Origin of the sequence: Priestia sp. TGN 0903 (assembly GCF_050846855.1) — a bacterium.
Classification (GTDB): Bacteria; Bacillota; Bacilli; order Bacillales; family Bacillaceae_H; genus Priestia; species Priestia zanthoxyli.
On record NZ_JBOZGL010000002.1, the window covers coordinates 230,687 to 288,357 of the forward strand.

A 57,671-nucleotide genomic window follows, 5' to 3' on the forward strand; every position below is an offset into this window, starting at 1 on the left:
CATAAGCAAGAAGAAAAAGTTGTGGCAGAAACAGCAAAGCCAGAATTAACGGACGATGAGTTGCGAAAAATGCTTCGTGCAGAACTTATGCAAGCAGGCCGTTTTAATCGAGCAACTTTAAATCAAGGAGATATGTCCAGGTTCTTTCATTAATAAAGTTATCAATATTTATGCCGTTCGTATATGAGGGGTATAGATTATAAATATTATATAGAGATTTAGGGGAGGATCACACGATGGCAAAGTACACAAAAGAAGATATTTTCCGCAAAGTTCAAGAAGAGAATGTAAAGTATATTCGTCTTCAGTTCACTGACATTTTAGGAACAATTAAAAACGTTGAAATTCCAGTAAGTCAATTAGAAAAAGCGTTAGACAACAAAATGATGTTTGACGGTTCTTCTATTGAAGGGTTTGTACGTATTGAAGAATCAGATATGTACCTATTCCCGGATATTGATACATTTGTTATTTTCCCTTGGACATCTGAAAAAGGTAAAGTAGCACGTTTTATTTGTGACATCTACAATGCAGATAGAACTCCGTTTGATGGCGATCCACGTAATAACTTAAAACGTGTGTTAAAAGAGATGGAAGAGTTAGGATTTACTGATTTTAACCTTGGACCTGAGCCAGAGTTCTTCTTATTCAAATTAGACGAAAAAGGTGAACCTACATTAGAATTAAATGATAAAGGTGGCTACTTCGACTTAGCGCCAACTGACCTTGGTGAAAACTGCCGTCGTGACATCGTATTAGAGCTTGAAGAAATGGGCTTTGAAATTGAAGCATCTCACCATGAGGTAGCTCCTGGACAACACGAGATCGACTTCAAATATGCTGCTGCATTAAAAGCTTGTGATGATATCCAAACGTTCAAACTTGTTGTAAAAACAATTGCACGTAAACATGGCTTACATGCTACATTTATGCCAAAACCATTATTTGGTGTGAACGGTTCAGGTATGCACTGTAACGTTTCGTTATTCAAAGATGGCCAAAACGCATTTTATGATGAGAACGGTAATCTAGAGCTAAGTGATACTGCTCGTCAATTTATCGCAGGTATCATCAAGCACGCACACAGCTTTACAGCAGTAACAAATCCTACTGTAAACTCTTATAAGCGTCTAGTACCTGGATATGAGGCTCCTTGTTATGTTGCATGGTCTGCTCGCAACCGTAGCCCATTAATCCGTATCCCAGCTTCTCGCGGCGTAGGAACTCGTGTTGAGGTACGTAGCGTAGACCCAGCTGCTAACCCATATTTAGCAATGGCTGTTCTATTAAAAGCTGGTTTAGATGGAATCAAGAACAATCTTGAAGCTCCAAAACCTATTGATCGTAATATCTATGTAATGACAAAAGAAGAGCGTGTTGAAGAAGGTATCGTAGATTTACCTGCAACATTAGCTCAAGCTTTAGATAGCTTCCAATCAAATGAAGTTATGGTTTCTGCATTAGGTGAACACTTAGCAGAGCACTTCGTTGAAGCGAAAGAAATCGAGTGGGATATGTTCCGTACACAAGTTCATCCTTGGGAACGTGACCAATACATGAGCCAATATTAATTTTTAAAAGTCGGAGAGATCGTTTGTACGTTCTCTCCGACTTTTTTGTTTTTCACAATGAATAAATAACATTCTACATACGTAAATTGAATAATATAGCTTGTTTATAAAAAAGCTGCCTGTCGTATAATTTACAGGGAGCTTTTTTATTGTTTTGTTACATACAAGAAAGAATTTGTTTACATGAATCAAAAAGGATGAGCTTTTTGTCTCATTGAATCTATAAGTAAAAGTAGTGTATAACAGATAGTGAGATTGTTTATGTGTTCACTCTGCACTGTATTTCAGTATAACTTCAGAGAGTTTTCAGCCAATCATAGTATCGTTAGAAAATACTGTTGGAGAGGAATGTAATAAAAATGAAAGAAGGAAATTTCTTTAAAGGTTTAGTGATAGGGATATTGATAAGCATTCCAATTTGGATTATTCTCATTGTTGTAGGCGTTCTGCTTTTTAAATAGGTCCTAACGTTATAAATAATAGACCCTCCTGATCTATTTAATCAACCAGAATAGAATTTGGACCAAAAGTATGTTAGGGGGAGGGAACCGCACGATGAATTGTGCGGATTTTTTTATTGGTAGGATGAACGTAGATTTCATCTATTTAGTTGCTTCTAGCAGTTGATTGGAGGGACTCCTGCGAGAAAAGTGGAATAGGTGAGACTCCGCAGTAGCGCACGCGACGAGGAGGCTCACCACCCCCCCGCGGAAAGCGAAGCCTCGCACGGAATTCAACAGCGATGTAACAAGCCATCCATACTAGCGCATTTATCCCATTTGTTCGTTTTTAGGTTGAAGTGATTTCGTTATGTCTCAATCTCCTTTTTTAGTAATTTTTCACTAAGTAGGCTAGTATACGTAGCACTTTTTTCCCTCATGCATATGTTAACAATAAGGAGGGACAAGTAATATGAAAAAAATTTATCTTGATGCAGGACATGGTGGGGCAGATGCAGGAGCAGTTGGAGCGAATGGACTGTATGAAAAAAACTTAGTGTTAAAAATTCAACAATATTTAATAAGCTATTTAAATAGCACTTACAGTGACTTTACGATTAAAACCACCCGTACCACAGATACTTTTTTATCGTTATCTCAGCGCGCTTCTCAAGCTAATTCGTGGGGGGCAGATGCATTTATGTCTATTCACGTAAATGCCGGTGGAGGAACAGGATACGAAGATTATGTTTATAGAAGCGCTAGCAATGCTAGTAAAACGTTTCAATCGATTGTGCACGGGCAAGTACAGCCAACGCTGCTGTCGTATAATCATCCGAATCGTGGACGAAAATCGGCCAATTATGCGGTGCTTCGCTTAACAAATATGCCTGCAGTACTAACTGAAATAGCTTTTATTGATAGGAGCGCCGATGCAGCACTTCTTCAAAATGAAGCTTTTTTAAAAAGCATGGGTGAATCGTATGCAAAAGGAATTGCCGTATATTTAAATTTACCTCGTCGTGCAGTTCCAAATCCATCGCCATCTCCAACACCGACACCAAATCCATCACCTTCTGAACCAGGTGAAAAAACGTATACAATTAAGCAAGGAGATACGCTGTACAGTATTGCACAGAAGTACGGCATAACAGTACAGGAGCTTCAAGAAGCGAATACAGGGCTTTCTGATCCTTTAACACTACAGGTTGGAAAAACAATTGTTATTCCTTCAGGAACTTCACCAACACCTACTCCAACACCACCTTCTGAACAATATCCACTTCCCAATGGAATTTTAAAACAAGGCGATTCTGGAGAAGCAGTGAAACAGCTTCAAAGAGCATTAAACGCGGTTAGTTTTAAAGTAGGGTCAGTAGACGGAATATATGGAGTACAAACGAAAGATGCAGTCAGACGTTTTCAGCTTGTGTATCTTCCTTATGATGTAGATGGCATTTATGGTCCTCAAACGAAAAACAAGCTAGCAGCCGTTTTAAAAGCAAAAAGTTAAAGAAAGCAGGTCTTCTGTAAGCAGGCAGAAGGCCTTTTGTTTTCCCCTTAAAAGCGCCTTAAGTACTATTTTATCGTTTACGTAAAATAATGCTTTACAAACCATTTGTACGGGAGTATATTATCTAAGAACAAAGGATAGTTATGAAAGAAACATGTTATCGATCATACTCTTTAACCGAAAATTATATTGACCTGTTATCGCTTAATTCGTCAGAAGTGGGGGACCCAAATTTGTGCATTGTCACTTGGGGTGAATCCTTTTTTTTAAAAGGTAGGGCTACTCTCATAGCCCGAATCCGACAGCTAACCCCATAAGCGTTTTGGAGAGGAGGTTTAAGCTGTGTAAAAACGCTGAGAACCCTTAGTGTTTTTTTTGTGCGCTTTTTTAACATAAAAAGGTATTTTTTAGGGATAATATCACTTATTCATGAACTTGTAACGGAGCTTAGCAACGAACAGTGAATAGTAGCTAAGCAATCATCGGAGGGAAATTACGTGAACTATTCAGTTCTCAAGAGATTATTGATTGGAAAGCCGCTCAAAACAAAAGAGTTAGGCGATCAAAAGCTTAGTAAGCTTAAAGCGCTGGCTATTTTATCATCAGATGCCTTATCTTCAGTGGCTTATGGAACAGAACAGATTTTGATTGTCCTTGCAACAGTGGGCGTGCTTGCCTATTGGTATTCGATTCCAATTGCGATTGGGGTATTGGTGCTGCTGACGGCTTTAATTCTTTCATATCGTCAAATTATTTATGCGTATCCGCAAGGCGGAGGAGCTTATATTGTTTCGAAAACCAATTTAGGAGAAAATCCTGGACTTATCGCTGGGGGATCACTGTTAGTAGATTATATTTTAACAGTTGCCGTGAGTGTTTCAGCAGGAACCGATGCTTTAACTTCGGCTTTTCCAACGCTGCATCACTATAACGTAGTAATTGCGTGTTTGCTGGTGATTTTTATTACGGTTTTAAATTTACGAGGTGTAACAGAATCCGCTTCTGTCTTAGCTTATCCGGTTTATTTATTTGTTATTGCTCTTATTTTGTTAATAGCGGTGGGCTTCTTCAAAATAGTGACAGGTCAAGTTTCACCTGAGCTTCATACATCTCTCGGTACCGTGGTGCCAGGTATTAGTTTGTTTTTATTATTAAAAGCTTTTTCATCAGGCTGTTCGGCATTGACTGGTGTAGAAGCTATTTCAAATGCAGTGCCTAACTTTAAAGATCCAGGTGCAAAAAATGCTGTTCATACATTAATGCTGATGGGCGGTATTTTAGCCGTTTTATTTTCTGGCATCACGTTTTTAGCTTATTGGCTTGGCATTTCTCCAAAAGCAGATGAAACGGTTGTATCACAAATTGCATCGAGTGTATTTGGACGAAATGGATTTTATTATTTTATTCAAGGTACCACAGCTCTGATTTTAGTGCTAGCGGCGAATACAGGTTTTTCAGCTTTCCCTTTGCTTGCCGTAAACTTATCGTCTGATAAATACATGCCAAGAATGTTTCAAATTCGCGGCGATCGACTAGGCTATTCAAATGGAATTGTGACCCTTGGAATTGCTTCTATTGTCTTACTTGTCGCCTTTAAAGGAGCGACGGAACAATTAATTCCTCTTTATGCAGTTGGAGTGTTCATTCCATTTACGCTTTCTCAAACAGGCATGATTGTCAAATGGCTTAGAGAAAAGCCGGCCGGCTGGCAAGGAAAGCTAACCATTAACTTAATTGGTGCCCTCATTACCTTAACGGTGCTAATCATTTTGTTTACAACGAAGTTTTCACAAGTATGGTCCGTGCTCGTTTTCTTACCGGTTATCGTTTATATTTTTCATCGCATTCATACGCATTATGAAGCGGTAGGAGAGCAGCTTCGTATTAAGCAAGGAGAAAAGATTGGAAAGCTTGAAGGAAGTGTGGTCATTGTTCCTGTAGCAGGAATGACAAAGGTAGTGGAAAATTCATTGAACTATGCAAGAACGATTGGTGATACCGTTATTGCGGTGCACGTTGCTTTTGACCGAGAAAGCGAAAAGAGAATGGAAGAGAAGTGGGAAAAGTGGCAGCCTGATATTCGTATTGTTACGTTTCATTCTCAATACCGCAGTCTTGTGCGTCCGCTGTTTCGATTCATCGATATGGCTGAAGAAAAAGCCCGTGAAAATAATATGGCTATTACGGTTGTTATTCCGCAGTTCATCACGAAAAAAAGCTGGCAAAACATCCTTCATAATCAGTCCAGTCTGCTGTTAAAAGCACATTTGCTTTACCGTAAAAACGTAATCGTTACAACGGTACCTTATCGTTTTAAAAAATAATGAAACATGACTAAAAACCTCCAACTTATATGTTGGAGGTTTTTAATTTTTAAATTCACATACACTAACCATAATTGAATCTCATCAAAGGCACAAACGGAGGGATTGCATGAGTGAATTAATTAAGTTATTGCGAAAAGGAAATAAATCGGCCATGATGGCCGCTATAGTTAATACCATTATATCCATTATTAAAGGGATTGCTTTTGCTTTAACGGGAAATGTAGCGATGTTTGCTGAAACGATGCACAGCTTAGGGGACGCAGCAAATCAGTTCTTTGTTTTTATAGGTTCAGCATTAAGCAAAAAAGCTCCGACCAAACGATTTCCAAACGGATTTGGACGATTGGTTAATCTCGTTTTATTAGGGGCGGTTCTTGTAGTAGGAATTATGGCATTTGAAACGATTAAAGAAGGGTATCATCATATTCTTCATCCGACGAAGTCTTCAGGCTTTATTTTAAATATTGCAGTACTTGGCATCTCGGTATTACTTGAGATGTTTGTCCTCTTTAAGGCAATGAAAGAAATTTTGCACGATGTCGGAATGAATACTGCAGAGGTCAATGTTTTTACGCAAAGCTTTGTTCATCTAAAGAAAGCAAAGCCAGCAACTAAGCTTGTTTTTATGGAAGATCTGGTAGCTACTGGAGGAGGCGTATTGGCTTTAATCGCCGTTTTTATTTCGCGGTTTACGCCTTTTCATCAAGCTGAAGGAATTGCTTCTATGCTAATTGGTCTTATGATGTTTTTTGTAGTAGGACGAGTATTTTTAGATAACGCTGCCGGAGCGCTTGGTGAAGCAGATAAAGAAATGGAAATGAAAATTGGCGCCATTGTTATGCAAGATGTACAAGTGCGTGATATTCAAACGTTAATGGTGATGAAAGAAGGAGAAGAGCTTCACGTTGAATTAAAAGTAGAAATTGATCCTTCTTTAACAGTAGCAGAAGCGGATGATATTAAAGATCGTCTCGAAAATCGTATTTTACAGGAAAAAGGAATAACGGATGTCATTATTGAATTTGATGAAGATGATGGAATTCCTGACTGGGTGACAAGCGATTTACAGCTTCAAAAAGAATAAAAAACAAGGAAGAAAACAGTTGTTTTCTTCCTTGTTTTTTTAGCTATATACTTTTTCACGCACGTTTTGAGAATCTGTTGAAGCCGCAGAAAAGTTAATAGTTTCACGTACAACGTAAATAGGTCTATTTTTACTTTCATCGTAAATTCTTGCGATGTATTGTCCCACTAGACCTAAACCAAGTAGCTGAATACCGCTAAAGAAAGTGATAGCTACCATAATCGAAGTCCAGCCAGGCTGAATATTTTCACCTATCAGCCAAACAACAATCGAATAACTTAAAACGAGAAGTGATACAAAAACTGATAACAAGCCAATAACCATTACTAAACGTAAAGGTTTCGTTGAAAACCCAATAATTCCATCTGAAGCAAACTTGATCATCTTTTTTAAAGGATATTTTGTTTCACCAGCAAAACGCTCATCGCGCTCATATTCTACATATGTTTGCCTGAAGCCGACCCAAGACATCATTCCTCTTACGAAACGATTGCGTTCAGTCATTTTTTTGAATACGTCCGCAACTTTTCGGTCGATAATACGAAAATCTCCCGTGTCTTTTGGGATTTCAATATCGGACATATAATTTAAAAAGCGATAAAAATACTTAGCCGTTGTCAATTTAAAAAAGGTCTCTCCGCTTCGCTTCTTGCGCTTTGCGTATACAATTTCATAGCCTTGCTGCCATTTAGCAATTAATTCAGGAATCATTTCAGGCGGATCCTGTAAGTCAGCATCAATAATTACGATAGCATCACCTTGAGCATAGTCAATACCTGCTGTGACGGCAGTTTGGTGCCCGAAATTACGGGCAAAATCAATAATTTTTACGTTAGAATCCATAGCTGCTACGTCCTTTAAGATTTCAATTGTTCGGTCTGTACTGCCGTCATTGACGAAAATGAATTCATAGTTAATGTGATTTTCATGCATGACGGAAAGCAAGCGATTATAGCATTCATTAGCTACTTCTTCTTCAAAATACATAGGTACCACGATTGAAATTAGTTCTTTCATGCTTTACCTCCTATCGAGTGATTGTTTGTGTGCTTAAACGTCCATATTTTATTAAGAAAAAAATTAAAAAACATTCCTATACAAGTAGACAACAGTTGTCCAATTATCGGATTAGCAGGTGTATAGTGTACAAGAAGGAATAAGCAAGATGTATTAATTGCTAAAGTAATAAGGTTTACGATGAAAAATTGAGCTAACATCCATTTATGTACAGTTGCTTGAAACACCCACGATTTGTTCCAATAGTAGCTGTTTATGACGCCAATGAAATAGGATAGTACGTTAGCCAATATATAATTCATATCAAAATGAATCAGTGCTAAGTAACTGATAATAGTGAGCAGGGTATTCATTATACCTACAAATCCGAATTTCAGGAATTTTATCACGGTTGCATAATCCCTTCCATTTAATTTATCTCTTCACATTTTGCCTGGGTCTTATTTTTAGTAAACCGTACTAGTAAATAAGATAGAATCACTGAAATACCAAACCCTTCGAGCAGCATAAAGCTTGGGAAAATAAAGAATCGATAGCGAGTTTGAATTTCAATAAGCAAGTGAATAAGAACGTATCCTATGATTAGTAATAAAAACAGTGTATACGGATATTTATCCTGCTTCTTCAGGAATAAACATATAAGTCCAATAATGGAAAGAATAGTAGTTGAAACGTAAATGATTCTTTCATAACTTTGAGCAGCACTAATTAATTTCTCTTTATTAAAAGGTACATCTTCTTGAGGAGTTAATGAAATACTCCAAAATGTAGATGCATCCGTTCCTCCCCACATATTCAGGAATTTAATGTGAAAGAGATCTAAAAGTTGCTCTTTATCTGCTACTCGCTCTTTAATTACTTCTTTTTCTGCTTCAGCTCGTTTTTCTCCAATTGGCATACCCATAAAACGACTAGCATCCTCTGAAGAATAAGAACCGCTTGTTTCATAATTAAAGCCAATAACGAATTTCCATAAAGGATCTCTGTTACTTAAAGGATATTTAGAAATACCGCTCGCTACAAAAGAGTAGTTGATCAGCGCATTTGCAATAAAAAAAGTAGCCAGTACGCCTACGAGGTTTTTTCCTATTTTCTTTCGACGAGTTTTTAACTCAGCAGCATCCTTCGCTTTAATGTAAGGTTGAAGAATTTGCAAGATGAAATAAATGAAAACAGCAACGATAATAATGGGTCCCAGAGGGCGCATTAAATTTCCTAACGACAATAGAAGACCAATATAAAGCCAGCTAAACTTGTTATGAGCAAATCTTTTTATAATAAGGTAAAAAGCTGCATAAAATAAAAAAGTAGCTAAATGCTGATTGGTTAACACTGAGCTGTAGAGAATGTTCGGAATGTAGAACGCATATAGGAAAGCTGCCATTCTCCCAGCAAGTTCGTTAAATACTTTAGCGCCAATTAGATAAATAAAAATAACGGTTCCAGTAGAATAAAAAATATTTAACAATTTTAATGTAAAAATGCTATCTCCAAAACAGCGAATAACAATAGATTCATAGAATGAAAAGCCTAGCTGATATACCCATGTAGTGAAATAAACGCTTTGGTTAAATTCATAATTTCCTTTTGCGATATTACGTGCGGCATCTAACATGACAAGAAAGTCAGATTTTACAGGTGTTTGAACAGAAAGCATCCATGCTAATCGAACACCTAAGGTCAAAACAATCAGTGAAATAAAAAAAACAGTTTTGTTCATGTATCTACTTGCAATAGCTATTAGAAAAATGACAAGGAAAGTGATACATATTCCTTCAATAATAAATGAATTACTTAAAGCCAAGCCTTTTAAGTCCAATGAATTTGTCATCGCACTATAACTGCCCCATAGAGACCATGTAAGAATCATGACACATAAAAGAATCAGGCTTTTGGATAAAAATGAGTTAAGCATATTACCTCCTGCAAATTATTTCAAAGATAAGGTACAAAATTCCTACCCTATGATACCATATTTTATTATTTTGTATATATTTTTCTTATAGAGTATAATGTTAGATTGTTCTGAAATTACAACAGCGGCACAACGTGTAATAAAAGGTTCAGTGGAGTAGGCAGTGATTTAGTAATAGATAAAAGAGGTTGGGAAAAAAGGATTTTAGTCGAAGCGAAAAACGAACCATTAATCATCATGTTTGATTAGTGGTTCGTTTTTTATGGTGCACGTAGGTTTCATTTGTTTAGTTCTTTCCAGCAGTTGATTGGAGGGCAAGACGAAGACTCCTGCGGGAAAAGCGGAAGGGGTGAGACCCCGCAGGAGCGCAAGCGACGAGGAGGCTCACCGGCCGCCCGCGGAAAGCGAAGTCTTGCACGGAAATCAACTGCGATGTCACAAGCAATCCCTGCTAGCTTATTTATTTCATTTGTTTCCCTTTAGACTTGCTTGGTTTAGTTATGTCTCAATCTCTTCTTTTTTATAATGTATTTTCTGATGCGAACAGCTTTTATGTTTTAAATCGATCTTTTAATAAATTCCATAGGGAACTCACTCCGAGACTAATGCTGATCAGAATTCCTGATAAAGCTACTATTAAAGCGATATATTCAAAGATAGAAAACTGCTTCATACTATCCCAATTGATGTTTCCCTTTAGCTTGCTAATAACTAAATTCATTCCGTAAATACCGGAAAGAACGGTATAAATCGTTAAAATTAATAATAAGTAATTGTGACGCTTGGCCGCGATTTTCTCTTGATTTTGATACAAAGTACCAAGGGTTTCTTTGACTTCTTGATAAAGAGAATTGATGTGGAAGATTTTTTTAAAGAGCTCAGAAAACTCTTGACCTTCCGTGCGAGAGCTAATTTCTAAAAATAAATATTTACCTGAAAATACAGTAATAGAGCGAATTAGTCGCTCGATGCCCTCTGAATTTTTATGAAACGTGAGCTGAGAATACTCATAGGATAGTTTTAGCAACACGATTTTATAGAAAAAATGCAAAAATAAATTATAGTAATGTTGGCCAAATAGATGATTCATCAAAAGCTGATCCGTTTTAGAGTCTGTCGATTTAGAAATACACGAAAACACATGGTCTGTTATAACGTAATAGGTTTCAGGAGCCCATCTGGAATACACGTGTTTGGTATTATACGTTTTAATATACTCATGGTTGTGTGCAGAGATAAACGGTTTCCCGTCAGGCGTATAGCTATTTAGCTGCCCAGTACGAAATAAAGTTGTGGAGTTAATCTCTTGCTCTTGATTTACCGTTACATAACTTAATACAAACATCCGTTCATCGATAAAATAAGGAAGACTCCCGACGTGCTGTTCACGCGTCGCTTCTTTTTTGATGTGTTCGTTCAAAAATGGCGCGAGCTGTGAAAAAATATAATCCTGTACTTTGCTATAGCGATGATGTTCATAGGTAATGGTGGATCCATGCTCTTCAGCAAGCTTCGGTTCTAATACACGAAAATGATTCATGAATTCTAAAATGTCATCATAGGTGTAATGATTATGACTCATCTCAGTGCGAATGGTCATGACGCCAATTTCAAAAGGACATAAAAAAACATCCACAGACAGCACGTTGCTAGACACGGTGGTGGAGGAAGTTTGTAGCGTAACGGTATGGTCTATTTTTTTTGAAAATCGAAGCAAGCCTTCTTTTTCGCACGAATCAGGAAATAGAATACATTCAATGTAAGGAAGAAAATATTGATCCAAGCTATCATGAGATACGTAATACTGTTCTCCGTAGTATTCTTTTTCTACATGTTTGTTTTGAATGGAAAAAAACTCAAACATATTTGCTTCTAGTGCATGAACAAGCTGCTCTTTATTTTTTCGATCAAAGGAAAAAGGAAAAAGAAACATGTTCATTGCTTTGGTAGGCATAATAGTTTGAAATGGTTCTGTTTTCCTTGGTGTATTGGTCATAAACTACATCCTTCTTATAGTCGGTTGTATTTTTTTTGAGAGTCGAAAAAATGCAGACAGAAAGTAAAAGGTAAAACAGGCTTTATAAAAACCGCTCTACCTGCCTGTAATGATTCGACGTATCATTTATAATATGCCAATTTTTTTAGAAAACAAACGTAAAAAACCAACTAACATCATGATTAGTTGGTTTTACATACAGTGTGTGATTAGTGAATCGTGCGATATACACCAGTGACTTTTCCTAAAATCGTTACGTGGCGAAGAATAATAGGCGCCATCGTTGAATTTTCAGGCTGTAAACGAACGAAATTTTCTTCTTTAAAGAAACGTTTTACCGTTGCTTCGTTGTCCTCGGTCATAGCGACCACAATATCTCCGTTATTAGCAGTTTGCTGCTGACGTACGATTACCATATCGCCATCTAGAATACCTGCTTCAATCATACTTTCTCCCATAATTTCAAGCATAAATACATGATCATCTGGAGAAACGAATTTATCTGGAAGAGGGAAATATTCTTCCACATTTTCAACGGCTGTTATAGGAAGACCCGCTGTTACTTTACCGATAACAGGAACATTAATGACATTGCTTTTAGGGATGTTTACTTCGTCTAGTTGAAGAACTTCGATTGCTCTTGGTTTTGTTGGATCTCTGCGAATTAACCCTTTACTTTCTAAACGAGCTAAATGCCCGTGTACAGTGGAGCTAGAGGCTAATCCCACCGCTTCCCCAATCTCACGAACAGAAGGCGGATAACCTTTTAATTTTACTTCGTGCTTAATAAAATCTAGTATGTCTTGTTGACGTTTTGATAGCTTCATATTTTTCACCTCGATTTTAGCTATTCTTTAGGTGAATTATACCACGTGATGTGTCAATATACAAACATAAGTTCGAAGAATTCCATTGACAGAAACAAATGTTCTCAATAAAATAAGAACATATATTCTGATAGGGGGATCATAATATGCACCAATTCTTACATTCTATGAAACATTACGCTATTTTTTTTGCAGTTATCGCTGCACTTACATATGTATTGACGCTGGTTTTAGGAGCGGATAAAGTAGATTTAGACAAATATTCAACGGTTACTATTACAAAAGGAGATACGCTTTGGGACTTGTCCAACAAGTATCATAATCACCATCATTTGACCACCAATGAATTTGTCAAATGGGTTGAAGACGTCAATGATCTAAACTCAGACACTGCCCAGTCTTTATCTCCTGGAGATAAATTATATATTCCTGTTTTAAAAAAAGAGTTACATAATCAAGTGGCAATTGAACAGTAGTGTGTAACGGCCGTTCCTGAATATTGTTAGAAGCCGAAAAGGTCGTGATAAAAGTGGACGCCATTATTTATTGCCGTGTAAGTACGGATAAAAAAACCCAAGAAACATCTTTACAGCGCCAGCAAGAAGAATTAAAAAAGCTTGCTGATCTTCACCATCTAAACGTAAAAAAAGTCGTAATGGAAAAAGCAAGCGGATATGACGTAGACAGAGAGGGTATATTGGATGTTCTTCATACAATGAAAGAAGAAAAAATATCTGTGCTGCTCATTCAAGACGAAACGCGATTAGGCAGAGGAAATGCCCGAATTGCGCTTCTTCATGCTTTTCATAAAGAAAATGCTACGATCTATACGATTAGTCATCAAGGTCAGCTTCAGCTTTCAGAATCTGATTCGATGGTGTTAGATATTATTAGCTTAGTGGAAGAGCATCAGCGGAAATTACATAACGCTAAAATTAAAAGAGGAATGAAAAGAGCCGTAGAAAACGGTTATCGTCCGCAGCAAAATTTAAAAAATCAAGGAGTTAACTCAGGAAGAGAAAAAAAAGAAGCGCCGATTGAAGAAATTGTCCGCCTTCGTCATAACGGCTTAACCTTTGCTGAAATTTCAGTTACGCTAAAAGGTTTTGGTTATAATATTTCAAAAGCAACGGTACATCGTCGCTATCAAGAGTATCAAGAGAGTGCTCAATCTCTTGATAAAACGAAAGAGATTTAGTAAGATGACTACATGTTGCCGGAACGGTTCGGTAATTTTAATTATTGATTATAAGGAGATAGGTTTTATATGCTATCAAAAGATAAACTTGCTCGTATTAATGCTCTTTCAAAAAAGGCAAAGGCTGAAGGTCTGACAGAATCTGAAGCGAAAGAACAGCAAGAGCTACGTCAGGAATATTTAAAAGTTTTCCGACAATCTATGACAAACCACCTTCATACGATTAAAGTTGTGGACGAGGAAGGTAAAGATGTTACGCCTAAGAAGTTAAAAGAGAGCAAAAAGAAGCGTCTTCACTAAGACGTTCTAGTAAAACTAGAGGGAGAGTTCCCTCTAGTTTTTTGTATATTTTTAATAAGGCACACAAAAACTGTAAAAGTGGAAATTTTTTTGGTTCAAGTATTGTACAAATAAGCAAATCATTAGTATGATAACATATGTACATAGTTTTGAAAGGAATGAAGAGTATGACACAACGTATTGAAGATCTTTCGATTGCAACAATTCGTACTTTATCAATCGATGCGATTGAGAAAGCAAATTCAGGTCACCCAGGTATGCCAATGGGAGCTGCTCCAATGGCATATACATTGTGGACAAAATTTATGAACATCAATCCAAAGAATCCAAACTGGTTCAACCGTGACCGCTTTGTATTATCAGCAGGACACGGATCGGCACTATTATACAGCTTGCTTCATTTAGCTGGATATGACTTATCAATTGAAGACCTTAAAAACTTCCGTCAATGGGGAAGCAAAACACCAGGTCATCCAGAGTTCGGTCATACAGCAGGTGTTGATGCAACAACTGGTCCACTAGGACAAGGTATTGCAATGGCTGTTGGTAAAGCAATGGCAGAACGTCATTTAGCTGAAACATACAACAAAGAAGGTTTAGAAATTGTAGACCACTTTACGTATGGTATTTGTGGTGACGGAGACTTAATGGAAGGTGTATCTGCTGAAGCAGCTTCATTAGCGGCACACTTAAAATTAGGACGCTTAGTTGTTTTATACGATTCAAATGATATTTCTTTAGACGGAGATTTAGATCGCTCGTTCTCTGAGAACGTAGAAGATCGTTTCAAGGCTTACGGATGGCAAGTAATTCGCGTTGAAGACGGCAATGACTTGACAGCGATTGCAAACGCAATTGAAGAAGCAAAAGGCGATTTAACACGCCCAACGCTAATTGAAGTAAAAACAACAATCGGATTTGGTTCTCCAAACCACGCGGGTACTTCTGGCGTGCACGGTTCTCCATTAGGTTCCGATGAAACAAAATTAACAAAAGAAGCTTATGCATGGACATTTGAAGAAGATTTCTATGTGCCAGAAGAAGTGTATGCTCACTTCAAAGCTACAATTGCTGAAGATGGCCAAAAGAAAGAAAACGAATGGAACGATGTATTTGCACAGTATAAAGAAAAATATCCTGAACTAGGTCGTCAATTTGAACTAGCAGTAGAAGGAAAGTTACCGGAAGGCTGGGAAGAAACGCTTCCAGCATACGAAACGGGTTCAAGCTTAGCTAGCCGTGCTTCTTCTGGAGAAGTATTAAACGCAGTAGCACAAGCTGTACCTCAATTCTTCGGCGGTTCAGCTGACTTAGCTGGGTCAAATAAAACAATGATTAAAGGTTCAGAAGACTTCACTGCAGCTGATTACAGCGGACGTAATATTTGGTTCGGTGTACGTGAATTTGCAATGGGAGCTGCATTAAACGGTATGGCTCTACACGGCGGTGTAAAAGTATTCGGAGGAACATTCTTTGTATTCTCTGATTATCTTCGCCCAGCAATTCGCTTAGCAGCTTTAATGAAGCTTCCTGTAACATATGTATTCACACATGACAGTATCGCAGTTGGAGAAGACGGCCCAACACATGAGCCAATTGAACAATTGCCATCACTTCGTGCAATGCCAGGTCTTTCAGTGGTTCGTCCTGCAGATGCAAATGAAACAGCTGCTGCATGGCGCTTAGCATTAGAATCAACTGACCGCCCAACGGCGCTTGTATTGACTCGTCAAAACTTGCCAACGCTTGAAGGTACAAAAGAAAATGCATACGAAGGCGTGTCTAAAGGCGCGTACGTTGTATCTAAAGCTGGTAAAGACCAAGCGGATGCATTAATACTTGCAACAGGCTCTGAAGTAAGCCTAGCAGTAGAAGCACAAAAAGCATTAGCTGCAGAAGGCATTGATGTATCTGTAGTAAGTATGCCTGCATGGGATCGTTTCGAAGAGCAATCTGCTGAGTACAAAGAAAGTGTTATCCCTAAATCAGTGAAAAAACGTTTAGGTATTGAAATGGCTTCTACACTTGGCTGGGAACGCTATGTTGGAGACGAGGGACAAGTTCTTGGTATTAATCACTTCGGTGCATCTGCTCCTGGTGAAACAATCATGAAAGAATTTGGTTTTACAGTTGAAAATGTAGTAGCAAAAGTGAAAAGCTTGCTTAATGCATAATTCTTTTTCACAAGAAAGAGCAGACTCCTATGGTCTGCTCTTTTTTTCGACAAAAAAACAAAGAAATTTTTTCATCGATAGACAAGCATTGCGTACACCATTCGGTATAATGGTACAAAAAAGAACGAGCCGAAAGGGAGGATGAATCGTGAGAACGTATGAAGTATATTTAATGGAGGAAGAAGTTGCATCATCCTATTTTCGAAGAGAAAAGCTCATTTATCAGCTGCTGATTGAATATAAAATGAAACGTCACTTGCAGGAAACGCATTTACAAAAACAAGTTCATTACATTACTCGCCAACTGCCCAATTCATTTATTCAACGAGAATTACTTCAGGCGTTTTCTCATTATCCTCATTTTTTTACTCATCAAGAGACGTTTGTGCTGGAATATCCTCATAAAAAAAGTCGAGCATCTATAAAATTAACGAATCGCTGTATAACAATTGAAGGAGATGGCAATGTTGATGCTGAGACAGCTTTTTTTGAAGTATTACGCAAGCTAGATCCTTGTTTTTTAGCAGTGAATTATGGAACGGATGAATACGGCTGGCTGAGGCCTGTGAAAACAAGAAAATTTGTGTAATTATTTAAGGAAATTGGAACGGAAATATTGTATAATAGCGTATGGTCTAGTACACTGTAAGTTAGACAACATGAAGGAGGAAGTAATACCATGGGAATGTATATTCTAGTTGGTGTTCTAGCATTAATTGTTGGGATAGCGCTAGGATTTTTCATTGCTCGTAAGTATATGATGAGCTATCTGAAGAAAAATCCACCAATTAATGAACAAATGTTAAAAATGATGATGATGCAAATGGGCATGAAACCATCGCAGAAAAAAATTAACCAAATGATGAAAGCAATGAACGGCCAAATTAAATAATGGTTAATTGGACAGACACTCTCTATTCAGAAGGGTGTCTTTTGTTTTATGATAGAGATAAGAAAATGGTTGTGGGGCTAGGGGGATACGATGAAAATTTTTCGAGAGTTATGGTGGTTTTTCAAACAGGAAAAAAAGTCTTACATAACGGGGATAGCGCTGCTCATTATTGTGGCAGCATTAGAACTTCTCCCGCCTAAAATTATTGGTTTAACGGTAGATGGCATTAAAGAAGGGACGCTGAATGGAAAGCGCTTAATGCAGATGGTTGGCATTTTGCTAGGAGCTGCTGTTGTGGCCTATTTCACAAGATACATATGGCGTATTATGATATTTGGTTCATCTGTTAAACTAGCCAAGCAGCTGAGAAATACCCTCTACACTCATTTTACCAGGATGAATCAGGCCTTTTATCAGCGGCGGCGAATTGGGGATATGATGGCCCATGCAACGAATGATATTCAAGCTATTCAACAAACTGCAGGTTCGGGCGTTTTGACGCTCGTGGATTCCATTGTCACAGGAGGGCTTGTTCTATGCACAATGGCCCTAACAATCAGCTGGAAATTAACGCTTATTTGCCTTATTCCTATGCCGCTTATGGCCGTTTTAACAAGTTACTATGGTACATTGCTTCATGCGCGGTTTCATCACGCACAAGCAGCATTTTCTACTTTAAATGATAAGGTTCAAGAAAGCATTAGCGGAATTAAAGTCATTAAGACGTTTGGGGAAGAAGCAGCTGATGTCGAAGAATTTCGTATGAAGTCTGCAGATGTTGTTCAAAAGAACATGAAGGTAGCACGAGTAGATGCATTGTTTGATCCGACCATTTCGATTATTGTAGCACTTTCTTTTTTACTTGCTCTTATTTTTGGCAGCAAGATGGTGATTAGTGAAGAGTTAACACTGGGACAGCTTGTTACCTTTACAACTTATTTGGGCCTTCTTATTTGGCCGATGCTCGCGTTTGGCTGGCTATTTAACATTGTGGAACGAGGAAGAGCATCATATGACAGGGTATTTTCTTTATTAAAAGAAGAAAATTCGATTGAAGAAGCAGCGCATCCTAGTGTTGAACTGCCAACAGGAAATATTGAAGCTGTTATTCATAGGTTTTCGTATGGTAAAGAAGACGAATACACGTTAAACGAAATTTACTTTACACTTTCTCGCGGTCAAACGTTAGGGATTGTCGGAAAGACGGGTGCTGGGAAAACCACGCTTTTAAAGCTGTTGCTTCGTGAATTTGATGTAAGCGACGGAGCTGTTTTATGGGGAGGAAAAGACATTAAAGATTATGCTTTTGATTCACTGTACAAAAGCATTGGATATGTTCCTCAAGATCACTTTTTGTTTTCAACAACAGTCGCTGCTAATATCGCGTTCGGAAAAGAAGACGCAAGCAATCAAGAAATTCAAGAAGCGGCTAAAGTTGCAAATGTACATAAAGACATCCTCGATTTTACAGATGGCTATCAAACAATAGTAGGTGAAAAAGGCGTTTCGTTATCTGGTGGACAAAAACAGCGTATCTCGATTGCAAGAGCTCTTCTATTAGATCCTGAGCTTTTAATTTTAGATGACTCGCTATCAGCGGTAGATGGAAAAACGGAAGCGGGTATTTTACAAGCGTTGAGGCAAAAACGTCAAAATCGAACAACGATTATTACAGCGCATCGGCTGAGCTCGGTTACTCATGCAGACCTGATTCTTGTCCTTGATAAAGGGAAAATTATTCAGCGAGGAACTCATGAGGAACTGCTTAGCGTGAGCGGCTGGTATCAGGATATGTACGATAGACAGCAGCTTGAACGTGCGGTAGAAGAAGGAGAGACGAAAAATGAAAATTGAGCATTCTTCGGTACATAAACGTCTGTTTCACTATACAATTCCGCATAAAAAATCATTTTTTTTAGCGTTCACTCTATTATTAATTGCTACGGCTGCTGATTTATTAGGGCCCATTTTGATTAAAATTTTCATTGACGATTATTTAACTCCTAAGTATTTGCCTCTTCAGCCTCTGGTGTGGCTTGCAAGCAGTTATTTGCTTTTACAGCTTTTAAAAATTGTCGTTCAATACTTTCAGCTTCTGCAGTTTCAGAATATTGCGCTTCAAATTATTCAGCAGATTCGAATTGACGTTTTTTCTCATGTTCATCGTCTGGCGCTTCGCTTTTTTGACAACACGCCAACGGGAAGCCTTGTTTCTCGAATTACAAATGACACGGAAGCTATGAAAGAAATGTTTGTAGAAGTCATCGCGGTTTTTATTCAAAATGGGGTATTTTTGATTGGTATTTTTATAGCGATGTTTATGCTAGATGTGAAGCTGGCTTTTTACTGTTTAGTTCTTCTCCCGTTTATTTGGAGACTTATGAAGCTTTATCAGCATTACAGCGCTATTTACTACGGACAGCTCCGAGAAAAGCTAAGTCAGTTAAATGCCAAGCTTCATGAGTCTTTGCAAGGCATGTCCATTATTCAATTATTTCGTCAAGAAAAGCGGCTTCGCTCGGAATTTGAAGAAATTAATGATGAGCACTACAAAGCGGGCATGCGCAATATTAAGTTAGATGGTTTGCTACTGAGGCCTGCTGTCGAAATTCTTTATATTTTAGCCGTTATTCTTGTGCTCAGTTATTTTGGCATTTCCGTAGCTGACAGTCCTGTTAAAATTGGTGTTCTTTACGCGTTTATCAACTATTTGGATCGTTTTTTTGAGCCCGTTAATGAAATGATGCAGCGTCTTTCTATGTATCAGCAAGCGATGGTATCAGCCTCCCGGGTATTTGATTTGATGGATGAGGAAGAAAAAAATCCAGTGATGACAGGAGAACAAAAGCAGGGGGTACAAAAAGGAACGGTAGAATTCAAAAACGTCACGTTTTCCTATGACGGTGTTCGAGATGTGCTTTCTGATATATCATTTACGGTAAACGAAGGAGAAACAGTGGCTTTAGTAGGCCATACTGGAAGCGGGAAAAGCTCCATCATTAATTTATTAATGCGTTTTTATGAGCAGCAAAAAGGAGACATTTTGATCGATAATAAACCACTGTCGTCCTTTTCAAATAAACAGCTTCGAGATCAGGTAGGGCTGGTGCTGCAAGATGCCTTTTTATTTGCCGATACCGTAAAGCGAAATATTACGCTGCATGAAGACCATTTTTCTGATGAGCAAGTAAAAGCAGCGGCGAAATTTGTGCAAGCTCACGCATTTATCGAAGCTCTTCCTAATAAGTATAATGAAGTGCTAGTGGAAAGAGGTTCAACTTTATCAAGCGGTCAGCGTCAGCTCTTAGCATTTGCAAGAACGGTGATTCGAAACCCTAAAATCCTTATTCTTGATGAAGCAACAGCCCATATCGATACAGAAACGGAAGAAGCGATTCAAGAAGTGTTAAGAGATATGGGAAAAGGCCGCACAACGATTGCGATTGCCCATCGTTTATCAACTATTCAACACGCCGATTGTATTTTAGTATTGCATAAAGGGAAAATCGTCGAAAAAGGAACGCATGCTGAACTGCTAGATAAAGGCGGTTTGTACTATAATATGTATCAGCTTCAGCACAGTGAAAAAGAGGAAAATTTCAATAAAGAAACAGGAGTAAAAGAGATTTATAAAGAATTGATAGAGTGAAGGTGAAAAAAAGAAACAACCTTCATGAAGAGGTTGTTTCTGTTGTTTGAGCAGGGAATTCATTGTAAACGTTTAATAAATGATCTAATTCTTGACTATGTTTAATAGCAGGTGGAGAGTTTAATCCACTTACTCGGACTATGCGGATGAGTTCTTCTCGTTTCTTTTCAATCGCTAATAGAATATCTTTTTTGGCCAATGCTATGTATCCCTTCTAACAAGTCGTTTACCTAATTATACAAGATAATGGTACTATTTGAAAGAAGTGAGATAAGACAATTTGGTTACAAAATGGTAACGAAAAAGAACAAAAAGAACAAAAAAGGGAAGTGGGAAATGTGGGAGATTTAAATTTATTTTTGGCATTTGGCGCAGGCTTTTTATCGTTTATTTCACCCTGCTGTTTGCCTTTGTATCCAGCTTTTTTATCGTACATAACGGGAGTATCAGTCAGCGAGCTAAAGGAAGGCGCTAGGTCACATCAGCGCAAAGCTTTTATTCACACAGCTTTTTTTCTGCTGGGATTTTCTGTTATCTTTATTATGATTGGTTTTGCGACATCCTTTATTGGTCAGTGGTTTTTTAACTATAAGGATTTAATTCGGCAGATTGGCGCTATTCTTATTATTTTCTTTGGTCTAGTTGTACTAGGGATTTTTAAGCCTCGAATTCTTATGCAGGAACATAAAGTTCAATTCGCCAATAAGCCGGCTGGACTCTTAGGTTCTTCTTTTATTGGTATGGCTTTTGCTGCCGGCTGGACTCCTTGCACGGGACCTATTTTAGTATCGGTTATGGCGCTTGCAGCGACAAACCCAGGATCCGGTCTTTTGTACATGATAACGTATTCACTTGGGTTTTCTATTCCGTTCTTTATCATGACATTCTTTATTGGAAAAATGAATTGGTTAAAAAAACATATGAATTCCATGATGAAAGTTGGCGGATACGCAATGATTGGCATGGGGTTTATTTTATATTTTGACTGGATGACAAAAATTATTATTTATACAACGAGCGTATTTGGAGGGTTTACGGGCTTTTAAAAAGGGAAAATGATACAAAAAAGAATCTGGAAGTTGGCAGGTTCTTTTTTGTTTTTTAAAGACCAAACGTTCATTTTAGCTCTTAGGAAATAAGCAAGAATATGACTCGAAAAAATATATAGAAAAATTTATTTTTACTATATCTTCTATAAATACGGAGTGATACAATGAAATCGTCATATTTTTAATTGTTAAAAAGAGGTGTATAAATTGAAAGATATTTTGTTAATCTTGCTTTTGCAACTGATCTATGTACCGATCTTGACGCTGCGCACAATTTTTTTAGTCAAAGGTATGAGTATGTATGCCTCAGTTTTTGGATTTGTTGAAGCGTTAATTTATGTATTTGGCTTATCCCTAGTATTTTCAGGAGATCAAAGCACGCTTGCTATGGTTGTATACGCAGTTGGATTTGGAGTGGGAATTATACTTGGAAGTTATATCGAATCTAGGCTTGCTATCGGATATACAACATTCTTAGTTAACCTTATGACCAAAAATGAAGAGTTAATTAACCGCCTTCGACAGGAAGGTTTTGGTGTTACTGTGTACCAAGGTGAAGGAAGAGACAGTGCACGCTATAGATTAGACATTTTAACAAAAAGAAGTAGAGAAGAAGAGCTATTAGCATTCATTGAAGAATATGAGCCTCGTGCTTTCATTATTTCATACGAGCCTCGTAAATTTAAAGGCGGGTTCTTACTAAAAGCAATGAAAAAGCAAAAACAAAAGCAAAAAGCAAAAGCAGATATTACCTCTACTAAATAAAAACAGAAGAGATCCTCTTCTGTTTTTTTGTTGCACTTTTACTTCTGATGTTTTTTGGATTATAATATAAGTACACACTAAACTATAGTAAAGGAAGGATTTCATTGGTTATTGCTTCAACACTTGTCGCAATTTTTATGGCTTCTTTCATATTAGTTGTTCGAATGAAAGCTGCTGATAAACCAACGAATGCAAAAAAAATTATACTTCCGCCTTTTTTTATGAGTACGGGAGCGTTAATGTTTATCTTTCCAATGTTTCGAGTAACGGGTGCAGAACTGCTTGAGGCGTTAATAGCAGGCATGATTTTCTCAATCCTGTTAATTAAAACGTCTAAATTTGAAATTCGTGACGATCATATTTACTTGAAGCGTTCAAAAGCTTTTGCATTCATTATTATTGGTTTGCTTATTATTCGAATTGCAATGAAAATATATTTAAGTTCTTCAATTGATGTTGGCCAGCTTGGCGGTATGTTCTGGATTTTAGCATTTGGTATGATTGTACCTTGGCGCATTGCGATGTACACATCGTACAAAAAGCTCGAACGAAAGCTGCACAATGATCGGCTTGGAAATACAACGATATTAAATTAAAAAAGGTGGCTACGCAGCCACCTTTTTTGATTTAAAATAAATGCTGATAGGGGACGGCATCTATTTTTTGCTTTTTTAATGTTTTTAATAAAAATTTATGATCACGTTTAGGCGTAGCTAAGATGTATCCACGTACGATTAAGTCTTCTGTTATAGAGGCGGCTTGTTCCTCAAGTGCGAGTTCCCCAATTTTCCCTGCAATTTTTTGTTTGGCCACATCGCGAAATAGTTCAGGTACTGGTTCAACAAGAACGTTTAATAGCTGCTTTTGATCCGCTGACCAAAGGTGAATGGTTTTGGAAAGATAGTGATCTTGCCAATCAAGTTCAGACATGCCGTCTTCTTTTGGTAAGCGCTTTAAAAATTTTCTGAACATAAAAAATCCGCCGATAGCAAACATGCTCATTAAAAAGACAACCCAAAATAAAATAACCCATAAAAACCAGCCCTCTAGCATATTTTTCACTCCTTTATAAAGAGATTAATCATAACATTACTATATTTATACATTTATTATAAAAGCCTTGTTCCTTTTATGGCAATATAAAATTCCTGCACTTTATGTGAAAAGAGAGTCATTTTTGACTTGTTGATAAGTTTATATTGACTTATCGATAAGTGAATTATCGTTAGAATTATCTAAAAATGCTTATTTTTCAGCCTTTTAAAAGTTGGCACGTTTTTTGCATATAAACTAATTGAAGAATTATTTAATATGAGAGGAAGATAAAAAATGAGTCAAACTTTTAGCAAAGTAGCAACAAATTTACCGGGAGAAAATGCAAAGCAATTATTAGATAGAAGACACCGTGCCATTCCGAAAGGTGTAAGTTATGGCATTCCGACATTTGCTGATACGGCTGAAGGGGCGATCGTTAAAGATGTCGATGGCAATACGTTTATTGATTTCGTAGGGGCAATTGGCACAATCAATGTAGGTCATAGTCATCCAAAAGTGAAAGAAGCGCTTCACAAGCAAGTAGACCGTTTTATTCACACAGGATTTAATGTCATGATGTATGAGTCATATGTAGAGCTTGCAGAAAGACTAGCAGCAATTGCTCCTGGTGAATTTGACAAGAAAGTATTACTTTTAAATAGCGGAGCAGAAGCTGTAGAAAATGCAGTGAAAATTGCTCGTAAATATACAAAGCGTCAAGGAATTATTTCATTTAACCGCGGTTTCCATGGCCGTACATTAATGACAATGACAATGACAAGTAAAGTAAAGCCATATAAATATGAATTTGGACCGTTTGCTCCTGAAGTATACAAAGCTCCATATCCTTATGAGTATCGCCGCCCACAAGGATTATCAGTTGAAGCATACGAAGAGTTTATGATCACTGAATTCAAAAACTTCTTAAATACAGAAGTAGCACCAGAAACGATTGCAGCTGTTGTAATGGAGCCAATTCAAGGCGAAGGTGGTTTCATTGTTCCAGGTAAACGTTTTGTGCAAGAAGTGTATCAATTATGTAAAGAGCACGGAATTTTATTTGTATCAGATGAAATTCAAGCTGGTTTTGCACGTACGGGCCGCTACTTCGGTATTGAACACTTTGACGTTGCACCAGATTTAATTACAGTATCTAAATCACTAGGAGCTGGTGTACCGATTAGTGGTGTCATCGGCCGCGCTGAAATCATGGATGAATCTAATCCTGGTGAGCTTGGCGGAACGTACTGCGGAAGCCCTCTTGGATGTGAAGCGGCTTTAGCTGTACTTGATATCATTGAAGAAGAAAAGCTAAATGAACGCGGTGAGTACCTTGGAAAAGTGGTAACATCACGATTTGAAAAATTAGCAGAAAAATATGACTGTATCGGTGATATCCGCGGATTAGGAGCTATGTCTGCTATCGAGCTTGTGAAAGACCGCGAAACAAAAGAAGCGGATAAAGAGCTTACACAGCGCATCGTAAAAGAAGCAAACAAACGTGGATTATTACTGCTTAGCGCGGGAGTATTCGGAAACGTTCTTCGTATCTTAATGCCGATTGTTATTACAGATGAGCAGCTAGAAGAAGGCTTAGCTATTTTTGAAGCAGCACTAGAAGCAAGCGTGCAGCAAACGGTTGAAGTATAAGAGAAATTGAGGCATGAGTGAAGAGAGAACTCTTCACTCATTCTTCATGAATCACAAAGAATGGATATGTTTGGACACTCTATTTATAGATTTTTCATTTTCTGATAAAATAAAATAATAATTATTTTTTGACGAAAAGGTGATTCAAATGACCATTCATAAAAAGCAGATTCAGCAAATTAACGACGAACTTTACGATATATTTGAGTCATCATTTGATGAAATCTTTGTAACTGATGCAAATGGGTATGTATTAGTTGTAAATTCAGAGTGTGAAAAAAATTATGCTTTGAAAGTGGAAGATTTTATTGGAAAGCACGTAAAAGAACTTCAGGAAATGGGCATCTTTTATCCTTCGGCCACGTTAAAGGTGATTGAATCTAATCAAGCAATTGAATTGGTTCAAAAAACAAACTCAGGCCGATATCTTCATGTGCGGACTAGGCCAGTATTTACTAATGATGGGCAATTGAAAAGTGTTATTAGCTATTCTCGAGATCTCACAGACTTAATGGAATTAAAACGAAAAGTAGAAGAGATGGAAGAACAGCTTGAAAACTATAAAAAAGAGTTAAACGAATCCGTAGATTTAGAAGGAATCGTAACAAAAAGCGAAGCGATGAAAAAAGTTTTTTCAACCATTCAACGAGTTGCTTCTGTAAATACAACCGTTCTCTTACTTGGAGAAACAGGGGTAGGAAAAAGCAGAGTAGCAAAACTGCTTCATCAGCTTAGTACAAGAAAACAGCAGCCGTATCATGAGCTTAATTGTGCAGCGCTTCCTGAACAGCTTATTGAGTCAGAGCTATTTGGCTATGAAGGCGGTACGTTCACTGGAGCATTTCGCGAAGGGAAAAAAGGGATCATTGAGCTTTCGAACGAAGGCACGCTTTTTCTAGATGAGATTGGTGAACTTTCTCTTTCAGCACAAAGTAAGTTGCTCCATGTACTGCAAGACCGTACAATTCGTCCCGTGGGCTCAACAAGAGCAGTATCAATAGACGTACGAATTATTGCTGCTACGAATCAAAATCTGGAGCAAATGGTCGAAGAAGGAAAGTTTAGACGTGATTTGTACTATCGACTTAACGTGGTGCCAATTACGATCCCACCTTTACGAGAGCGAAAAGAAGATATTCTGCCTCTTGTCTATCAGTTTCTTCATCATTTTAATACGGTATACGAACGTAATGTACGCTTATCACCAAAGGCATTAGATGCATTTTTAGGGCAGGAATGGAAAGGAAACGTTCGTGAAGTGGAAAATATCATTGAGCGTCTGGTTGTTACAGGAGAAGAAATGATTACGCTTAAAGACTTGCCATTTGCAAAAGAGTTTGCTATCGATCCACCTGTGCATACGCTTCCTGAAATGATTGAACATGTGGAAAAAGAAATGGTCATCAAGGCGTTTGAACAGCATAGGTCATCTTACAAAGTAGCCGAACAGCTTGGTATTAGTCAATCACAAGCGAGCCGTAAAATTCGAAAATATGTGTCGGACAGTACCGAACAGTGAGTAGATAAATTTAAGCAGGGAGTGAAGAAATATGAAGCAAGCAAACTTATATATTAACGGAGAATTTGTTTCAGCAAATGATACATACGAAGTGGTAAATCCAGCAACAAATGAAGTAGTAGCTACCGTTGCAAAAGGCGGAGAAAAAGAAGCAAAGCTAGCAGCAGATGCTGCCTATGAAGCGTTTCAAACATGGTCTAAAAAAACAGCAGAAGAGCGCGGTAAATTATTATTTAAATGGCATCAGCTGATCGAAGAACACACCGATGAACTTGCTGAAATCATGACAGTCGAGCAAGGTAAGCCTCTTAAAGAAGCAAAAGGTGAAATTGGCTATGCCAACGGATTCGTTTCATGGTACGCAGAAGAAGGAAAACGCATTTACGGAGAAACAATTCCAGCTTCTTCTCCTAATAAACGATTATTTGCTCATAAGCAGCCTGTGGGAGTTATGGCAGCTATTACACCTTGGAACTTCCCAGCAGCTATGATTACGCGTAAAGTAGCGCCAGCTTTAGCAGCTGGATGTACAGCGGTTATTAAACCGGCAGAACAAACGCCACTAACGGCTCTTCGTCTAGCAGAGCTGGCGCAGGAAGCAGGTATTCCAAAAGGGGTAATGAATGTAGTTACAGGAGATGCAAAAGCAATTGGAGAAGCGTGGCTGCAAGATGGACGCGTACGCAAACTATCGTTTACGGGCTCTACAGAAGTAGGTAAACTATTAATGCGCGGAGCAGCTGATACGGTTAAAAAAGTGTCTTTAGAATTAGGAGGACACGCTCCGTTTATCGTAACAGCAAATGCTGATTTAGATAAAGCAGTAACAAATGCAATTGCTTCTAAATTCCGTAACGCTGGTCAAACATGCGTATGTACAAACCGCATCTACGTGCACGAGTCTATTGCTAAACCGTTCGCAGAGCAGTTTGCAGCAGCTGTTAGTCAGCTGAAAGTCGGAAACGGCTTAGAAGAAGGTACGGATATCGGACCTTTAATCGATGAAAAAGCGTTAGAAAAAGTAAAGCGCCACTTAGATGATGTTGTAGCAAAGGGTGGAAACGTCTTGACTGGAGGGGCTGTACGCGAAGAGGGAAGCGGACTTTTTGTTGAGCCTACGGTTGTAGATGGTGCAACGGATGACATGCTTTGTATGTACGAAGAAACATTCGGACCAATTGCTCCAATTGCAACGTATCAAACAGAAGAAGAAGTTATTCGCCGTGCAAATAACTCGCCTTACGGATTAGCAGCTTATGTGTTCACTGAAAATATTTCAGAAGCTATTCGTATTGCTGAAGCTTTAGAATATGGTATTGTAGGGCTAAATGATGGACTACCTTCTACACCACAAGCGCCGTTTGGCGGCTTTAAAGAAAGTGGACTTGGACGTGAAGGCGGACATTACGGAATTGAAGAATATTTAGAAGTAAAATATATTTCTTTAGGCTTTTAATAAAAAGTGATTTCGCTTTCCTGCGAAATCACTTTTTTAGTAATAGTACACGTGGGGAATTTGTGCATGGATTGATTGGAAATTCATGAATAAAAAACAAAACTCCTCAAGAGTACAGCATGCAAGGTCTTCGCAATCGTGAGAATTAAAAAAATCTTCTAGTATAGTTGGTTCGGCGTCTTTAAATAACCAGTGGTGTTCAACATCTTCAAATTTGCCTCGATAAACCTCGCTCAGTCCATAAAAGTCAAATATATCTTCCAACTGCTTTTGGTGCATAGCCATCCCTCCTCTTCTTAGTATAAGAAAAAGAAAGAGATATTAAACAAGCCGTCATACTACTTTGTTTTTTTTGAAAAAATCTCGTATAGTTAATAGTAATGACAAGCAAAGGAGTTTCGGCATGTTTACATATATCACGTTATTTGGTTTTCTTGGATTCGCTGTGTATTCGAGTACGTGGATTTATTCCATTGTCAAAAAAGATGGAAGAGCAAAGAAAAATGGAAAGGGTACTCTTATTAGTTTTCTTGTGATGCTTATCGGGTTAGTCGGTATGCAGTTTACATAACTATAGATTATTTTGACATTTTTACCACCTTCACTTATAGTTAACGTTGGGCGAACATATGTATGATTTTGGTTACGGTGCTTGCCTTAAGTTGAAAAAGAAAGAAGGTGGCATATTTGAGATATCACACACATATTGCAACATCGATTGCTGCCGGTGCCGGTGTGGCTATAACAGGAGAAGCTTCGTTTACATTTCCTTATGTTGTAGGCATTGCGATTGGAGCGCTGCTTCCTGATATAGATGAACCAAATTCATATATTGGTAGAAGATCTCTTGGTCTCGCAAAAGTCATTAAATCTATTTTTGGACACCGAGGTATCACGCATTCTATTCTTGCAAGTGGACTTATTTTTTATTTACATACGATGTATAACAACGATTTTACATTAGGGATAGCCTATGGGTACGCTTTTCATATTCTTGGAGATTTCTTTTCTAAACGAGGGGTACCTTTTTTCTCTCCTCTTAGCAAGAAGAAGTTTAAGCCTCCTTTAACATATGAAACAGGTGGTGGAGCAGAGACTCTCATCTTTTACCTGGCAGTGATAGGAAGTTTCTATATGCTTTATAAGTATCAGCTGTACACCCAGCTGTTTTAAAGAAAGAAGCCATCTGAGTAAATTAGATGGCTTCTTTTACACTTCTACCACATAAAGTTCAGGCGTTTTCATAGGCAGGGTAATGGTAATGCTTGTGCCGTCATTTTCTTCACTTGATACGTGGAAAAAGCCATTATGCTCGTTAATAATTTTGTTGCAAATGGTTAGTCCCAGGCCTATTCCTCGTTCTTTTGTTGTATAAAAAGGCTCTCCTATATGAGGGATACGCTTTGAGTCAATTCCACATCCGCTATCTTTTATCACAATGCATAGCGTTTCTCTAGCTGATTTTTCAATCGATACAGCCAGCTTGCCGCCGCTTTCCATAGAATCAATGGCATTTTGTATAATATGAATAAATACTTGGGTTAGCTGTGTTTTTTGCCCACTAATGAGCAGGGGATATTCTTTTGGATAATGGCGAATGATGTGGATGTCTTTGACTTCGGTAACCGGTTCAAATTGCTTTAATACCTCATCTAGCAAGTCTGTCATAATAAGGCTTTCTGTATATGCGTACTCTCGTTTAGCTAAACTCATAAATTCTGCGATAATATGTTCAATTTGTGAGAGCTCGTGCTGAATGAGATCTCGATAAATCATTGTTTTTTTCGGCTGCTGTGTCTCACTGAACAGTTGTATAAACCCTTTAATGGTTGTCAAAGGATTTCTAACCTCGTGTGCGATACTTGCAGCAAGGTGACCAATGACAGAGAGTTTTTCTGAATTCTGGATCTTTTTCTCTGCTTGTCTTTTCTCTGTTACGTCTCGTGAGATAAATACAAACCCTTCGATTTCTCCAGTAGCTGTGATAATTGGAGCGCCTTTACATTCTAATAAAACGATGGTGCCATTCACGTGAAACTTCCGGTATTCAAATGTGGAGGCATCTTTTGTTTTGCTCATGTTAGCTAAAATAGTCGAGATTAGGTGCTTGTCTTCAGGATACGCATTGATAAGCACATGTTGTCCAATAAGTTCATCAGGATAAACCCCTAATGTTTTAGCGTAAGAAGGAGAAGCGTATTCATAAATGCCATCTTCAGTAATAGCACATACTAAATCATGCGTATGAGATAAAATAGCTTGATGCTTTGGTTCATTGTCATCCGCAATGATTCGATCTTTTAATGGATAAAAAAGCTGATCTTCTTGGTTAGTGAAGGTGTGCCGAACTTGAGTGCCGCACATTCTGCAAAAATTATAATCTTCCTTATAGTTACAAGAAGGACAAACGGGCATCGAATCACTCCAATCAGATCTATGCAGTGAGAGAGTTCTCAAGCACATATAATCATTATTATATATTCAAATTATAGGAAAAAATATGAAAAATCAAATGTGCTATAGAGAGGGGAATTGGGCTTGAAAACCCTATAAAGGGATTTCAAATACATGTTTTTAGTTGCAAATAGATGTAAAATGGGAATTTTTACACATTTAAAAAATTAAGACATCAAATAAGAGGTGAATAATACCTCTTATTTGATGTCTTGATAATGCTCTAGCGCACGCTCTCTAGCTGCTTTATGATCGACAATTGGAGTGGGATATGTTTTATCAAGCGTAACGTTTGCTTTTTCTAATACGTCTGCTGGAGCCTCCCAAGGTTTATGAATGTAGGGGGAAGGCAGATCTCTAAGCTCTGGAAGCCACTTTTTAATATATTCTCCTTCTTTATCAAATTTTTCTGATTGAGCAGTTGGATTAAAGATACGAAAATATGGCGCGGCGTCTGCTCCCGAGCCTGCAACCCACTGCCAGCCCATTGTGTTGTTAGCTAAATCTGCGTCTACTAAGGTATCAAAAAACCAATTCGCTCCGTGTTTCCAATGAATTAAAAGGTGCTTTACTAAAAAGGAAGCAGCTACCATTCGAACTCGATTGTGCATAAACCCTGTTTCCCACAGCTCCCGCATTCCGGCATCGACAAGGGGATAGCCGGTTTTTCCATTTTTCCAAGCTTGAAGCTCTTCATTGCCGTCCGCCCACTGAAATTGCTTGAATTTTTCATTCAGCGGTTCACTTGTAGTGTGTGGGAAATGATAAAGCAGCTGATAAGCAAAATCTCTCCATACAAGTTGACGAATAAACATTTCAGCTTGATGGTCAAAGGCATCAGAGCTTACTTTTTCTGCTTTAGTTCTCAAATAATGATAAAGGACTCGAACTGAGAGCTGTCCTGTAGAAAAATAAGGAGATAGAAATGAATTTAATGCTTCAGCGGGAAAATCTCGTCCTTTTTCATAGTGAAGCAACTTCTTCTTTAAAAACGTTTTAAAGGCATTAACAGCGCCTTTTTCCGTAGGTTCCCACGTCGACTTAATCGTTTCGTCCCAGGGGATGCTTGGAAGTAAATCGAGATCTGAGACCGAAAGAGATTCAATTGGTTTAGAGAAGGCCTGTGTGGAAGTAACTTTTTTTACAGTAGAAGATACGGCATGTTTTTGAGAAGCTTTATAGTAAGCTGTAAATACTTTATAAGGATCTCCATTTTCTTTTTTGATTTTCCAAGGTTCATGAAGGAGAAATCCCTCAAATGTGCGAATATTTATTTGTTGCTCTGAAAAAAAAGCTTGAAGCTCTTTATCTCTTTTTAGCGCATGTGGTTCATAGCGTCTGTTCCAATAAATATCTTGCGCATTCGTTTCATGGATTAACTTTTGCAACACATCTTTAGGGTTTCCCTTTTTTATAATCAGCGTTCCTTCTATTTTTTCGATCGAAGTTTTGAAGTCATTTAGCGCATGGTGAAGCCACCATTTACTTGCACTTCCCATTGAGCTTTCTTCATCGTCATCATGAATATAAACAGGTACAACCATTCCTTCTTTCGCTGCGTGAAATAGAGCTGGGTTATCTACTAACCGAAAATCTTTTCGAATCCATACGATAATGGTTTTCTTCATCATGTGCCACCTTTCTATTTGCAATTTGCCTCGATTATAGCTTTTTTCTTATACGTTCTACAATTTTGAATGTGTAGAAAGCCTATTTTCGTATGGACGAATTTCAGATTGATTGTAAAAAGAATAACGTAAACAGAGTAAGAGAATGGGAAGGAGCCCTTAAAAATGAGAAATTCGTATGGAATGAAACAAACCGGACAACCGATATCCAATCCATATATGCAAGCAGCACCTAAACCTGCTAAAATGCCGCCAATGCCTTCTGCAAAGGAAATGCAGGCAATGCCGATACAAGAAGGCACAAGTCAAATGCCGATGCACGGAGAAATGCCGCCGATGAAAGACGGAATGCCGCCGATGCATGGCGGAATGAGTCAAATGCCAACTATGCAAAAAGACATGAATCAAATGCCAATGTACGGAGAACTATCGCCAATGCATGGAGGGATGGATCAAATGCCGATGAAAGACGGAATGCCGCCAATGCATGGAGGGATGGGTCAAATGCCGATGCAGGGTGGAATGCCGCCAATGCACGGAGGGATGGGTCAAATGCCGATGCAGGGTGGAATGCCGCCAATGCACGAAGGAATGTGCCAAATGCCGATGCAAGGTGGAATGCCGCCAATGCACGGAGGAATGGGCCAAATGCCGATGCAAGGTGGAATGCCGCCAATGCACGGAGGAATGGGTCAAATGCCGATGCAAGGTGGAATGCCGCCAATGCACGGAGGAATGGGTCAAATGCCGATGCAAGGTGGAATGCCACCAATGCACGGAGGAATGGGTCAAATGCCAATGCATGATTGCGGATGCCGCGATTTCTCAGCACCCGTTGGTCATCAGCAGCCTCATTCTTTAAATGAGTGGATGTTCATGCAACAAACAAATCCACGCTCTTTTTAATAAATCCTTTACCCTAGATAAAAGGGATGTATTTTTGGATCTTTAGTATAAATATAGAATTTTATTAATTGAAACGTCATGAGAAAAAGAATAGTTCTTACTCTTTTTCCATGACATTCAATTTTTTGCAAATATTAATCACATCTTTTGGGTGTTTTCTTACATAAGAGAGTTTGGTAGAGTTTTTTAAGTATAAATACAGGGAAAAGAAGGCAAAAGCTCTATATTAAAGGGGAAAGGGTGTTTTTAGAATGATATTAGAAGTCACAGCTGCAACCTTACATGATGCTAAAGTTGCCCAGGAACATGGTGCCGATCGTATAAGTCTTGTAACTGGAATCGGTGAAGGCGGCTTAACCCCAAGCTACGGTTTGATGAAAAAAGTGAAAGAAACGATACATATCCCAATATTTGTGATGATCCGTCCACATAATCAATCTTTTCAATATGATGAAGATGATTTGCAAACAATGATTGAAGATATTCACTATGCAAGAGAAATTGGCATTGATGGAATTGAAATTGGCTGTTTAACAGAAGACAAAATTATCGATGAGCAAGCTTTAAAGCGACTGCTGGATGCGGCAGGAGAAATGAACGTAACGTTTCATTTAGCGTTTGATGAAATCAGTGATCAAGAAAAGGCGCTTGAAACGCTTTTAAGCTATAAGCAAATTCAGCGTGTTATGACTTCGGGAGCGGATAAAAGTGCGCTAAACGGTATTCCTCATATTAAAAAGCTGTTAAGAAGAATGAAAGATAAAGATATTATTTTAATCGGGACAAAAGGGCTGAAGCCTGAAAATCTTCAAGCGTTCTTATCCGTTACTCCCGTGAAAGAAATTCGTATTGGTTCAGGGGTTCGAGTAAATTGTCAGTATACGAAACCGCTTGACCCAAGGAGTGTAAAAGCTGCAAAAGAGACGATGAATAAACAAAAGTAACAGAAGTGCTACAAGAAATTGTAGCACTTTTTTATTTGGAAATAGAAAGGGACTTATTACATAGTTTTCCCTAATTGGAAAACAACATAAAACTCTTTTAACCCTTGATACATAAGAGAAATACTGCGTTTTTCCGACTGTAGAGTGAAATAGGAATAATTTCATATTTTCAGAATAATTATTGACAGTGATAATCATTATCATTTATTGTTGTAATTGTTAATGAAAATCATTATCAATCGAACAAACAGGAGGATATGATATGTCAACGTCAACGAAACAACTTACATCAAACGAAATGCTGCTTGCTATGCAAAATGAACGAGAATCCAATGCAAGATCTTATCCTAGACGCCTTCCTATTGCGATTAAACAGGCAAAAGGCGCCGTGATCACGGATATGGATGGAAAAGAGTATATTGATTGTTTAGCCGGAGCCGGCACACTTGCTCTTGGTCATAACCATCACGTAGTTCATGAAGCAATTCAAGACGTTTTAGCAAAATCTATTCCTTTACATACATTAGATTTAACAACGCCTGTAAAAGAAGCTTTTATCGATGAAGTGTTCGCTAGTTTGCCGGAAAATTTCGCAAACAAAGCGAAAATTCAGTTTTGCGGTCCCACTGGAGGAGACGCAATTGAAGCGGCTTTGAAACTTGTGAAAACAGCAACAGGCAACCGAACGATTTTATCTTTTCAAGGGGGATATCACGGCTCCACACACGGAACATTAAGCATCAGCGGTACAACGAGTCCAAAAAAGCACATTCATGCGCTAGTGCCAGATACACATTTTTTACCCTACCCATATGAATATCGCTGCCCTTTTGGCGTAGGTGCTGAAGGACACACGTATATTAGTACATATATTGAAAATATGCTGGATGATCCTGAAAGCGGAATTGTGACTCCAGCGGGTGTTGTAGTAGAAATTGTACAAGGAGAAGGAGGTTCTGTTCCAGCACCGATTCCGTGGTTAAAAGAGCTTCGCCGAATTACAAAAGAACGAGATATTCCGCTTATTGTGGATGAAGTTCAAACTGGAATTGGACGAACAGGAAAACTGTATGCATTTGAGCACGCTGATATCGAACCGGATGTATTAGTACTGTCTAAAGCAATTGGAGGAAGCCTTCCATTATCCGTTGTTCTGTATGATAAAAGGCTTGATCAATGGGAAGCAGGTGCACATATCGGCACCTTTAGAGGAAATCAGCTTGCAATGGCTACAGGACGGGCTACTCTGCAATTTATAAAACAAGAAAACTTACCTGCGCATGCTCACGAGTTGGGAGCCTACATTCAAAGCCAGCTAAGACATATTCAAAAGCAAGTATTGTCGATTGGGGATGTACGCGGAAGAGGTTTGATGCTGGGTGTTGAAATCATCGACGCGACAAAGCCGGCTAATAAAATCGGCAGTCATCCTGCAAACGGTGAGTTAGCTAAGCTGATTCAAAAAGAATGTTTTGACAGAGGCGTCATTTTAGAAGTCGGTGGAAGGCATGGTGCTGTTATTCGTTTGCTTCCTCCATTAATTTTAACAAAACAACAAACGGATGAAATATTAACGAAATTTGAAGAAGCGGTAAAAGCAGCAGAAGAGAAGTGGGTGAATAAATAGAATGGCACCGTTTGAAAAGTGGTTTTTATCATCAACAAAGGAAAGCCTCGAGAATTATGAAGCGATGATAGGCGGAATGACTGAGATGATCAAACGTCACTACTATGAATTAAAGTCCGCTTATACTCACATCGACGTTGAAGAGCTGTCAAACTTAGTCAATCGTTCTGTCTATTTTAGCAAGCACGAACAGCCGCTAGAAGATTTATTTGATAACGTACAAGCAGTAGTGATGAATCATTCGCTTCATATTTCGCATCCCGGAGCAATGGCGCACTTGCATTGCCCTCCGATTATACCGGCTCTTGCTGCGGAAGTGATGATTTCTGCTTTGAATCAATCTATGGACTCGTGGGATCAAAGTCCGGCAGCTACGTATATAGAAGATAAAGTGATTGATGAGTTAACACAACAAATTGGTTATCCAAGCTCATCTTCAGGCATTTTTACAAGCGGAGGGACGCAGTCAAATTATATGGGACTCCTGCTTGCTCGTAATGAATATTGCCATTCTGCCTTTTCAATGGATGTTAGTAAAGAAGGCTTACCGTTCCAAGCTAAAAAACTGCGGATTTTCTGCTCGGAAAAAGCGCACTTTACGGTGCAACAATCTGCAGCTCAGCTTGGGCTGGGCATGCGTGCAGTGGTGAGTGTAAAGTGCAATGAGCAGCATGAAATGGATATAAAAAGCTTAGAAGAAGCAATACAGGAAGTGAAAGCTCAGGGCAACCTCCCCTTTGCTGTTGTAGCAACGGCAGGTACAACGGATTTTGGAAGCGTAGATCCTCTTTTTGAAATGAGTGAGCTAGCTAAAAAAGAAGGGCTTTGGCTTCATGCTGACGCCGCTTATGGAGGAGCGCTGCTATTTTCGCATAAATATCGTGAACGCTTAAAAGCTCTTGAACGAGCAGATTCTATTACGATGGATTTTCATAAATGGTTTTATCAGCCTGTAAGCTGCGGAGCATTTTTGCTGAAAAATTCAGCTATGTTTAAACACATTCAGCTTCATGCAGATTATTTAAATCCTGAAGAAGATGAGCATGTGCACTTAGTAGACCGCAGCATTCAAACGACAAAGCGGTTTGACGCCTTGAAGCTATGGCTTACTTTCAGTGCAGTAGGTGCAAATGAATACGGAGAAATGGTTGACCACACGATTGAAACTGCTAAGCAAACAGCTGACTACTTACAAAAACAAAGGAATGTAGAAGTGTTAAATGACCCTTATATGAACGCGGTTGTCTTTCGCTATGTACCAGATATTTTATATAGTGATTGTCAAAAGCAGCAGCATTATGAAAATAGGTTGAATCAGCGTATTCAGCAGCACTTATACGAAAAAGGCACGTTTATCATGGCAAAAACAAAGCATAAAGAACGAGTCTATTTAAAACTAACGATGTTAAATCCTATGATTACATTTGATTCTGTTGTCACTCATTTAGAGGAAGTTGTTGCTTTAGGTAAACAGTTGGAGAAAAAGGAGGAGCGATTACGTGAACGCTCAGTTATCGGCTAATTTTATTACGATGCAAAACATTATTAATTGCTATATTCGAGAGACAGGTAAGGGAGTATGGCAGTCCGTTTCAGAAATAAAAAGTGAGGAAACGCTCGTTCTTAGACTAGAAAAACAGCCGGTAACTCTTTACTTTCCAGTAAAGTACCGCTCAGCCACCGGACGTCACTTGTTCTTTTCAAACTTTTCTTATCGTATTCAGCAAGAGGAGATTAAGGAGTTAGATATCGTCACTCTTTTGGCCTTTCTTTTAAAAGAAGTAACGGATCATTTAGTACAAGTAAATGAGCTAATTATACGTGTTCTATTAAGCTATGAAAATATGAAATTATTCATTGAAAAAAGGCAGAAAGAGTTAGAAACGTGCTATAAATGGGACAAAACGTTCTTAGAATCTGAACAGTCCCTGCTTATTGGGCACCAGCTGCATCCAACACCTAAAAGCCGCCAAGGGATATTACCTGAAGAAGAAGAGGTATTTGGACCTGAAGTGAACGGGGAATTTCAGCTTCATTATTTTAAAGCGCATGCATCTCTCGTTGCAGAACAGTCCGCTGGAAATCAAACCGCTTCACAGCTTATTAAAGAGCAGCTGAAAAAAGATAAGACGGTTTCTGAAGAATTCATACAGTCTTATTGCCAAGCGGACGATTATTCACTTATACCTATGCATCCGCTGCAAGCTCGTTATCTTTTAGGAAAAGAAGAAGTGTGCCAATGGATTCAAAAAGGCAGGCTTGCTTATCTAGGGCCACACGGTCAGCCGTTTTATCCGACTTCGTCTGTTCGAACCGTATACAGTAACAATGCAGATGTGATGTACAAATTTTCCATTCCGGTAAAAATCACTAATTCACTGAGAGTGAACAAACGCAAAGAATTAAGCAGAGGGGTAGAAGTTAGCCGTTTATTGCAAAAGAGATTACAGGCGGAGCTTCACGAAAATCATCCGGCTTTTCAAGTAATTGAAGACCCTGCTTACATCACGCTTGGAGAAAAGGAGCTTGGATTTGAAGTTATGATTCGAAGCAATCCTTTTCAAGGTAAGCAAGGGGATCGTACAACACTTCTAGCCAGTTTGTGTCAAGATCATGTGTTTGGAGAAGCTTCTCAAATTGAAAATATTATTCATCACATTGCTGCAAGTGAAAATAGCACGACTGAAGATGTAAGCAAGCGCTGGTTTAAACGCTATTTAGACGTATCTTTTCATCCTATGATGTGGCTTTACACTCAAAAAGGAATTGCGCTGGAAGCTCATCAGCAAAACTCCGTTATTAAACTTGATGAAAACGGATATCCATCGGTGTTTTACTACCGCGATAACCAAGGCTATTACTTTATGAAATCAAAGGAACAAGAGCTTCGCAAGCTGCTTCCTTCCTTAAACGGAGAAAGCGATACGGTCTGTGATGACGCTGTAGCAGAAGAAAGATTTCGTTATTACGTATTTTTTAATCATATTTTAGGATTAGTTAACGCTTTTGGTGCAGCTGGCCTCGCTCAAGAATCAGATCTGCTATTGATTTTGCGACAAGAGATCGAGATGTACAAAGAAAATGATCATACAGGGCTTGTTTCATCAATGTTAGAAGAGAAAGTGCTTCCTTGCAAAGCCAACTTCTTAACGCGCGTTCATGATATGGATGAGCTGGTAGGATCTCTTGAAACACAGTCTGTTTATGTAAATGTCGAGAATCCATTGTTCGAATCTGCAGGTGTACGTGTATGAAATCAGCCTTGCAAACGCAGTATCCATTTATGATTCAGCAAAAGGAGCAGAGCATTACCTTTCGCTCTGTTTCTTTTGCAAAAGATTTCGAACGGCTGTACAAGTGGATGCATGAACCGCATGTTATTCCGTATTGGAATTTAAATATTTCAAAACAGGCGTACGAGCAGCATTTAAAAACATTTCTAGCTGATTCTCATCAAAAGCTGCTAATCGGAGAAATTGATGGTGTACCTATGAGCTATTGGGAATCTTATATGGTTGAAGGTGACATAATCAGTAACTATTATCCTTATGAAAAAGGAGATCAAGGAATTCATTTATTGATTGGAGACCCTGCTTTTTTAGGAAAAGGCTATATTTATCCGCTCCTTCTTAGTTTGCTAAAGCATAAGTTTAACGTAGCAGACACTGCTAAAGTAATAGCGGAGCCAGATAGACGAAATGAAAAAATGATTGCAGTATTTAAAAAATGCGGGTTTCAATTCATGAAAGAAGTGTCGCTGCCTGATAAAACGGGTGTACTGATGAAATGTGAAAGAGAAGTATTTGAAAGAAGGTGGAGCGAATGGAACAACGGGACATTTTAGACGTAATTGGAGTAGGAGTTGGTCCATTTAATTTAGGATTAGCCGCTTTAATTGATAAAAAAGATTGTACATATAAATGTTTTGAACAAAAGGATGAGTTTAATTGGCATCCAGGAATGCTTTTAGAAGGGACAACACTTCAAGTGCCGTTTATGGCAGATGTGGTCACGATGGTGGATCCGAAGAGTCCATACACGTTCTTAAATTATTTGCATGAGCATGAGCGCTTGTATCAGTTTTATTTCTTTGAAAAGTTTCATATTCCGAGAAATGAATACAATCACTATTGCCGCTGGGTAGCGAGCCAGCTGAGTGGGCTTGAATTTAACAGCACAGTAAAAGAAGTAAAAATGCATGAAGACGCTAAGCCTTACTACGAAGTAACAGTTGAAAAAGAAGGAAAGCTTTATACCTATTACAGCTATCATCTTGTTACTGGAGTAGGTACGCAGCCCGTAGTGCCAAGAGACTTTCAAACAGTGGCAAGCGATACGTTTTATCACTCCGCTCATTACAAAATGAAGCGTCAGCAAACGCTGCAGGCTAAAAGCATAACCGTAATTGGCTCTGGTCAAAGTGCAGCTGAAATTGTCTATGATTTACTTCAACAGCAGCCTGAGTTTGAGTATAAGCTGAATTGGTATACGCGCTCAAAAGGTTTTTATCCAATGGAATATTCAAAGCTTGGCCTTGAACATTTTTCACCGGATTATACCCGCTATTTTTACAGATTGCCCGAAGAGAAAAAAGAGAGCGTTTTACGAAATCAAGCTCTCCTCTATAAAGGAATAAGCTTTGAAACAATCGGGAATATTTATGATTTGATTTACGAACGAACAATTGGAGGAAAAGAAGTGCCTCTAACGATGCGCGCGCTTACGGAACTTGCAGGCGTTGAAAAGATAAACGATACACATCTTCTGACTCTTCACCAATACGAGCAGGACTCATTTGAAAAAGAAGAAAGTGAAATTGTCATTATGGCTACTGGCTATCATGCAAAAGAGCCTGCTTTTATGGAAGGTTTAAAAGAACATGTACTATTCGATGAAAAAGGCCAGCTGAAAATTAACGAACGCTATCAAGTTGAGATGAAGAAGAAAGGAGCCCCGCTATTTGTGCAAAACGGAGAGCTTCATACACACGGAGTTGGAGCACCGGACTTAGGTTTAGGCGCTTATCGCAATGCTGTTTTGATTAACCAAATTGCAGGCAAAAGCGTGTACAAAATATATAAAAATACTGTTTTCCAAAAGTTCGGATTTTAAGAAATGATTTCTCCGCGCTTTGTTTTTATCTGCTTGTTTATGACCATGACGTCAGAAGTATTATTATCACCATTTTATCCACAGTATTTTACACATGCATTTCATGTAGATGGAGTGGCGATGACGTCTTTTTTCATTATTTGCTGCCGGATTGTGGTCATTGTTATGACACCTTTATGGGGAATGCTGTTTAAGAAATGGAACGTAAAATATGTAGTTGTAACGTCACTTTTAATGACGGCCTTAATTAAAGTCATTTTGAGCGAAGTTTCTACTTTTTATGGATTTTTAGCTACTTCCTTAGTGCTGCTCCTATTTCAAAGCAGTTTATATCTTTTGTACCCCTATTTAGTAGGCGGCATGAAAAAAGGACAGAAAAAGGCAAGTGCTGCAACAACGTATGTATTTATTGTTCATACGGCGATTATTGTCGCTAGCTTGTTTGGAAGTACGGTTATTGCATGGGAAATGCCGCTTAACGTATATCAATACTTTGCTTTAATTGATATGGTACTGGCCGTATGGCTCTTAACAAGAAAAGCATTACCTTTAAAAGCAGAAAAAACACCGGCATCCATTCAAAGCATAAACGAGCCCATTTTTTTTTATTTGCTGGCGATTTTCTTTTTTTACCTTGGGCACAATGTCATTCGCCCTTATTTTACATTGTTTACACATGAAACATATGGCATGAGCAGTCAAGGCAGCGCTTTGCTGTATGCGATGCCGAGTATTATGGCGATTGTCTTAAAGCTTACGGTACCTACCAAACTATTGAACGGCAACGTTATACCGCTTTTTTATGGCATAACGGGTGCTAGTGTTTTGGTGCTGTGTTTGCAGGCATATGCTGATCATCTCAGCGTGTTTATTATCAGCCGAATTTTATATGGAGCCGGGTTTTATCTCAGCATGGTTATACTGGATATCTATTTATTTCGAAAAAGTAAAGAAGCGGCTGCTTACTATTACAGCTGGCTTATTGCTGTTCAAAATATCGCTCTGCTGATTGCACCGATTGTAGCATTAGAAATCAGCAAAGTGGATTTGGCATTTCCTTTAGTAGCGGGAGCAGCTGCTTTGCTAGCTGCTAGCGCTGTAATGCCGCTGCGTAATAAAACAATCCCTATTCTAAGACAAGTAAAGGAGAATGAAGGATGAAAATCAAAGAAACGAATCTTTCCGTATTTAATAAGCAATCATGGGAAAAAGCAAATCGACAGCTTTTAGCTAAAATGCTGCAGGAATTTATGTATGAAAATATTATTGAGCCAAAACAGCTGCAAAAGCAGGGTGCGCTTGCCACGTATCGATGGGAAGATCACCGGGGCGTTACGTATACATATCAAGCGAAACAACGATTGTTTGACAGTTTTTCTGTACTACCAGAAAGTATTAAGTTGACATCTAAAACGTCAACCCCTACATTTTCGGAGGCCTTGCAGCTGTTAATTAGCCTATCTGAAGACAAAGGAATGTCTAGCTCAACCGCAGGTCACTTAGCAAAAGAATATTTTCATACATTAATAGCAGATTTGCATTTACAAAATCGAAAATCAGCTGATGAATTAGCAGATATGGATTACGCAGAGCTAGAAGGTGAAATGACGGGACATCCTTGGATTACGTATAATAAAGGGCGCATTGGGTTTGGTTATGATGACTATCTTCGGTTTGCGCCTGAGCAAAAACAAGAAATTCAGCTTTCATGGATTGCTGTAGAGAAGCAAATTGCTTCATTTCATTCGTTGGATACCCTCGGCTTTGATGATGTTATGAAGCAGGAGCTAAGCGGTGAGAGGCTAGCTGAATTTGAAAAAGAATTAACAAGCCAAGGCCTTTCGAAAGCGGACTATTATTATATTCCCGTTCATGAATGGCAGTGGATGAACGTAATTGTTCCTTTATTCGCTGAATACATTGCAAATGATTTAATTGTTCCGTTAGGAGAAGGTGAAGATCAATACTTTCCTCAGCAGTCGATTCGGACATTTGTGAATACAACAAATCGAGATAAATATCATGTAAAGCTTCCCATGAGTATATTAAATACCCTTGTATACAGAGGGCTTCCAAGTGAGCGGACGGTCATTGCACCTCAAGTCACTCAGCACATTAAAGGCATACGAGATCGCGATGCGTTTTTAAAAGATACGTGCAAAGTAGGACTTTTAGGTGAAGTGGCTACGTTAAACGTAACTCAGCCGACGTTCGCTTCTATTAAAAATGCGCCTTATCAGTATCTAGAGATGCTTGGAGTCGTTTGGCGTGAAAGCATTTATCAAGAGCTAGAAGAAGGAGAGCATGCGATTACGCTAGCTGCGCTTTTACATGTTGACAGTAAAGGGAAAGCTTTAGTTTCGTCATATATTGAAAAGTCAGGCTTAACTCCTAACGAGTGGATTGATGCGCTAACCAGCGCTGTGTTGCCGCCGCTACTTCATTACTTGTATCAATACGGCACTGTATTTTCCCCGCACGGTCAAAATACGGTACTGGTTCTTAAAAACAACAAGCCCGTTCGAATTATTATGAAGGATTTTGTAGACGACGTGAATATTAGCGATCAGCCGTTTGAAGAACTGCAGCAGCTATCTTTTGAATTAAAAGAAGTGCTGCGCAGCGAAGAGCCGGAAGGATTGACGCAGTTTATTTTAACAGGGTTATTTGTTTGTCACTTCCGCTATTTAGCAAGCATCTTAGAAGAGCATGAAGGTGTAGAAGAAGAGGACTTTTGGAAAAGTGTACGAGCAGAAATCTTGCATTATCAAGCATCATTTCCACATTTGAAAAAACGATTTGAACTGTTTGATTTATTACGTCCAACCATTACGAAATTAACGTTAAATCGAAATCGAATGTTTGATTACGGATACGAAGATGACGGAGATCGTCCTCACGCAAGCGAATATGGTACGGTGAGGAATGCCTTGCATGAAGTTAGTGAAAAAGCCGTGCAATAATAAGGAAAAGCCGCTGGTGTTGTGCCAGCGGCTTTTTATGGTTAATTCAAAAGCAGGAAGCGAAGGGGATGAGCTGCAGCACTTTAGGAAACACTCATTTTATGTATGTGTAGAACGTAAAGATCAGTGAATGAACGATTTGATGGAGTAGATGGTAGAACAACAAATACGCAAGCCGAAGCAAACGTTTCGGCTTTCTTTTGTCAAAGCCTTATTTCAATGTCGCATCGCTACAAGGATAATGGTACAATTGTCTGTATATTTAAAAAAAGAGAGGGAATTACATGAAATCGCATATTCAAAAACATTTAACTTCATATAAAGAGAAATATAAAAACCGAGGTCGGCTGCTAATTAGCTGTCCGGACAAACCGGGTATTGTAGCCGCTGTGTCTACGTTTTTACATGAGCACGGTGCAAATATTGTAGAATCAAGTCAACATTCAACAAACCATGAAGGCGGCATGTTTTTTATCCGTTTCGAATTTGAATGTGAGGATTTATTAGCTAAAGAAGTAAAGCTAGAAGAAAGCTTCAAAAAGATTGCCGATACATTTTCGATGAACTGGCAGTTTACATATGCTCATAATTTGAAAAAAACAGCTATTTTTGTGTCAAAAGAGCCTCACTGTCTGCTAGAGCTGCTGTGGGCGTGGGAAAGCGGAGACTTGATGACAGACATCGCTGTCGTTGTAAGCAATCACGAAGATGCGCGCGAAGTAGTTGAATCGTTTGGCATTCCATTTAAGCATATACCAGCGACAAAAGACATTCGTCAAGAAGCAGAAGCAAAACAGCTTCAAGTATTAAAAGATTATGATATTGATGTAATTATTTTAGCGCGTTATATGCAAATTTTAACGCCGACCTTTGTGGCTGAAAATCCGTATCGCATTATTAATATTCACCATTCATTCTTACCGGCATTCATTGGAGCACGTCCATATGAACGTGCATATCAACGAGGCGTAAAATTAATTGGTGCTACGTCTCACTATGTAACGGACGACTTGGATGAAGGACCAATTATTGAACAAGATATTGAACGCGTGAATCACCGTGATGATGCGGATGACTTAAAGAAAAAAGGCCGCTTAATTGAACGTACGGTGCTTGCACGCGCTGTGAAATGGCACTTAGAAGACCGCATTTTAGTGCATGAAAACCGCACAATTGTATTTAATTAACAAAGACTAAGCTGTTAAAAAGTAGTTTAGCCGAAGGAAGATCCGAACGATGAATCGAGATTCTTGAGAGAGAATGAAATTCGTTCGGATTTTTTTATGGTCATGGTAAACGTAGGTTTCATTAGGTCTCATTCTCGTTTTTTTTCGGGGAAATCGCGTACCTACATGATAAAGAACTTTTCTATATGAGCTGAGATTTAGTTGTTTACTTAGCCCGTGAACACTTATACAATAGAAAAGGACTTTTTAATAAAGGAAGTGTCGGAAGTGAAACAATATCTTGAACTTTGCGAGCATGTGTTAGCAAATGGAACAAAAAAAGAAGATCGGACAGGAACAGGTACAATTAGCACATTTGGCTATCAAATGCGTTTTAATTTACAAGAAGGTTTCCCGGTATTAACGACAAAAAAACTTCATTTGAAATCAATTATTCATGAACTGCTTTGGTTTTTACAAGGAGATACAAACGTTAAGTATTTACAAGATAACGGCGTGCGCATTTGGAATGAATGGGCGGATGAAAACGGCGAGCTTGGCCCTGTATATGGTCATCAGTGGCGTTCATGGCCAACGCCGGACGGCGAAAAAATTGATCAAATTACAAATGTTATTAATCAAATCAAAAACAATCCTGATTCGCGCCGCTTAATGGTAAGCGCCTGGAATGTATCTGATGTAGACAATATGGCTTTGCCGCCTTGTCACTGCTTATTTCAGTTTTATGTAGCGGACGGCAAATTGTCTTGTCAATTGTATCAGCGCTCAGCTGATATTTTCCTAGGCGTACCGTTTAATATAGCTTCATATGCGCTGCTTACAATGATGGTGGCACAAGTGTGTGATTTAGAGCCAGGTGATTTTGTTCATACGTTTGGTGATGCGCATATCTACAGCAATCACATCGAACAAGTAAACCTGCAGTTGACGCGCGAGCCTCATGCATTACCAAAAATGAAAATCAATCCAGACGTAAAATCAATTTTTGACTTTAAATTTGAAGACTTTGAATTAGTAGATTATAATGCGCATCCTCACATTAAAGGAGCTGTGAGCGTATGATTTCCCTCATTGTCGCAATGGATCAAAATAGGCTGATCGGTAAAGAGAATGATTTGCCATGGCGTCTTCCGGAAGATTTAAAGTATTTCAAGCGCATCACAACGAGTCATACGATTGTAATGGGAAGAAAAACATTTGAATCAATTGGACGACCGCTCCCTAATCGCGAAAATGTGGTTCTTACGCGTCAAAAAGATTATCAGCAAGAAGGAGCAACCGTTATTCATTCAGTTGAGGAACTAGAAGCATTAGATGCTGAAAAAGAAGACGAGCTCTTTGTGATTGGTGGAGCTACTCTGTATGAGCAAACATTAGACGTTGCAAACCGACTTTATATTACGCATATTGAAGAATCTTTTGACGGCGATACACATTTTCCTGCGATTGATTTGAGCGAATGGAAAGTTATTTCGAAGCAGCAAGGAATTAAAGATGAAAAAAATCCCTACACGTATTATTTTACCGTATACGAGCGAAGCTGATTTCCCTTATTAAAAAAATGCGAGTCTGGGACAAAAGTATGGTAGTTGAAGAAAGATCCGAACGATTCATCGTTCGGATCTTTCTTTGTGATGGTGAACGTAGGTTTCATGTCTGTAGGTGCTTTTAGCAGTTGATTGGAGGGCAAGGCGAAGACTCAGGCGGGAGCGGAAGCAATGAGGAGGCTCACCGCCCGCGGAAAGCGAAGTCTTGCACGGAAATCAACTGCGGTGTAAAAACCGATTCATATTAGACGTCTTTAGGTGGGGTCTATTTCGTTATGTCTCAATCTCTTTTTATATTGATTTTAATTGCTTCATCATTTCGTGAAAAGCGGCTGTGCTAACAAACTGTTCAGCGCTCCAGTTTGCTTCAATCCATTGAATCAGCTCGCTTGGTGTATTAAAAACTTCTCCGCTTGTATCTGCTTTGCGAAGCATATATCTACCGTTTTCTTCATCTGCAACTACTTCGCACGGAATGGCACTTTCATAACTTTGAAGTGAAAACTCCATTTATTCCACAACCTTTCTTAATTTATACCTGTTATAGCATCAGCTGCATGTAGAAAGTATGGGCAATTTTGTAAGTCTATTTAGCGTTTGCTAAACATATGTAAAGTATGTGGACAGTAAAATAGTTAGAAAAGTTTTTTTAGTCATTATTAATGAAAAATAATGATTTTTCTAAATTTTATGTGATATAATGTACAAATTAATAATGGTAGAAGAGGAAGGAAGTTGGTTATGAAACAACAAGTAGATAATCGAACAAAACACGTACATTTAGAGGACATCATGATTGCAAATCAATTGATTAAAGATGTTGTTGTGCATACACCACTACAGCGTAATGACGTTTTGTCTGAACGATATGAATGTAATATTTATTTAAAACGTGAGGATTTACAGGTGGTGCGCTCATTTAAAATCCGCGGTGCGTACAATCGAATCAAAAAGTTATCCCCAGAAGAATTAGAAAATGGAATTGCCTGTGCAAGTGCAGGAAACCACGCACAAGGTGTAGCATATGCGTGCCGTCATTTAAATATCGATGGTAAAATCTTTATGCCGAGCACAACGCCACGCCAAAAAATTAATCAAGTGAAATTTCTAGGCAAAGATAACGTAAAGGTCGTACTAATCGGAGATACGTTTGATGATTCTTATGAACAAGCTATTGCATGCAGTGAAGAGGAGCATCGAACATTTATTCATCCATTTAATGATGTAGACGTTATTGCAGGACAGGGTACAGTAGCCGTTGAAATGTTCAATGACTGTGAAGATGAAATTGACTACGTATTTGCGGGTATCGGCGGGGGCGGATTAATTTCCGGTGTCGGCACATACGTAAAAAGCATCTCGCCTCAAACAGCTGTGATTGGGGTAGAACCAGCAGGCGCGCCTGGTATGCAGACATCTTTAGCAAATGGAAATGTAGTGACGCTACCGGCAATCGATCCATTTGTAGACGGAGCGGCTGTTAAAACAGTTGGAACGCTTCCGTATGACATCAGTAAAGAGCTTGTGGACGATATTGTAGTTGTTCCTGAAGGCAAGGTTTGCACAACCATTTTATCTCTATACAATGAAAATGCGATTGTAGCAGAACCAGCAGGAGCTCTTTCGATTGCTGCTCTTGACTCATACCGTGAGCAAATTAAAGGAAAAACGGTTGTTTGCGTCATCAGCGGAGGCAACAATGACATTGGACGTATGCAAGAAATCAAAGAACGTTCGATGATTTATGAAGGATTACAGCATTATTTTATCGTTAACTTCCCTCAGCGCGCAGGAGCTCTTCGTGAATTTTTAGACGAAGTGCTTGGACCGACAGACGATATTTCGCGCTTTGAGTATACGAAAAAGAATAACAAAGACAGCGGGCCTGCACTTGTGGGAATCGAGCTTAAGCATAAAGAAGATTATTATCCACTAATTAATCGTATGGATAAAAAAGGATTTCCTTACACAGAAATTAATAAAGAAAGCAACTTGTTTCACTTATTTATTTAAATAGAAGGTCGTTTTAAAAAGGAATGCTTCATCAACTGTCGAATAAGTTGATGAAGCATTTTTATTTTAAAAAATATTTGTGTTTTCTTTTTATTTTATCAAGACAGAAAGTACCTCAAGCATTATAATAAAATAAACGGGTAAAAAGAGGGTTGATCGCCTTGCTATTAAAAAGCCTTGAATTTAAACATGTCAGTGGTCAAAAAGTAAAAATTACTGAAATTCCAGTTTTAGAGGAAAATAGCACGTTTCGGTTCATGTTATCTGCAAAACTTGATTTATTTATTAGACAAATCACGAACGAATCAGTTCCGAAGCAAACCTACTCGTTTCAAGAATATTTAAAACGCGTGCTGAAATGGAAAGATTACGAACAGCTCTTTAAGTCTCATGTATTAAAGCATAATGCATAAACGTAAAAGTTGACTTTTCTGAATATTTCAGCAGAGTCAACTTTTTTTGTTGATTTAAAAGGTTGAACATGCATTTTACGAATTAGCAAAACTTGCATTCTATTATAACTATATTGTTGTAAGCGTTCATGTTATACTAGTCTGCAATGCATCTTATAGGGGTGAACACATGTCGAAAATTAAAGTGGTAACGGATTCAACAATTGATTTAACGTTGGAAGAAGCTGAAAAATACGGTATTGAGATGATACCTTTATGTATTAATATTGATAATGAAACATATTTGGATCGCGTGGAATTAACGCCGACAGATTTTATTGAAAAAATGAAAAATTCAAAAGAATTACCAAAAAGCTCTCAGCCGGCTATTGGTTCTTTTGTTGAAGTATATGAACGATTAGTGAGTGAAGGGTATGACGTCATTTCCATTCATATGACTGGAGGAATGAGCGGAACCGTTCGAGCAGCTGAAAGCGCGGCTCAAATGGTAGAAGGAAATATCACCGTTGTCGATTCTATGTACATTACAAAAGCTCTTTCGTTTCAAGTCTTTGAAGCGGTGAAAATGATTGAAGAGGGGCATACGGTAGAAGAAATTGTCGCGCGCTTGGAAGAGGTGCGTCAAAATACGAATCTTTTTGTCGTAGTCGATACGCTTGAAAATTTGGTTAAAGGTGGACGTATTGGACGTGGAAAAGGGCTAATCGGTTCTCTTTTAAATATTAAGCCAATTGCTTCCCTAGCTGACGGAGTATATACTCCTGTTGCTAAAGTGCGCAGTCATTCTCAAATTGTTAAGTTTTTAACGAAGCAGTTCGAAGAGCATACAGAAGGAAAAAGTATTAAAGGAGTAGGGCTTGTACATGCAGATGGACTTGGGCTCGCTTCTAAGCTAAAAGAATCAATCGTGAAGGCAAGAGGCTATACGCAATTTTCGATTGAAGATACGACGCCTATTATCTCGACGCATACGGGTATTGGTGCAATTGGTTTTATGTATTTTGCTGAATAAAGTGAGTTGCTTTTTGCAAGTCACTTTTTTGGCTTTCTCTTTTTTGGAAAAAGGAGAAAGAGAAGTGGACGAACGTGTGATATAATAGAATCAACTTTCTACCAGCGAATGCTGTGCTGGTTACTATTCTTTTGAATCCGGAGTATACCGATGAAAAAATATATTCGAAATTTGAGTGTGTTTAACAAAACGGTTTTATTTTCTACTTTAATTGTAGTTGCCCTTGGAGTCATTTCTTTAGCCATTAGCTATCAAGTTCAAAAAAAAATGGCGAAAGAGACGTTAACGCAGCATGTGTTAATTATGGCCGATTTATGGAGGGAGTCTTTATCTAAACAAGACGTAATAGCAGCAGTGGATTCAAGGAACGGGCCGATTCCTGAAAAAGACGAGCTAGAAAAGCAGTTCAGAAAGATTTATGAATTGCATCCGTCGTACTTGCAGGGATATATTATGACGACCGAAAAATTCAAATCGCATGGAAATAAGATTATCGTAACAGCGAATAAGAAAATTAAGCAATCGCTAGAGCCGTCCATGATTTATTATGGGGGAGAAGAATTTTACAAATCATTTAAGGAAGCAGAACGAAAAAAGAAAAATATCGTAACATCTACATACAAAGACGAATTCGGGACGTGGATAACCGTTTTATCGCCTATTACAAACAGCTCTGGAAAAGTTGTGGCTATTCTTGGTGTAGATGTAGATGCAAGCGCTATCTATATCTATCAAAAACGTTTAATTGTGTCTTTGGTCGTTGCGTTTACGCTTCTGTTTACCTTCATTATTGTGATTCAAGACTGGGGACTAAGGCGATTAATGTCGCCCCTTGGGGAATTAATAGAAGGAATTCAAGCGGTGAGTCAAGGGAAATTTGATGTGAAGCTGACACACGAAGATGATTCTGAGTTAGGGAATGTACACACAAGATTTAATGAAATGACCGAGCGGCTGCAGCAGCTTTTTCATCAAGTGTCAGTAACAAAAGAACACCTGAATGTAGAAACAGATCTCAGTCATACAAAAGACGGAATTACCAAAGCGATTGATGAATTGGAAGTTATTATGGAAAAAACGAGGATGCAAAAGGAATTGCAGCGAGCGGAGAAAATGAATGCAATTGGCCAATTAGCTGCTTCTGTAGCGCATGAAATTCGAAATCCTATGACGGTGGTAAAAGGGTTTTTGCAGCTGTTTCAAGATAACACAAAGCTTTCAAACACTGAATTAAGTTACATTCATCTTATGATTAATGAAATGGACAGAGCAGAAGCGATTATTCATGACTATTTATCGTTAGCCAAGCCGGATGTTCACCAGCATCGTTTTATTAACTGCTTGGAGTGTATTACAAGCTTAGTAGATTTATTATCTTCTTATGCTTTATTAACAAACAATATACTCATAGAATTAGACGCAAAAGAAGAGATGTATGTTCGCGGCAGCCGAAACGAATTGAATCAAGTTCTGCTTAATATTATGAAAAATGGAATTGAAGCCATGAGAGCTGGGGGAACGCTTCGAGTGGGGCTTTACAAGCGAGAAGGGCATGTACATATTCAAATTGAAGATACTGGTATAGGCATGACCAGTGAACAAGTGAACCGGCTAGGAACAGCGTTTTATTCTTTAAAAGAAAAAGGAACAGGGATTGGTCTGATGGTTTCTTATCAACTGGTGGAACAAATGAATGGAAGAATTGAAGTGGAAAGCATACCAGGAAAAGGTTCAACGTTTATCTTGATTTTCCCTAGCTATGACTAAACTTTAACCGTGCAGGAGGAACATATGAAAAGCTGGTCTTATAAATTGTTTTTTTTACTGCTTATTAGTTGCATGATGTTAACAGCCTGTGGTTCCAAAATAGAAAATCCGCTTAATTGGAAGATGGACTCTTTTTCTTATGTTAACCAAGATCAAAAGAAAGTAGGGCTAAGTCAGCTGAAAGGGAACGTTTGGGTAGCTAACTTTATCTTCACAAGCTGCGAAACCGTATGTCCCCCAATGACGGCTCATATGGCTAAATTACAAAAAATGGCTAAGGATGAAGGCCTGGACGTTCGCTTTGTTTCATTTAGCGTAGACCCTGAAGTGGACACTCCTCAGAAAATGAAGGACTATGCGACTAAATTTGGCGCTGATTTTTCGAATTGGGATTTCTTAACGGGCTATAAACAAGCGGAAATTGAAAAGTTTGCGCTGGATCAATTTAAGATGATTGTGAAAAAGCCGCAAGAAGATCCGCAGGTTATTCACGGTACGTATTTTTTTCTAATTGACAAAGATGGAGTGGTTCAAAAATCTTATCAGGGAGTGACTGATCCTCCTTATGATGATATGATAAAAGATATTAAAACCCTTCAGTAAGAGCTATAAAATCGTCAAATCTATCCGCCAAACACAGCTATCTTTACAGCGATGTGTGAGCGGATATTTTTATGAAAGAAACATGCTTATCCTTTTTTTTACATATACTATATATAAGAAACGTAGTAAAATATCAACTTGACATAGTATGATAAGATATAAAGATATAGTTATTCAGAGCGGTAAGCAGTATTGCTTGTGACAGCGAGAATACAGCATAGTTAGTAGGTGTTATGATGAGAAAATGGAAAAGTATAGTGATAAGCAGTATGAGTGCGGTGGTGTTAGCGAGCTGTTCGACGACGACTTTTTTGCCAACGGACAATAAAGAAGAAGCCGTTCAGAAAGAAGTGGATTTAACACCTAAAAAGCATATTCCGAAAGGCTTTTTCCCTGTAGATTTAGATATTGTAGCCATTGGCGACTCATTAACTGAAGGAGTAGGAGATGAGTCTAAAAAAGGCGGTTATGTACCATACTTAACTAAATACCTTTCTAAACAAAATGAAGTGCAAAATGTACGAACAGAGAATCTAGGCAAAAGAGGAAACCGGACGGATCAGCTATTAGCAAGGTTAAATCAGCCGGGAGTAGCAGCTGAAGTATCAAGAGCAGACATCGTTTTCTTGACAATTGGCGGCAATGACGTGATGAAAGTGGTAAGGGATTACTTTTACAATATCTCAATTAAGACGTTTGAATCACAGCAGTCAAAATATGAAAAACGTCTAAATGACGTGTTTTCACGCATACGTAAGCTTAATCCTAATGCCCATATTTATTTAATCGGTTTTTATAATCCATTCTTTAAATCGTTAAGTGATGTGAAAGAAATTAATGTCGTTATTAATGAATGGAATGCGGCAAGCGAGAAAATTGCTTCTCAATATGATAATGTAAGTTATGTAAAAATTGATGATATTTTTTATGATTCTGACGTAAATTTATTAGGGAAAGACGAGTTTCACCCTAATAAAAAAGGGTACAAACTAATGGCTGAGCGCATTAGTAAATCAATGGAGGAAGAAGATCCTCTCGTTGGAGACGAGAAAAAGGAAACAGCAGAAGAAGTTACATCTGATGAAAAAGAGAAAAACACGAAAGAGAGTGGGAACGAGTAAGGAGATTGTTATATGAAGAAGTGGAAAACCCTATTTATCGCGTTATTAGGGATTAATGTTCTAGGGGCTATCCTTATTATTGCGTTTATTTTTCAACCGGTTGACAAGGTCAATCCAACTCCCTCTGAAAAAGTAGAAGGAGACGCAGAACTAACTATTTTGGCTAAAAAAGCGGACTTAAATGTACTGATTGATAAATATTTAAAAAAAGAATTTAAGAATCAGCCGCTTAACTACAAAATTACTCTTACCGATGTAGTAAGAGTAGACGGAACGATTCAAGTATTCGGCGATGATATTAATATTCGAATGACATTTGATCCGATCGTACAAAAAAATGGAGATATTGTGCTTGAACAGCAGTCACTTTCTGTTGGAAAGCTGCAGCTGCCTGTCCGCACAGTGCTTCGATACGTAAATAATAATTTTGCGCTACCAGAATGGGTAACAATCGATCCAAAGAATGAATCAGTATACGTAGCGTTACAGCAGATGAAGTTAGAGAGTGATTTTGCTGTAAAAGTACAAAAGTTTGATTTAAAAAATGATGATATTCGCGTACGTTTAATTTCGCGCAGTGAATAAAAAAACCTTCCAATTTGGAAGGTTTTTTTTGTTAACGGTCTTGGGAAATCAGCGCTTCTAATGCAGGACGGTTTTTAGCAAATCCGACGGCATATACCGTATATGTTCGATTCGGGCGAAGGTTCAGTGCTGGGATTTCGAGTACTACATTTTTGGTTCCTGCTATGCGCACACTAAGTTGAACATGCATGGGGGATAAAGGCAAATATTTTGTGACTTCTTTAAACTGCACGCCAGAAAAAATGACGTCTCCACCTCTAGCCGCAATATCCACAGCAGGAGCATCAGGAGAAAGGTGCACAAACCGAAGCTTCGTTTCTCCACTTGGTACATCCGTATTGTCATAGATAAATAATAAATCAAGCTTGTTTAGCTCATCTACCGCCGCTACCGTGTAATTTTGGTTTCCTTCAAATGTAAATGATTCCGTTAAAACAGGTCTTCCCGTTTCTCCAGCGGGATAAATAGAAATTGTGTATCTTCCAGGTTCTTGTAATTCAATATAATCTGTTTCTTGTTTATAAGTTAAGTTGCGAATCACTCGTTTGTTGTTAATATAAATATCTACAGATGGAGAATCTGGAGAAGCGTGAAGTATACGAATTTGCGGCGGATTTACGCGTAAATTCGTATTTTCAGAAGAAGTTAAGATGGCCTGCTGGATATAGTACAAATGCTTTTGATAATAATGAATATGCTTAGATGGATCACTATACTTATAGTAGTTAGCTAGAAAATCGTATTTCATTGCTTTTTTAATATATTGATCAAAGGAATAATTAGCCATATGTTCAGCTCCCTTATTGTCGGAGTATAAAAACATTTCCATACGTAACCAAACATATGCTAAAACTCATAATTTATGCCGATCACTGATCACTCCCGAGACCTCCAAGAAGAAACAATGAGCCAAACGCCCTCTATGTGCATATACTGAATCAAATTATTGACTGAAGGCTTATTGTACGACTGAATTTAGTATAGAAAAAAGGAGTGAGAGCATGCGTGATTTTTATGCTCGGATGCTACGGTTAATCATGTTAAGTTTTTTACTGCTGCTACTTTTAATTCAATTTACAGAGCGCTCTACTTCATTTAATCACATTACCCCCGCGCTAAATAAAGTAACCGAGCGAATTGAGCTGATTACCTATGATCAATAAATGTATGTTTTCTGCGTTTCGATATGTACTTGTTCTTTATGCAATTTGCTTTACATTTTTATTTGTTAGCACAGTTCCAAGCCTATTTGGTTTCACTGTGACCGTTCAAGAAACGGATTATCACCACCTGCATCGCGGAGATATAGTTGTCTTTAGAGACGAATCATCTTCTTCAAAGAATGAACTTGTACTGGCCCATAATCAAGACCCTGATGTACTGGTTACAGCTCAAAGAAATTCTTTGCCTGCTTCTTTTAAAGTGATTGGAAGCTACGCATACCATCTCCCGTATATAGGGGTCATTATTGAGTTTATGAAAGATTTTACTACGCTACTGGTGATGGGCAGTATTTTACTTTTGTTGTTTTCGTATACGCTGCAGCCCAAAAGGCGAATATGGCGTAAGAGAAAGTAAAAAATGGGCGAATGCACATACAGGACAATCAACTAACGCATATAAAGTACAGTGTACGAAATGAAAAAAACAAGAGGAGAGATTGCTATGTATAACTACGATTGTTACGACCCATGCCATCACGGAGGCTATCACCACCTATATGATACTTGCCACTATCCAATTGGCGGTTATCATCATTGCGGAACGGGCCAGTCATTTGCATTAATTGTTGTGCTATTTATTTTATTAATCATCATTGGCTGCACTTGTTTTTGCTGATTAGGTCTCATTTGCTCGCATGTGCGAGCTTTTTATAAAAGATGGAAAAGGACAAACTTACATATAAATTGTTTAAATAATAAAAAAATTTTGCCAAATCAACATTTACCATATTATACTATAGCTAGTAACTCAATAAGCGAAGGTGAATATATGGAAAAGGAAAAAGTATTTCAACAGCTATTTTCAATGTCATTTACACCAATGCTCGTAATGAATATGGATGGCGATATTCAAATTTTAAATGAAGCTTGCTGCCACCTTTTTAAAACGACGGAGGAACGGCTTCTTTCCTGTAATGTATTTGAAGAGCCAAATCGCTTTTTTATTGAAAAGCATGAAGTGGAACCGTTAAGAAAGCAAGAGGAAGAAGTTGTTTTACTTAAGAAAAAAGTAGATCAGCAGTTTCCGATGCATATCCATATTCAGCGCACGGAAGAAGATATTCCGCTCTTAGTTGTTCAGTGGAAAGAGTTTTCCTCAAGTATTGAAAAGCAAGAGGAAGTCATTCGGAAAATGAAGCAATATAAGCAGTTTGTCCAGCAAAGTCAAGATGCATTTATTGTAACGAGAGAAGGCAGAATCCAATATTTGAATCCCGCTGGTGTTAAACTTCTTGGCGGCGAGAAAAAAGAAGAGTATATCGGGCGTCCTTGGCTTCACTTTATTCATCCCGAACATTTAGAAATTGTAAAAGAACGAATGGTTCAGCTGATGAATGGAATGTCCGTGAGGCCACGTGTTGATGTGAAACTATTGACTAAAAAAGGGGTCGTCATTATTGAATCTTCGGCAACCAAAATTAAGTTTGAAGGACAGGATGCCATTCAGTATATTATTCGCGACGTAACGGATCGAAAAAAATATGATGAAATGGCAAGCAAATCTGAAAAGCTTACAATGGTGAGCAAGCTAGCGGCAGGAGTAGCACATGAAATCCGTAATCCAATGACGGCGATTAAAGGGTTTATTCAGCTGCTAAAAGCATCGAAACAGTATAATGAAGAATACAATGATATTATGCTTGAAGAATTGAATCGCGTCGAATCCATTATTCAAGAATTTTTAACGCTGGCCAAGCCTAAAATTGAAAATTCATACCATCCGAAAAGTCTCAATCAAATCATACGTCACGTGACATTACTATTAGATACACACGCCAATTATAAAAATTGTCGTATTATTAATGAGATTAGTGATGAGATTACAATCTTTTGTGAAGAAAATGCGCTTAAACAAGTTTTTATTAATTTAATTCAAAATGCGCTTGAGTCAATGAGCAAAGGTACAGTTAAAGTTACCGTTGAGAAAAGAAATGAATACGGCATGGTCATTATCGAGGATGAAGGATGTGGAATTGATGAGCAATCTTTAGCTCGGCTAGGTGAACCATTTTATTCCACCAAACAAACAGGAACTGGGCTAGGATTAATGATTAGCTACCGAATAATCGAACAGCATCAAGGGCATATTTCATTTGCGAGTAAAGTAGGAGTAGGAACAAAAGTAGAAATTGCTCTTCCGTATATTAAAGAACCAGTGAACATTTCGTAGCGCTTGCTATTCGTTCGCT

General features: G+C 38.3%; 57 protein-coding genes and 1 riboswitch (1 of these 58 cut by a window edge). Of the genes, 45 read left to right on the forward strand and 12 right to left on the reverse strand.

All coding sequences use genetic code 11. The features are described from left to right. The 5 genes from ACRPLY_RS07545 to ACRPLY_RS07565 all read left to right on the forward strand — a co-directional run. A protein-coding gene (locus tag ACRPLY_RS07545) for a MerR family transcriptional regulator (protein ID WP_014458504.1) crosses the window boundary here: on the forward strand, window positions 1–153 show its 3' end. Its footprint begins 255 nt before the window's first position; the window shows 153 of its 408 coding nt (coding positions 256–408); its start codon lies off the left edge, out of view; the stop codon is at window positions 151–153. Window positions 154–236: 83 nt separating this feature from the next. Further along, complete coding sequence (gene glnA / locus ACRPLY_RS07550; protein ID WP_013084732.1) at window positions 237–1,571, forward strand: type I glutamate--ammonia ligase; 1,335 nt, start codon at window positions 237–239, stop codon at window positions 1,569–1,571. A 912-nt stretch (window positions 1,572–2,483) separates the two neighbouring features. After that, entirely contained in the window at window positions 2,484–3,524 is a 1,041-nt protein-coding gene (locus tag ACRPLY_RS07555; protein ID WP_028411373.1) for an N-acetylmuramoyl-L-alanine amidase, read from the forward strand. A 191-nt stretch (window positions 3,525–3,715) separates the two neighbouring features. Further along, window positions 3,716–3,859: riboswitch (cyclic di-AMP (ydaO/yuaA leader) on the forward strand. Between the two features lie 162 nt (window positions 3,860–4,021). After that, window positions 4,022–5,848 carry an APC family permease gene (locus ACRPLY_RS07560; RefSeq protein ID WP_028411372.1) on the forward strand — a complete coding sequence of 609 codons (1,827 nt, stop codon included), beginning with the start codon at window positions 4,022–4,024 and terminating at the stop codon, window positions 5,846–5,848. Between the two features lie 109 nt (window positions 5,849–5,957). After that, entirely contained in the window at window positions 5,958–6,935 is a 978-nt protein-coding gene (locus ACRPLY_RS07565; RefSeq protein WP_028411371.1) for a cation diffusion facilitator family transporter, read from the forward strand. Window positions 6,936–6,974: 39 nt separating this feature from the next. Here the strand turns inward: ACRPLY_RS07565 and ACRPLY_RS07570 are convergent, their stop codons facing one another. The 3 genes from ACRPLY_RS07570 to ACRPLY_RS07580 are packed head-to-tail and all read right to left on the reverse strand — an operon-like array spanning window position 6,975 to window position 9,867. Beyond that, window positions 6,975–7,952: a glycosyltransferase family 2 protein gene (locus ACRPLY_RS07570; RefSeq protein ID WP_155017477.1), complete on the reverse strand. Its 978-nt coding sequence runs from the start codon at window positions 7,950–7,952 to the stop codon at window positions 6,975–6,977. Next, the gene (locus tag ACRPLY_RS07575; RefSeq protein ID WP_028411369.1) at window positions 7,949–8,341 is read right to left on the reverse strand and encodes a GtrA family protein; all 393 of its coding nucleotides are present in this window, start codon (window positions 8,339–8,341) and stop codon (window positions 7,949–7,951) included. The genes ACRPLY_RS07570 and ACRPLY_RS07575 overlap by 4 nt, the downstream gene beginning before the upstream one ends. A gap of 20 nt (window positions 8,342–8,361) precedes the next feature. Further along, complete coding sequence (locus ACRPLY_RS07580; RefSeq protein WP_028411368.1) at window positions 8,362–9,867, reverse strand: ArnT family glycosyltransferase; 1,506 nt, start codon at window positions 9,865–9,867, stop codon at window positions 8,362–8,364. Between the two features lie 282 nt (window positions 9,868–10,149). Between ACRPLY_RS07580 and ACRPLY_RS07585 the strand changes: the two genes are divergently transcribed. Further along, window positions 10,150–10,350 (forward strand): hypothetical protein, encoded by a 201-nt coding sequence (locus ACRPLY_RS07585; protein ID WP_223546232.1) that lies wholly within the window; start codon window positions 10,150–10,152, stop codon window positions 10,348–10,350. A 67-nt stretch (window positions 10,351–10,417) separates the two neighbouring features. Here the strand turns inward: ACRPLY_RS07585 and ACRPLY_RS07590 are convergent, their stop codons facing one another. Together ACRPLY_RS07590 and lexA are read right to left on the reverse strand one after the other, a co-directional pair. Next, window positions 10,418–11,863 carry a hypothetical protein gene (locus ACRPLY_RS07590; protein WP_034270839.1) on the reverse strand — a complete coding sequence of 482 codons (1,446 nt, stop codon included), beginning with the start codon at window positions 11,861–11,863 and terminating at the stop codon, window positions 10,418–10,420. A gap of 209 nt (window positions 11,864–12,072) precedes the next feature. After that, the gene (gene lexA, locus ACRPLY_RS07595) at window positions 12,073–12,690 is read right to left on the reverse strand and encodes a transcriptional repressor LexA (RefSeq protein WP_013058778.1); all 618 of its coding nucleotides are present in this window, start codon (window positions 12,688–12,690) and stop codon (window positions 12,073–12,075) included. Window positions 12,691–12,836: 146 nt separating this feature from the next. Here lexA and yneA point away from each other — a divergent pair, with 146 nt between their 5' ends. The 8 genes from yneA to ACRPLY_RS07635 all read left to right on the forward strand — a co-directional run bounded on the left by yneA (window position 12,837) and on the right by ACRPLY_RS07635 (window position 20,903). Continuing rightward, window positions 12,837–13,166 (forward strand): cell division suppressor protein YneA, encoded by a 330-nt coding sequence (gene yneA / locus ACRPLY_RS07600; RefSeq protein ID WP_028411366.1) that lies wholly within the window; start codon window positions 12,837–12,839, stop codon window positions 13,164–13,166. A gap of 53 nt (window positions 13,167–13,219) precedes the next feature. Then, window positions 13,220–13,888 carry a YneB family resolvase-like protein gene (locus ACRPLY_RS07605; protein WP_028411365.1) on the forward strand — a complete coding sequence of 223 codons (669 nt, stop codon included), beginning with the start codon at window positions 13,220–13,222 and terminating at the stop codon, window positions 13,886–13,888. A 69-nt stretch (window positions 13,889–13,957) separates the two neighbouring features. Further along, window positions 13,958–14,188 (forward strand): DUF896 domain-containing protein, encoded by a 231-nt coding sequence (locus ACRPLY_RS07610; protein ID WP_013058775.1) that lies wholly within the window; start codon window positions 13,958–13,960, stop codon window positions 14,186–14,188. A 167-nt stretch (window positions 14,189–14,355) separates the two neighbouring features. Next, a complete protein-coding gene (tkt, locus tag ACRPLY_RS07615) occupies window positions 14,356–16,362 on the forward strand; it encodes a transketolase (protein WP_013058774.1) in 2,007 nt (668 codons plus the stop codon). Between the two features lie 148 nt (window positions 16,363–16,510). After that, window positions 16,511–16,951 carry a sporulation inhibitor of replication protein SirA gene (gene sirA, locus ACRPLY_RS07620; protein WP_028411364.1) on the forward strand — a complete coding sequence of 147 codons (441 nt, stop codon included), beginning with the start codon at window positions 16,511–16,513 and terminating at the stop codon, window positions 16,949–16,951. A 90-nt stretch (window positions 16,952–17,041) separates the two neighbouring features. Next, window positions 17,042–17,254: a YneF family protein gene (locus ACRPLY_RS07625; RefSeq protein ID WP_013058772.1), complete on the forward strand. Its 213-nt coding sequence runs from the start codon at window positions 17,042–17,044 to the stop codon at window positions 17,252–17,254. Window positions 17,255–17,344: 90 nt separating this feature from the next. Then, the gene (locus ACRPLY_RS07630; RefSeq protein ID WP_028411363.1) at window positions 17,345–19,108 is read left to right on the forward strand and encodes an ABC transporter transmembrane domain-containing protein; all 1,764 of its coding nucleotides are present in this window, start codon (window positions 17,345–17,347) and stop codon (window positions 19,106–19,108) included. Then, entirely contained in the window at window positions 19,098–20,903 is a 1,806-nt protein-coding gene (locus ACRPLY_RS07635) for an ABC transporter ATP-binding protein (protein WP_432231708.1), read from the forward strand. The genes ACRPLY_RS07630 and ACRPLY_RS07635 overlap by 11 nt, the downstream gene beginning before the upstream one ends. A gap of 22 nt (window positions 20,904–20,925) precedes the next feature. Here ACRPLY_RS07635 and ACRPLY_RS07640 read toward each other — a convergent pair whose 3' ends face one another. Continuing rightward, the gene (locus ACRPLY_RS07640) at window positions 20,926–21,102 is read right to left on the reverse strand and encodes an aspartyl-phosphate phosphatase Spo0E family protein (protein WP_013084718.1); all 177 of its coding nucleotides are present in this window, start codon (window positions 21,100–21,102) and stop codon (window positions 20,926–20,928) included. Between the two features lie 139 nt (window positions 21,103–21,241). Here ACRPLY_RS07640 and ACRPLY_RS07645 point away from each other — a divergent pair, with 139 nt between their 5' ends. The 3 genes from ACRPLY_RS07645 to ACRPLY_RS07655 all read left to right on the forward strand — a co-directional run bounded on the left by ACRPLY_RS07645 (window position 21,242) and on the right by ACRPLY_RS07655 (window position 23,313). After that, the gene (locus ACRPLY_RS07645; RefSeq protein ID WP_028411361.1) at window positions 21,242–21,949 is read left to right on the forward strand and encodes a cytochrome c biogenesis CcdA family protein; all 708 of its coding nucleotides are present in this window, start codon (window positions 21,242–21,244) and stop codon (window positions 21,947–21,949) included. Between the two features lie 210 nt (window positions 21,950–22,159). Beyond that, the gene (locus ACRPLY_RS07650) at window positions 22,160–22,717 is read left to right on the forward strand and encodes a DUF2179 domain-containing protein (RefSeq protein ID WP_013058767.1); all 558 of its coding nucleotides are present in this window, start codon (window positions 22,160–22,162) and stop codon (window positions 22,715–22,717) included. Window positions 22,718–22,821: 104 nt separating this feature from the next. Continuing rightward, window positions 22,822–23,313, forward strand: coding sequence for a CcdC family protein (locus ACRPLY_RS07655; RefSeq protein ID WP_013084715.1), 492 nt, complete (start codon window positions 22,822–22,824; stop codon window positions 23,311–23,313). A 31-nt stretch (window positions 23,314–23,344) separates the two neighbouring features. Here the strand turns inward: ACRPLY_RS07655 and ACRPLY_RS07660 are convergent, their stop codons facing one another. Further along, a complete protein-coding gene (locus ACRPLY_RS07660; protein WP_028411360.1) occupies window positions 23,345–23,770 on the reverse strand; it encodes a DUF2621 domain-containing protein in 426 nt (141 codons plus the stop codon). 276 nt (window positions 23,771–24,046) lie between these two features. On the opposite strand from ACRPLY_RS07660, the gene gabT reads away from it, so the two are divergent. The 3 genes from gabT (at window position 24,047) to ACRPLY_RS07675 (ending at window position 28,377) form a co-directional block, all read left to right on the forward strand. After that, window positions 24,047–25,402: a 4-aminobutyrate--2-oxoglutarate transaminase gene (gabT, locus tag ACRPLY_RS07665; protein ID WP_028411359.1), complete on the forward strand. Its 1,356-nt coding sequence runs from the start codon at window positions 24,047–24,049 to the stop codon at window positions 25,400–25,402. Window positions 25,403–25,550: 148 nt separating this feature from the next. Continuing rightward, complete coding sequence (locus ACRPLY_RS07670) at window positions 25,551–26,921, forward strand: sigma-54 interaction domain-containing protein (RefSeq protein ID WP_028411358.1); 1,371 nt, start codon at window positions 25,551–25,553, stop codon at window positions 26,919–26,921. 31 nt (window positions 26,922–26,952) lie between these two features. Further along, window positions 26,953–28,377: an NAD-dependent succinate-semialdehyde dehydrogenase gene (locus tag ACRPLY_RS07675; protein ID WP_028411357.1), complete on the forward strand. Its 1,425-nt coding sequence runs from the start codon at window positions 26,953–26,955 to the stop codon at window positions 28,375–28,377. A gap of 36 nt (window positions 28,378–28,413) precedes the next feature. Here ACRPLY_RS07675 and ACRPLY_RS07680 read toward each other — a convergent pair whose 3' ends face one another. After that, complete coding sequence (locus tag ACRPLY_RS07680) at window positions 28,414–28,656, reverse strand: hypothetical protein (RefSeq protein ID WP_028411356.1); 243 nt, start codon at window positions 28,654–28,656, stop codon at window positions 28,414–28,416. Between the two features lie 124 nt (window positions 28,657–28,780). On the opposite strand from ACRPLY_RS07680, the gene ACRPLY_RS07685 reads away from it, so the two are divergent. Continuing rightward, a complete protein-coding gene (locus tag ACRPLY_RS07685) occupies window positions 28,781–28,948 on the forward strand; it encodes a hypothetical protein (RefSeq protein WP_165573659.1) in 168 nt (55 codons plus the stop codon). A gap of 107 nt (window positions 28,949–29,055) precedes the next feature. Further along, window positions 29,056–29,550: a metal-dependent hydrolase gene (locus tag ACRPLY_RS07690; RefSeq protein WP_224357778.1), complete on the forward strand. Its 495-nt coding sequence runs from the start codon at window positions 29,056–29,058 to the stop codon at window positions 29,548–29,550. A 36-nt stretch (window positions 29,551–29,586) separates the two neighbouring features. Here ACRPLY_RS07690 and ACRPLY_RS07695 read toward each other — a convergent pair whose 3' ends face one another. Continuing rightward, window positions 29,587–30,792, reverse strand: coding sequence for an ATP-binding protein (locus ACRPLY_RS07695; RefSeq protein WP_028411354.1), 1,206 nt, complete (start codon window positions 30,790–30,792; stop codon window positions 29,587–29,589). A gap of 239 nt (window positions 30,793–31,031) precedes the next feature. Further along, window positions 31,032–32,459: a cryptochrome/photolyase family protein gene (locus ACRPLY_RS07700; protein WP_310877244.1), complete on the reverse strand. Its 1,428-nt coding sequence runs from the start codon at window positions 32,457–32,459 to the stop codon at window positions 31,032–31,034. Between the two features lie 165 nt (window positions 32,460–32,624). Here ACRPLY_RS07700 and ACRPLY_RS07705 point away from each other — a divergent pair, with 165 nt between their 5' ends. The 12 genes from ACRPLY_RS07705 (at window position 32,625) to ACRPLY_RS07760 (ending at window position 46,742) form a co-directional block, all read left to right on the forward strand. Beyond that, a complete protein-coding gene (locus ACRPLY_RS07705) occupies window positions 32,625–33,365 on the forward strand; it encodes a hypothetical protein (RefSeq protein WP_310877243.1) in 741 nt (246 codons plus the stop codon). Between the two features lie 251 nt (window positions 33,366–33,616). Then, on the forward strand, window positions 33,617–34,309 hold the full coding sequence (locus ACRPLY_RS07710; RefSeq protein WP_014458532.1) for a copper homeostasis protein CutC: 693 nt from the start codon (window positions 33,617–33,619) through the stop codon (window positions 34,307–34,309). A gap of 262 nt (window positions 34,310–34,571) precedes the next feature. Continuing rightward, complete coding sequence (locus tag ACRPLY_RS07715) at window positions 34,572–35,936, forward strand: aspartate aminotransferase family protein (protein ID WP_099331244.1); 1,365 nt, start codon at window positions 34,572–34,574, stop codon at window positions 35,934–35,936. A 1-nt stretch (window position 35,937) separates the two neighbouring features. Continuing rightward, on the forward strand, window positions 35,938–37,458 hold the full coding sequence (locus tag ACRPLY_RS07720) for a pyridoxal phosphate-dependent decarboxylase family protein (RefSeq protein ID WP_310877242.1): 1,521 nt from the start codon (window positions 35,938–35,940) through the stop codon (window positions 37,456–37,458). Continuing rightward, entirely contained in the window at window positions 37,436–39,190 is a 1,755-nt protein-coding gene (locus ACRPLY_RS07725; RefSeq protein ID WP_323873954.1) for an IucA/IucC family protein, read from the forward strand. Before ACRPLY_RS07720 ends, ACRPLY_RS07725 begins: the two co-directional genes overlap by 23 nt. After that, window positions 39,187–39,780: a GNAT family N-acetyltransferase gene (locus ACRPLY_RS07730; RefSeq protein WP_323873955.1), complete on the forward strand. Its 594-nt coding sequence runs from the start codon at window positions 39,187–39,189 to the stop codon at window positions 39,778–39,780. The genes ACRPLY_RS07725 and ACRPLY_RS07730 overlap by 4 nt, the downstream gene beginning before the upstream one ends. Continuing rightward, on the forward strand, window positions 39,759–41,048 hold the full coding sequence (locus tag ACRPLY_RS07735; protein WP_028415136.1) for a lysine N(6)-hydroxylase/L-ornithine N(5)-oxygenase family protein: 1,290 nt from the start codon (window positions 39,759–39,761) through the stop codon (window positions 41,046–41,048). The genes ACRPLY_RS07730 and ACRPLY_RS07735 overlap by 22 nt, the downstream gene beginning before the upstream one ends. A gap of 3 nt (window positions 41,049–41,051) precedes the next feature. Continuing rightward, complete coding sequence (locus ACRPLY_RS07740) at window positions 41,052–42,209, forward strand: MFS transporter (RefSeq protein WP_099331241.1); 1,158 nt, start codon at window positions 41,052–41,054, stop codon at window positions 42,207–42,209. Then, complete coding sequence (locus ACRPLY_RS07745; RefSeq protein WP_154973165.1) at window positions 42,206–44,011, forward strand: IucA/IucC family protein; 1,806 nt, start codon at window positions 42,206–42,208, stop codon at window positions 44,009–44,011. The genes ACRPLY_RS07740 and ACRPLY_RS07745 overlap by 4 nt, the downstream gene beginning before the upstream one ends. A 284-nt stretch (window positions 44,012–44,295) precedes the next feature. Continuing rightward, window positions 44,296–45,198, forward strand: coding sequence for a formyltetrahydrofolate deformylase (gene purU, locus ACRPLY_RS07750; protein WP_028415133.1), 903 nt, complete (start codon window positions 44,296–44,298; stop codon window positions 45,196–45,198). Between the two features lie 267 nt (window positions 45,199–45,465). Further along, window positions 45,466–46,260 carry a thymidylate synthase gene (locus tag ACRPLY_RS07755; protein WP_013058746.1) on the forward strand — a complete coding sequence of 265 codons (795 nt, stop codon included), beginning with the start codon at window positions 45,466–45,468 and terminating at the stop codon, window positions 46,258–46,260. Continuing rightward, window positions 46,257–46,742: a dihydrofolate reductase gene (locus tag ACRPLY_RS07760; protein WP_028415131.1), complete on the forward strand. Its 486-nt coding sequence runs from the start codon at window positions 46,257–46,259 to the stop codon at window positions 46,740–46,742. Before ACRPLY_RS07755 ends, ACRPLY_RS07760 begins: the two co-directional genes overlap by 4 nt. A 294-nt stretch (window positions 46,743–47,036) precedes the next feature. Here the strand turns inward: ACRPLY_RS07760 and ACRPLY_RS07765 are convergent, their stop codons facing one another. Then, window positions 47,037–47,255 (reverse strand): hypothetical protein, encoded by a 219-nt coding sequence (locus tag ACRPLY_RS07765; RefSeq protein ID WP_028415130.1) that lies wholly within the window; start codon window positions 47,253–47,255, stop codon window positions 47,037–47,039. Between the two features lie 231 nt (window positions 47,256–47,486). Here ACRPLY_RS07765 and ilvA point away from each other — a divergent pair, with 231 nt between their 5' ends. The 7 genes from ilvA (at window position 47,487) to ACRPLY_RS07800 (ending at window position 54,259) form a co-directional block, all read left to right on the forward strand. Continuing rightward, complete coding sequence (gene ilvA / locus ACRPLY_RS07770) at window positions 47,487–48,758, forward strand: threonine ammonia-lyase IlvA (RefSeq protein ID WP_013084697.1); 1,272 nt, start codon at window positions 47,487–47,489, stop codon at window positions 48,756–48,758. A gap of 161 nt (window positions 48,759–48,919) precedes the next feature. Beyond that, window positions 48,920–49,171 (forward strand): YpmP family protein, encoded by a 252-nt coding sequence (locus ACRPLY_RS07775; protein ID WP_013058743.1) that lies wholly within the window; start codon window positions 48,920–48,922, stop codon window positions 49,169–49,171. Window positions 49,172–49,340: 169 nt separating this feature from the next. Continuing rightward, a complete protein-coding gene (locus tag ACRPLY_RS07780) occupies window positions 49,341–50,183 on the forward strand; it encodes a DegV family protein (protein ID WP_028415129.1) in 843 nt (280 codons plus the stop codon). A 150-nt stretch (window positions 50,184–50,333) separates the two neighbouring features. Continuing rightward, complete coding sequence (locus ACRPLY_RS07785; RefSeq protein WP_028415128.1) at window positions 50,334–51,950, forward strand: ATP-binding protein; 1,617 nt, start codon at window positions 50,334–50,336, stop codon at window positions 51,948–51,950. A gap of 24 nt (window positions 51,951–51,974) precedes the next feature. After that, a complete protein-coding gene (locus ACRPLY_RS07790; RefSeq protein WP_028415127.1) occupies window positions 51,975–52,553 on the forward strand; it encodes an SCO family protein in 579 nt (192 codons plus the stop codon). A gap of 236 nt (window positions 52,554–52,789) precedes the next feature. Continuing rightward, the gene (locus ACRPLY_RS07795; protein WP_432231709.1) at window positions 52,790–53,674 is read left to right on the forward strand and encodes an SGNH/GDSL hydrolase family protein; all 885 of its coding nucleotides are present in this window, start codon (window positions 52,790–52,792) and stop codon (window positions 53,672–53,674) included. A gap of 12 nt (window positions 53,675–53,686) precedes the next feature. Further along, complete coding sequence (locus tag ACRPLY_RS07800) at window positions 53,687–54,259, forward strand: YpmS family protein (protein WP_028415126.1); 573 nt, start codon at window positions 53,687–53,689, stop codon at window positions 54,257–54,259. Window positions 54,260–54,290: 31 nt separating this feature from the next. On the opposite strand, the gene ACRPLY_RS07805 is transcribed toward ACRPLY_RS07800, so the two are convergent. Continuing rightward, window positions 54,291–55,046 (reverse strand): DUF4397 domain-containing protein, encoded by a 756-nt coding sequence (locus ACRPLY_RS07805; protein ID WP_014458542.1) that lies wholly within the window; start codon window positions 55,044–55,046, stop codon window positions 54,291–54,293. 214 nt (window positions 55,047–55,260) lie between these two features. Between ACRPLY_RS07805 and ACRPLY_RS07810 the strand changes: the two genes are divergently transcribed. From ACRPLY_RS07810 to ACRPLY_RS07825, 4 genes are all read left to right on the forward strand, one after another. Next, a complete protein-coding gene (locus tag ACRPLY_RS07810; protein ID WP_165573653.1) occupies window positions 55,261–55,422 on the forward strand; it encodes a hypothetical protein in 162 nt (53 codons plus the stop codon). Continuing rightward, entirely contained in the window at window positions 55,412–55,837 is a 426-nt protein-coding gene (locus tag ACRPLY_RS07815; RefSeq protein WP_230624675.1) for a hypothetical protein, read from the forward strand. The genes ACRPLY_RS07810 and ACRPLY_RS07815 overlap by 11 nt, the downstream gene beginning before the upstream one ends. A gap of 87 nt (window positions 55,838–55,924) precedes the next feature. After that, window positions 55,925–56,098 (forward strand): YjcZ family sporulation protein, encoded by a 174-nt coding sequence (locus ACRPLY_RS07820; RefSeq protein ID WP_080518349.1) that lies wholly within the window; start codon window positions 55,925–55,927, stop codon window positions 56,096–56,098. A gap of 153 nt (window positions 56,099–56,251) precedes the next feature. Further along, window positions 56,252–57,652 carry an ATP-binding protein gene (locus tag ACRPLY_RS07825; protein ID WP_028415123.1) on the forward strand — a complete coding sequence of 467 codons (1,401 nt, stop codon included), beginning with the start codon at window positions 56,252–56,254 and terminating at the stop codon, window positions 57,650–57,652. The last annotated feature ends 19 nt before the right edge of the window (window positions 57,653–57,671 follow it).

Bases quoted from the DNA above. Each gene is read 5' to 3' on its own strand.
- glnA (WP_013084732.1), top strand. From the start codon at position 237: ATGGCAAAGTACACAAAAGAAGATATTTTCCGCAAAGTTCAAGAAGAG.
- ACRPLY_RS07555 (WP_028411373.1), top strand. From the start codon at position 2,484: ATGAAAAAAATTTATCTTGATGCAGGACATGGTGGGGCAGATGCAGGA.
- ACRPLY_RS07565 (WP_028411371.1), top strand. From the start codon at position 5,958: ATGAGTGAATTAATTAAGTTATTGCGAAAAGGAAATAAATCGGCCATG.
- ACRPLY_RS07570 (WP_155017477.1), bottom strand. From the start codon at position 7,952: ATGAAAGAACTAATTTCAATCGTGGTACCTATGTATTTTGAAGAAGAA.
- ACRPLY_RS07580 (WP_028411368.1), bottom strand. From the start codon at position 9,867: ATGCTTAACTCATTTTTATCCAAAAGCCTGATTCTTTTATGTGTCATG.
- ACRPLY_RS07590 (WP_034270839.1), bottom strand. From the start codon at position 11,863: ATGACCAATACACCAAGGAAAACAGAACCATTTCAAACTATTATGCCT.
- lexA (WP_013058778.1), bottom strand. From the start codon at position 12,690: ATGAAGCTATCAAAACGTCAACAAGACATACTAGATTTTATTAAGCAC.
- yneA (WP_028411366.1), top strand. From the start codon at position 12,837: ATGCACCAATTCTTACATTCTATGAAACATTACGCTATTTTTTTTGCA.
- ACRPLY_RS07610 (WP_013058775.1), top strand. From the start codon at position 13,958: ATGCTATCAAAAGATAAACTTGCTCGTATTAATGCTCTTTCAAAAAAG.
- tkt (WP_013058774.1), top strand. From the start codon at position 14,356: ATGACACAACGTATTGAAGATCTTTCGATTGCAACAATTCGTACTTTA.
- ACRPLY_RS07625 (WP_013058772.1), top strand. From the start codon at position 17,042: ATGGGAATGTATATTCTAGTTGGTGTTCTAGCATTAATTGTTGGGATA.
- ACRPLY_RS07630 (WP_028411363.1), top strand. From the start codon at position 17,345: ATGAAAATTTTTCGAGAGTTATGGTGGTTTTTCAAACAGGAAAAAAAG.
- ACRPLY_RS07635 (WP_432231708.1), top strand. From the start codon at position 19,098: ATGAAAATTGAGCATTCTTCGGTACATAAACGTCTGTTTCACTATACA.
- ACRPLY_RS07660 (WP_028411360.1), bottom strand. From the start codon at position 23,770: ATGCTAGAGGGCTGGTTTTTATGGGTTATTTTATTTTGGGTTGTCTTT.
- gabT (WP_028411359.1), top strand. From the start codon at position 24,047: ATGAGTCAAACTTTTAGCAAAGTAGCAACAAATTTACCGGGAGAAAAT.
- ACRPLY_RS07670 (WP_028411358.1), top strand. From the start codon at position 25,551: ATGACCATTCATAAAAAGCAGATTCAGCAAATTAACGACGAACTTTAC.
- ACRPLY_RS07675 (WP_028411357.1), top strand. From the start codon at position 26,953: ATGAAGCAAGCAAACTTATATATTAACGGAGAATTTGTTTCAGCAAAT.
- ACRPLY_RS07680 (WP_028411356.1), bottom strand. From the start codon at position 28,656: ATGCACCAAAAGCAGTTGGAAGATATATTTGACTTTTATGGACTGAGC.
- ACRPLY_RS07685 (WP_165573659.1), top strand. From the start codon at position 28,781: ATGTTTACATATATCACGTTATTTGGTTTTCTTGGATTCGCTGTGTAT.
- ACRPLY_RS07695 (WP_028411354.1), bottom strand. From the start codon at position 30,792: ATGCCCGTTTGTCCTTCTTGTAACTATAAGGAAGATTATAATTTTTGC.
- ACRPLY_RS07700 (WP_310877244.1), bottom strand. From the start codon at position 32,459: ATGAAGAAAACCATTATCGTATGGATTCGAAAAGATTTTCGGTTAGTA.
- ACRPLY_RS07705 (WP_310877243.1), top strand. From the start codon at position 32,625: ATGAGAAATTCGTATGGAATGAAACAAACCGGACAACCGATATCCAAT.
- ACRPLY_RS07710 (WP_014458532.1), top strand. From the start codon at position 33,617: ATGATATTAGAAGTCACAGCTGCAACCTTACATGATGCTAAAGTTGCC.
- ACRPLY_RS07715 (WP_099331244.1), top strand. From the start codon at position 34,572: ATGTCAACGTCAACGAAACAACTTACATCAAACGAAATGCTGCTTGCT.
- ACRPLY_RS07720 (WP_310877242.1), top strand. From the start codon at position 35,938: ATGGCACCGTTTGAAAAGTGGTTTTTATCATCAACAAAGGAAAGCCTC.
- ACRPLY_RS07730 (WP_323873955.1), top strand. From the start codon at position 39,187: ATGAAATCAGCCTTGCAAACGCAGTATCCATTTATGATTCAGCAAAAG.
- ACRPLY_RS07735 (WP_028415136.1), top strand. From the start codon at position 39,759: ATGGAACAACGGGACATTTTAGACGTAATTGGAGTAGGAGTTGGTCCA.
- ACRPLY_RS07740 (WP_099331241.1), top strand. From the start codon at position 41,052: ATGATTTCTCCGCGCTTTGTTTTTATCTGCTTGTTTATGACCATGACG.
- ACRPLY_RS07745 (WP_154973165.1), top strand. From the start codon at position 42,206: ATGAAAATCAAAGAAACGAATCTTTCCGTATTTAATAAGCAATCATGG.
- purU (WP_028415133.1), top strand. From the start codon at position 44,296: ATGAAATCGCATATTCAAAAACATTTAACTTCATATAAAGAGAAATAT.
- ACRPLY_RS07760 (WP_028415131.1), top strand. From the start codon at position 46,257: ATGATTTCCCTCATTGTCGCAATGGATCAAAATAGGCTGATCGGTAAA.
- ACRPLY_RS07765 (WP_028415130.1), bottom strand. From the start codon at position 47,255: ATGGAGTTTTCACTTCAAAGTTATGAAAGTGCCATTCCGTGCGAAGTA.
- ilvA (WP_013084697.1), top strand. From the start codon at position 47,487: ATGAAACAACAAGTAGATAATCGAACAAAACACGTACATTTAGAGGAC.
- ACRPLY_RS07780 (WP_028415129.1), top strand. From the start codon at position 49,341: ATGTCGAAAATTAAAGTGGTAACGGATTCAACAATTGATTTAACGTTG.
- ACRPLY_RS07785 (WP_028415128.1), top strand. From the start codon at position 50,334: ATGAAAAAATATATTCGAAATTTGAGTGTGTTTAACAAAACGGTTTTA.
- ACRPLY_RS07790 (WP_028415127.1), top strand. From the start codon at position 51,975: ATGAAAAGCTGGTCTTATAAATTGTTTTTTTTACTGCTTATTAGTTGC.
- ACRPLY_RS07795 (WP_432231709.1), top strand. From the start codon at position 52,790: ATGAGAAAATGGAAAAGTATAGTGATAAGCAGTATGAGTGCGGTGGTG.
- ACRPLY_RS07800 (WP_028415126.1), top strand. From the start codon at position 53,687: ATGAAGAAGTGGAAAACCCTATTTATCGCGTTATTAGGGATTAATGTT.
- ACRPLY_RS07805 (WP_014458542.1), bottom strand. From the start codon at position 55,046: ATGGCTAATTATTCCTTTGATCAATATATTAAAAAAGCAATGAAATAC.
- ACRPLY_RS07810 (WP_165573653.1), top strand. From the start codon at position 55,261: ATGCGTGATTTTTATGCTCGGATGCTACGGTTAATCATGTTAAGTTTT.
- ACRPLY_RS07815 (WP_230624675.1), top strand. From the start codon at position 55,412: ATGATCAATAAATGTATGTTTTCTGCGTTTCGATATGTACTTGTTCTT.
- ACRPLY_RS07820 (WP_080518349.1), top strand. From the start codon at position 55,925: ATGTATAACTACGATTGTTACGACCCATGCCATCACGGAGGCTATCAC.
- ACRPLY_RS07825 (WP_028415123.1), top strand. From the start codon at position 56,252: ATGGAAAAGGAAAAAGTATTTCAACAGCTATTTTCAATGTCATTTACA.